Below are 57,671 nucleotides of genomic sequence, written 5' to 3'. Positions count from 1 at the left end.
CGGGTAAAGATTTACCGGGACTGTTGTGTACAGTGTCCGAACTTATTCTTTGTGAGTGGGATTAATGTGTATAACAATCCCAACCTCAGCTTTATACCCATTGTCCAAGCTTCCGCAACGGATATTTCACCCACATGTGTCGATTCCACGCAACAACTCTCCTGTAGCGCAAATTCCCTAGGTGCTGTGGAAGAGTTTATTTATCAAAGCTCACCTATTACCCTTTCCGGGTCTCCACCTCCTCAAGGGTGGGTTTTCTCATGGGAGCAGTGCTGTCGAAATACGTCGATTACCAACATCACAAATCCTGGAAGTTGGGGCCAAAGCCTACGCGCCGTAATGTATCCCTACACCTTGCCGGGGGCTACGAACCCAGTTGATGCTTCAAACTGCTACGACAATTCGCCTGATTTCTTAGCTCGTCCGGCCACCTCGCTCTGTACGGGGTATTTTGTCACCATGAATCCGCTCGGTTCGGATCGAGACCTTGATTCCTTGTACTTTGATTGGGCACCCACCCTGGATGAATCTCCAGGAACATGGCCTCCTGCGGCGGTTACCTTTTCTGGAGGATATGCCTTTGATGACCCCTATCCAGGTCCTGCGCAGAATCCCAATAACACGGGTGCGTCTATTGACCATGAGTCAGGCGCCATAAGTATGCTGAATTATACAGCGGGTAACTACGTAAGCTGCATCAAGATTGAGTCGTGGAGGTGTGGACAAAAGGTGAGTGAAGTTTTTCGCGATCATCAAACACTCTTCAGCGGTTCATGCCCACCCGCTGGAGGTGCGGGCAGTCCCGTAAATGATGCACCTCAAATAACTTTTAACGGAGCGGGGTTCACACAAGTGACTCCCACCTATTTTGTAGATACAGTATCTCTAGGTCAGCCCATTTCCTTCACGGTGAATGCTATTGACGCTGACCTTCATCCGAACGGTACTCTTCAGGCGATTGAAATGACCGCGGTAGGTGGTCAATTGGGGCCAAACTGTTTTGAACCGCCGTGTGCTACATTAAATCCACCACTGCCTCAGACCAATATTGGCCTGGTAGGAACGACCTTCAATTGGACGCCAACGTGTGCACATCTAAGTACAGTTCTGGGCTGTCAGACCATTTCTACACACCGGTTCGTCTTTAAAGTAACGGACGATTTTTGTCCAATTCCTGGAATCAACTACATCACAGTAGCCATTGTCGTTGAGAGTGATTCTGTGCCGCCACCGCAACCCAGATGTGTCCAATTTGATTCTACTGCTGGCGTGCAAATCACTTGGGATTTTCCGCCCGATACAACCAACTTGTCCAATTACTTGGTATTCTATGAAGATAGTGTGGGTAATGGTTTTCCTGTATTGGATACAGTGTTTGGGGCGTCTTCAAATAGCTACCTCAATCCAAACGGCTTCTCTGGGGGGCGCTATTTTGTTCGCTCTTTGGATTCGTGTGGAGTCCCTTCCTTCTGGAGTGATACGATTTCGCCCATCTTGCTATCAGCCACTGTTGCTCCGGGTGGAGCTACGGCCCAGCTTACTTGGAACGCGCCGCTAAATCCATTGCCAGCGTCAGCAGGATTATATAGAGTACTCCGGGAGTACCCCGTGGGGACTTGGACCGTGATTGACAGTACTCAAAACACGAATTATGACGATCTATTCCCTGTGTGCTCTGAGCCCGTTAACTATCGGATTGAGATTTGGGATGCCAGCGTTCAGTGTATGTCCAATTCCAATGAAGCGTCTGTCGTTCTAGAAGATCTCGATGCGCCGACGGCTATTTCGGTGGATTCTGCATCGGTGAATTCTAGCAATGGATTGGCTCATATTGGATATCAAGGCACGACCACCATAGATGCCGAATTCTACATCATTTATCTTTTTGACGAGGTAAATGCCGCATGGCTTCCCATAGATACGGTCTTTGATTTGAATCAAACGGATTATCAAAACCCCAACAGCAATGCTTCTAATGAGTACGAGATCTATGGGGTGGCCGTAGTAGATAGCTGCGGGAATCGTTCTCCAGTATCGGCGCAACACCGCACTGTACATCTTAATGTGGATGTATTCTCTTGCGATACGACGAACGTTTTATCGTGGAATTCCTATGAAGGATTTACGGTCAATTCGTACGAATTATATACCTCTTTGAATGGTTCGACTTACAGTCCGACTCCGCTTCCAGCCGGTGCTTTGACATGGGAAGATGTGAATTTCCTTCCTGGGGATAGCCTGTGCTATTATGTTGAGGCTCAAGGTCCGGGTGGAGTCACTGCTCGATCGAACAGAGTATGTGTAACTGTGTCTGCTACAGAAGCACCAGCTTTTCAATACATGACTTTTGCCACGGTGGATGTCACCAGTACTTGGAATGAATTTCAGGTGTACTTGGATACCGCTTCTGCCGTGAGCTCTCTGCGATTAGAGCGCAGCAATGTTGTTACAGGTCCATTTGCCCCCGTATCAACTATCGGCTTAACGCCCGGGCTAGATTTGTTCGATTTGACCGATTTGAGCTCACTGCCCAATACCCGGAGCTACTTTTATAGAGTTGCCGCTATTGATACGTGCGGAGACGTATTGGCTACGAGCAATACGAGTCGAACAATTTATTTGGAGTCCCTACCAGGCGGCTTGGATGCCAATCAGCTTCTGTGGAACACCTATGAAGGATGGGCTGGGCCAATCGCCGGTTATGAAGTCTACCGATATCTTGTTGATCCCAACACGGCCACCTTAGAAGCCTTACTTCCTCCTAGTACCACCAGCTATTCGGATGATTTCGCTGGGAATAGTTCGGAAGCTCTTAATGAATATTGCTACTTCGTAGTAGCTATTGAGGGGCCAGATAATCCTCTTGGATTTATGGAGGTAAGTCGATCGAATATACTCTGTATTGAAAGAGAACCATTACTCTTTATTCCGAACGCCTTCCATCCCGGCGGTTGGATTCCTGAGAATCAGGTCTTTAGGCCAAGCGGGGTCGTTCCGGATGACTTGACTTATTCCATGCGGATTTACGATCGATGGGGTGGGTTATTATTCGAAAGTACGGACGCTACTGTTGGTTGGGATGGGACCTTCAATGGGGAGGACATGCCGCTGGGAATCTACTCCTACGTTATCGAGTATAGCTTTGATGATCAAAGTGTTAGAAACGCAGGAACCCTTACTCTAATTCGCTAGCGAATTCGTATCTTTGCGTGCAATTTAATCAATTGCGGCTCCATCATGTCTTTATTGAATTCGAACAACTTTATTGGCGAGGGATTGACCTACGACGATGTCTTATTGGTCCCGAACTATTCTGAAGTACTTCCTCGAGAAGTAGATATACGCACAAAATTCACCCGTAACATTACCCTTAACGTTCCGATTGTATCCGCTGCGATGGATACAGTAACGGAATCGCAGATGGCTATTGCCATGGCTCGAGAGGGAGGGATTGGCGTACTTCATAAAAACATGACCATTGAGGGTCAGGCACGCGAAGTCAAAAAGGTTAAGCGTGCTGAAAGTGGTATGATCCTAGACCCAGTCACTCTTCAGGCGAATGCTTTGGTCAATGATGCCAAGAACATGATGCGCGAATACAGCATTGGAGGTATTCCCGTAGTCGACGGAGAAATGAAACTTGTTGGTATTGTAACCAATCGCGACTTAAGGTTTGAGAAGGACGATACCCGACCTGTTGCAGAAGTCATGACGAGTGAAAACCTAGTCACGACATCTGAGAATACGTCCTTGGAGCAAGCGGAAGGTATCCTTCAAGAGCATAAAATTGAAAAGCTTCCTGTAGTCAATAAGGATGGCAAGCTCACGGGATTGATTACCTATAAGGACATCATTAAGCAAAAGAACCAGCCTAATTCGAGTAAGGATCAATTCGGTCGGTTGCGCGTGGCGGCAGGTGTTGGAGTGACTGGTGATGTCATGGATCGAGTGCAGGCTTTAGTGGATAACAACGTCGATGCAGTTGTCGTCGATACGGCTCATGGTCACACCAAAGGAGTTAAACTTGTTGTTCAGGAGATTAAGAAGGCCTTCCCAGAATTGGACGTTGTTGTGGGTAATATTGCAACTGCAGAGGCGGCAAAATTCCTAGTAGACGCAGGAGCTGATGCTGTTAAAGTAGGTATTGGTCCAGGATCCATTTGTACCACACGAGTTGTTGCTGGTGTAGGTGTTCCGCAGTTGACTGCTGTGAATATTGTAGCTACGGCGATAAAGGGAAGTGGAGTTCCCGTCATTGCGGACGGTGGAATTCGTTACACCGGAGATATTGTAAAGGCCTTAGCAGGTGGTGCGCATACCGTTATGCTCGGTTCCCTGTTGGCTGGAACTGGAGAATCTCCAGGTGAAACGGTTATCTATGAAGGTCGTCGATTCAAAACTTATCGAGGAATGGGATCGGTCGAGGCTATGAGTGCCGGATCCAAAGACCGCTACTTCCAGGATGTAGAAGACGACATAAAAAAATTAGTTCCAGAAGGCATTGTAGGCCGCGTTCCATACAAGGGTTCACTGAATGAAGTGATGTACCAGTTTGTGGGTGGATTGCGCGCCGGTATGGGATATAGTGGGGCAAAGGACCTAGAAACACTAAGAACAACTGCTCAATTCGTGAAGATCACAGCAGCTGGTGTACAGGAAAGCCATCCTCATGATGTAGCCATTACACGCGAAGCGCCTAACTACAGCCGTTAATCAATAAACAAATTCAGGATTTACGATGAAGCAACTCGTTGCACTACTTTTCATTTTCAGTATAGGAAGCACTTTTGCACAGAATGATTCGCTGTTGATGATTCTTGAATCAGACAGTATTTATTTGGCTGAATTTGAACACGTCTACAATAAGAACAGGAATACGCCAACGGCAGAAGTAAAAACGCCAGAGGAATACCTAGAGCTCTTCATTAACTTCAAATTAAAGGTATTGGCTGCCGAAGAGGCTGGATTGGATACCATGCCTCGATTCAAGCGTGAACTCAAAGGATATCGCAAAGACCTTGCTCGTCCGTATTTGAACGACGCGGAAGTTACCGAAGCCTTGGTTGACGAAGCCTTTGAGCGCTATCAAAAAGAAATCCGCGCACGTCACATACTCTTTTCTGTAAATGAAAATGCCACACCTGAAGATACACTGCGGGTGTACAATCAGGCAGTTGAGGTTCGTAAACGCATCCTGGCGGGTACTGACTTCGAGAGCATGGCGCGCAGATACAGTGAGGATCCATCCGTAAAGGATAACGGAGGGGATCTGGGTTACTTTACAGCGCTTTATATGGTATACCCTTTTGAGTCTGCCGCGTTCAACACCCCGGTGGGTGAGGTAAGCATGCCTATTCGTACGCGCTTTGGATTTCACTTAATCGAGATCACGGATAGCCGCCCGGCTCGAGGACAGCGCAAAGTTGCTCATATCCTCATTCAAGTAGAAGAAGGAGATACGGCTGCTTGGAACACGGCTAAAAGAAAAGCCGACGAAGTATATCAGAAAGCAGTTTCCGGAGAGGATTTTTCAGCCCTAGCGGTACAGTATTCGGACGACAAGACCTCTGCTAGTGCGGGAGGTGAGCTGAGATGGTTTGGGTCTGGAGTCATGGTTGAAGAATTTGAGGAAGGAGCGTTCTCGCTGGATTCCGTTGGCCAAGTAAGCGAACCTGTTCGCACGCAGTTTGGCTATCACATCATTCGTCTCATGGATGTCAAAGGACCGCCCAGCCGAGAAGAGGATGAATTCGAAGTTCGAAGAAAAATTAAAGGGGACGTACGTGCACAAAAAAGTCAACGAGTCGTTATTGACCGATTGATGGCAGAATATGCCCCTGAAGTAGAGGAGAAGAATTTGGTGGTTTTTGAGCAGCTAGTCGATGAATCATTTTATCGAAGAGCCTGGAAACCCGAAATCATGGCCGGTTACACGCGTCCGGTATTGACTTTCGCCGATACCGTATTGCTTCAGTCTGATTTTGCTGAGTACCTTGGAAAGCTCCAGTTTTCAGCGGATTTAAATCAAGATAAGGAAACCATGCTTCGCGTTGCCTTCAAAAACTTCTCTGAAAAGGCAGTGATGTCGTATGAGAACGATCACCTAGAGGAGAAATACCCAGAGTTCAAGCTTTTGTACAAAGAGTACCGTGATGGAATCTTGTTGTTTGAGCTCATGGATGATGAGGTTTGGTCTAAGGCTGTCAAAGACACGGCTGGTCTAGAGGCTTATTATGAGGCCAATAAGATGAAGTACATGTGGCCTAAGCGCGCGCGGATGAAAGTTCATACAGCGAACGATGAAAAAGTGGCCGCGAAAATGCTCAAATATCTTGAAAAGGGGAAGACCACAGAGTGGATCGCTGGAAAGCTCAATGCTGATAGCGAACTTCCATATCAAGTCGAAGAAGGACTGTACACCAGTGCCGAATTCCCGGGTAAAGCCGAAGATTGGAAGGTCGGTTTAAGCCCAGTGGAGAAGACGGATAGAGGTTACCAAGTATTTGAAGTCCTAGAGTTGTTGGAGCCAATGCCAAAGGAACTCAATGAGTCCAAGGGCATTATCATTTCGGACTACCAACGTCAGTTGGAAGAGCAGTGGATTGAGGAACTTCGCGCGACCTACAGCTATGAAGTCTTCCCGATGGTCCTCGAACACGTCCAGTAATGCGGATACTCTCCTTTTTTATCGCCTGTGTTTGTCTGAGTACGGTATCCTGTACCTTGTTTGAAGGAACGGACCATTCGGATGCCATAGCACGTGTAGGAGAGGAATACTTGCTTCGCACCGATTTGGACGAAGTACTGTCCGATGACCTAAGTCCCGAGGACAGCGCTGCGATCGCCTACAACTACATTTACAATTGGGCTCGGAAACGCCTTGTGCTTCAAAAAGCAGAGCTCAATTTGAGCGAGAATGAGAAGGATGTGGATCGCCTCGTTGAAGAGTACAGAAATAGCTTGGTTCGTTCACTCTATGAAAAGAAGCTAATCGCCGAGTATCTGGATACGGTGATCACGGAATCTCAGGTAGAAGAGTACTATCAGGAAAACCAGGATAATTTTGAGCTCAAAGAGAACATTGTTCGTGCGGAGTACTACAAATTTGATCCGGCAACGCCAAAGCTGAGTGATTTTAGACGTTGGTTTCGTTCGCGTCGCGAGACCGATATAGAAAAGCGTCAGCAGTTTGCTCTGGACTTCGCACAAGAGCGGTATATGAGCGATACTACTTGGATTTCGTTTATGGATTTGGTGCTTCGCGTTCCCTTGCAGACGTATAATCAAGAGCAGTTTTTACGCGCGAACGAATATGTGGAGATTGAAGATTCAACAGCGGTGTATTTTATTCACATTGAGGACTACAAGGTGACCGACAGTTTTTCGCCCTTGGAGTACGTGCGCCCTACCATCGAGAACATTATCTTGCACCAGCGCAAACTGGACCTAATAAAAGAGATGGAAAATCGTTTATACGAAGACGCGCAGAAAAGGAATGAGTTTGAGATCTACGATTAAGGCCTTTTTGGTATTGTTTTTATCGGCCTCCACGGCCGGATGGGCCCAGCCCACTGGGGAAGTTATTGACCAGGTGGTCGCCGTTGTCGGCGGTTACAAAGTACTCCGTTCGGATGTAGAAGCGCAGTATCTTCAGTATCAACAGCAGGGTATTGCAGAGACCGCCTTATCCAAATGTCAGGTATTTGAAGATTTGATGTTTGAAAAGCTCCTATTAAATCAGGCAGAGATTGACTCTATTATCATCTCTGACGAACAAGTGGAATCCGAAATGGATCGCCGTTTGTCCATGCTCGAGGCTCAAATTGGGGGTATCCAGAAACTCGAAGAGTTTTACGGGCAGTCCATCGTTGAGATTAAAGAGGAAATGCGTTCTTCGATGAAGAGTCAATTGACGGCTCAGCGCATGCAAGGTGAAGTCGTGGGCGAAGTTGAGGTTACTCCAGGCGAGGTGCGTAAGTTTTACCGGGACATCCCCAGAGATAGCCTTCCCTCATCAATTCCGGAAGTCGAGGTAGCTCAGATCGTCAAGTTTCCTGAAGTACGGGAAGAAGCGAAGACGGACGCTATTGAAGAGCTGAGACAGATCAAAGAACGTATTGCCAACGGTTCCAAGTTTTCAACCATGGCCATCCTCTATTCCGAGGACCCCGGTTCTTCGAAGAACGGAGGATTGTATGAAGGGGTAAAACGCGGCCAGTTTGTCAAGGAGTTTGAGGGAGTAGCCTTTGCGCTCCAGCCAGGCGAGGTTAGCGACGTTTTCGAAACCCAATTCGGATACCATGTCTGCCAATTGGAGGCCAAAAGAGGGCAGGAGATCGACGTGCGCCACATTTTGATTGTACCTAAAATAAGCCCTCAAGATTTACAGGAAGCCCAGAACTTTTTGGATAGTCTGAAGGTCATTATCAATGACGGAATTTTGAGCTTTGAGGAGGCCGCAATGGAATACTCTGATGATACGGATACCAAAAACAACGGGGGACTTATGGTGAATCCGGCCACAGCGGATACCAAGTTTGAGATCTCCGAATTGGACCGCTCGGTTTATTTCACCATTGAAGAAGTGAATGTGGGCGAGATTGCCGGGCCGATTAACTACCAAACGCCCAATGGTAAGCAGGGATTTCGTTTGGTACAGCTCATTAGCCGTTCGGAGCCCCACCGGGCCAACCTGAAAGATGACTACCAGCGTTTGCAAATGATGGCCACCGGTAAGAAACAGCAGGAAATCACCACGGATTGGGTATCGGACCGTTTGGACGATACCTATGTGCGTGTGATGCCCAACAGTTATGAATGTAATTTCCAGTACAACTGGACCAAGAACGATCTATAAGCATGTCGAACAACTCTGATGTTGCCGCAGTAGATGCATTGGTCGGCCAATACGCCGAACTCAAGAAGGAAATAGGAAAAGTAATTGTCGGCCAAGATGAAGTCGTTCGCGATGTCATCATCAGCATCTTCAGCAAAGGGCACTGTTTGCTTGTTGGAGTTCCTGGTTTGGCTAAGACCCTTTTGGTCAATACCATTGCCGAGGCATTGGGATTGTCTTTCAACCGAATTCAGTTCACTCCGGATTTGATGCCAAGTGACATTATTGGAAGTGAAATCCTTGGAGAGGATAGACACTTCAAATTTGTCAAGGGACCCTTGTTCGCCAACATTATTTTGGCGGATGAGATTAACCGAACTCCACCTAAAACGCAATCAGCCCTTCTGGAGGCTATGCAGGAAAAAGCAGTGACCGCGGGAGGTCATCGCTACAAGTTGGATGAGCCCTTCTTCGTACTTGCGACGCAAAACCCAATTGAGCAGGAAGGTACCTACCCACTGCCCGAAGCGCAGTTGGACCGTTTCATGTTCAACATCAAGGTTGAGTATCCAAGTTTTGAAGAAGAAGTGCAGATCGTCAAAAATACGACCAGCGATTACCGAGCTGAAGTTGGACATGTTTTGTCTGCCGAAGAAATCATTCGAATTCAGGATCTGATTCGTCGTATTCCCGTGAGTGATAATGTTTTGGAATACGCGGTTCGCCTGGCGAGCAGTACTCGCCCAGCCGAAGAGGCAGCTCCTGAGATGGTGAAGAAGTACTTGAGCTGGGGAGCGGGTCCGCGCGCCTCTCAGAACTTGATTCTAGGAGCAAAGGCGCATGCAGCCATTAATGGAAAGTACGCTCCTGACCAAGAGGATGTACGAGCTGTTGCTTTTGCCATTCTCCGACACCGTATTGTCAAGAACTACAAGGCCGAAGCAGAGGGGATTAGCGAAGAGCAAATTATTACCTCCCTATTCTGATATATCTCATGGTTTAGACCTTCTAGAGGTCGGAACTTTGAGATCATGGAAACGTCCATTCGCGAGCGACTGAAGGCTCGATACTACGAACATCCTGTTGTTTGGCCGGTGCTCAAAAAAGCACAGGAATGGAATAATCGTGCTCAATACCGATGGTATTACCGATGGCCTGGTAACGATACGCGAGTGAGCATTAAAGAAATCAGCTTAGAATTTCACTCTGCGTGTAATCTGAGGTGTCAGTTTTGTGCTTTAGATCACCTGAAGCCAAAGGTTTCCATGTCTCCGTTAATCCTAAGACGTTTTCTCGATAATTTCTTGGAAGATGAGCGATTCCACAGCGTGCATAAATTTCAGTTGTACAATGGTGGTGAGACTTTACTTCATCCTAAACGCTTAGATATGCTCCGAATCATCAAGGAGTACCGGGAAAGAGCACGCTCCAGGGGTATAGACTTTCCGAAGGTCTCGATGTTGACCAATGGAATGCTCTTAAGGGAAAAGCTAGCCCGAGAAATTATTGATGAAGGCCTAGTCGATGAAGTGGGATTTAGCTTGGATGGCGGAACGCCAGAGGATTTTGAGAATCTACGCGTAAACGCAAAGTGGGATAAGTTCTACGACAACGTCAAGTTTTTCACACAATATGCCCACCAAGGTGCTCGAGCTGTTCGTGTCTATGGAATCACTATTGTTCCCGAGCCCAAGGCCCTTGACTATTCTTGGATGCACCCCGAATTCGTCGAACTTGCCGAAGCCTTTGATCACCACGAAATGCGCCGATTACACGATTGGGGGGGAGAAGTTGCCATCGAAGGCGAAGCAGTCAAAAATCTAAAAGGACGCGGATGCGATCTCTTGCTTCGTCAAATGATTTGGTTGCCGAACGGGGACGTTACCGTGTGCTGCAATGATTTGAACTCAAAAGGGGTAGTTGGGAATATTCTGACCAATGATTTGTGGGGAATTTATCGTTCTCCAGAACGAAGAAGATATCTAGATCTACTGGATGCGGGGCGGAAGTCAGAGCTGGAGCTGTGCAAGAATTGCCAGACGTTCTGAGGCCAAGCATCGGCCCGTAGGGCCAAAGGGAGGCTCCGAAAAGGCTAAATCACAAAGAAAAAAGAAAGGGACAACCTCGCGATTGCCCCTCTAACCAAACCCAGTTACCCATGCGCCTATTCACATAGGTGATATGATAACGGGGAATTTTGGGGCACATTATGTTCTTGCCCTAAAAAATATGTTAATAAAGTCCTTGGGAGAGGCGGCGGTAGATTTCATCGAGCCGCAGATCGAGGACGAAGCGAAAATCGCCGAAGGGATTGACTCCGTCTCGGAGGCCTTCTTCACTATTCCCGTAGGCCACAGGGAAATAGAGCTCAACGAAGTCGGGAATGAAGCGCAGGGAAAGGCCAGCTCCGTAGTGAAAGAGATTCTCGTTTGGTCCAGTGCTAAATTGATTCGACGTGTAGGCGCCCTCCACGTAGACTTGAAAGAAGCGCCAAATGGGGTATTGCACGGTGGAACTCGCCAAAAATGCATTGACCGTGGATCGGGTATCGTACTTCAGGCCCCCATCTTGAACAAAAAACTGACGGCTTAAGAATCCATCATCCTCCGATCGGCCCAGAAAGTAGAGTTCGAAAAGGTAGTCAGGCGTGTTGCTCAGTCCGAAGTTGTAGTAGGATCCGGAGGACGGATATTCATTGCGCCAAAACCAACCGAGGTAGTTGCGCCATTGTAGACGACTTCCTTTGCGGATCTGCCATTGGAAGGTGGCGTCGACATAGCTCTTGACAAAGCCCGTGGCAAATTGAGTGTCGAAGAAAACTTGCCAAGGGTGAAGGACATGCTGGTTGTCTAGTCGGTAGCGAAAATCTAAAATTGAGTAGTTGCTGTTTGCCAAGTCTACAGTGACAGGAGGTTCAGCTATTGTTGGTAGTTCACGCCATACCGACACGTTTCGAACGCGCAGGGAGTGGCTGTAGGGACTTCGAGGATAGGGTCTGCGAAACTGGACGTTCAATGCTGTCGTTAGACGCGTATAGGTTAGATCTGTATCGTAGCTAAAGTGTCGGCCGTAGACGCCAAGCCGGATGTATTGAAAGACCCCGTCGTCAAAATACTTGGTTATTGTAGAGTGACCCGCTCCGTTCAGGGTTCCTTGGCCTATGCTATACATAGGCGCAATTCGGTACTGAAAAGGCTTGACGGGTACGTTGGCGTTGTACACCGCGAAACCGACCAAGAATTTATCGTAGTTATTCCAACTCAGCATGGGGGACCAGTAAATCTGTGTCTTTTCGGGCCGATCCAGACTGCCATAGAATTGAAGCTTAATGGGTTCTACCTTTTTCAGAAGCCCTTCTGAACGCCAGAGGTTATTGTGCCTGAATTCTTCAATGAGCTCTTCTGGTGCATCAATCCGCACGGCATCGAAATCGACATCCGGCAGTGACCAAGTGGTGTCTTTGACCATAGGAGGCATCCAAATCCGCTTCACTTCTTGATCACCCTTGATCAGACTAGCAGAGTAGGGCACTTGTAAGGCCGTACGGTTACGAACGGTCACCTCGTTCTTGGAGACTTTTTTGACTTTGTAGTCCACCTGAAGGTTTGACTCAATCAAATCAGCAAACAGCCAATTCAGGGATTCGCCACTGACGTCTTCGAGGACCTCTTGCAGATCGTCGGGCCGGGGATGTTTGAACTGCCAGCGATCGTAATACGCTCGCATCCCAGCATCGTACAAAGAGTCGCCCCAATAGTGGCGGAGGTATTCAAAGACGAGCCCTGTCTTAGAATAGACAATGGCCCCGTAGTTCAGAGAATTGAAATCTTCGGAGGACGTTTCAATCGCCTGATCCACCCCAAAACGAGCACTGAATAAATAAGGAAGATAGTTGGCGTCAAATACGTCGTAGCCTTCAAGGTCAAACCATTTTTTGATCTTGTCGACCAAACGCGAGTCGATATCAACGATCTCCCTTTCGGGATACTTGGTTTTGATGTACCGAATTTCATTCGCCGTATTGATTCCCTCATCCATCCAGGCATGATCGCGCTCGTTGCTACCGAGCACGCCATAAAACCAATTGTGCCCGACTTCGTGCATGATAACCGTCTCTAGACTCCGAGCGCTGTTTTCATTGCCAATGATGGTGATCATGGGGTATTCCATTCCACCACCGGCCGCTATGGTTCCATCCACTGCAATCACATGTTCGTATGGATAGTCTCCATTCCATAGTGAATAATAGTAAGTAGCATCCTTGAGGTATTCCGAGGCACTCTGCCAGAGTGTTTCGTTTCTAGGGGTATAGTAAGCCCATGTGTGGACCCAGCGATCACTCCAGGGAAGCTGGACACTGTCGTGAAGCACCTGCCAACGTTGATCCGCAAACCAGGCAAAGTCGTGAATGCTATCTTGTCTAAAGCGATACGTTTGTTGGGCACCGTCTATCTCATGATGTACTGGGCGTCCTGTAGCCGCTAGGGTGTACGAGGTGTCGAGGTGAACCGTTACATCAAATGAACCGAATTCACTGTAGAATTCACCTTGGTTCAAGTAGGGCATTGGGTGCCAGCCGTCTCTATCGTACACGGCTGGTTTGGGGTACCACTGGGTTGCCATAACGGAGTGTTTTAAAACACCCATCCGGCTGACTCTACCGTCAGGCAAGTTCACGCGAAATGGGGTCTCGATGATAACGGAGTCCCCTGGTAAAAGAGGTTCGGGAAAGTCAAATCGAACCACGTCTGGATTTCCGTCGACTTCACTGTAAGCGACGTTCACACCGTTCACGGTAAAGGCCACAGAATCAATGGAGCCTCGCACGTCCTCATTAAAGTGTAAGTAGGTATCCCGATCCTCCAGCATTTGCTTCCCAAGAGCGGTGTGATCCCCTTGATACGCATTGGGCCAAAGGTGCATGTAGACTTCATGAAGGGTGTCCGGGCTCTCGTTCACATAGGTCATGGAGTCAAAGCCGCGAAGTTCTTCCGCATCGTGGTCAAAATGAACGTCCATGACATGGTCAACCCGCTGCTGAAAATAGCCCTGTGCTAGGCCCCCAAAGGGCAACCAACACAGGGCTATTAGGATCTTCCGCATCATGCGGCTAAATGTACGATGTCTGTCTTACATTTCTTCGTCCCAGTCTTCGGACTCCCAATTGTGCTCACCGTCGCCCCAATCTTTGTCCTCGTACTCCATGTACTCTTCTTCGTCGTTGTTAAAACCTTCACGGAATCCTTCTTGCTCTTCTTCCGTCCAGGTACAATCCATACAAGAGAGTCCTTGGTTGTTCATCATCCAGGTATGATTGACCATATCCCAATCCCAGGTGTTTGTGGTATTGTCAATGTCATCAATCACGGAGATTGCCGATTCGTTCAGGTAGACACTGGCTCCTTTAGGAAGGTAGAGCGTGATGTACAACTCCTGATTGCGCCATTTCTCATCGATAGAGAAATTCAAATGGTTCGGCAGCTCAATTCTTCCGCTGTCAATGACTGCGTCATAGGTAATCTGCTCTGCACGCTTCCGCGCCTCCCATTTATTGCTTCCGCGAGCATATTGACGAATCTGGAGCTTCGCTGTAGCACCAGCCGCACGCTCGATGTCAAAGTGTACGTTGCGCGTGTGGATCCGGTCTTCTGTGATGTCCATGAAGACACTGCGGTCGTACTGCAGCATATCCGAGATATCGTCTGTGCCCCCGACGATCTGAATGGGTCCTTCAACCAAAGGAACGTCCAGTTCAGTAGTGTATCGCCCTCCATCGTCAAAGTCAACACCTAATCGGATGGCTCCAATGATGGTCAGGATCATACCCACACCGAATAGAATGGACAGGGTCGTATTGGTCATGCGGCTCATTTTAGGCACTTTAAAGAGCAATCGAGCACCAAGGGCCACGATACTGATCAGTGGAACCAAGACAACCAATAGGAGTCCACTAGCGGTTAGCCAGAAGTGTCCATTGTCAATGAAGAGTAAGTCTTGTACCTGCATGAATCCAATTCCGGCAAGGCCTGGATCCGGCCAGGAGACGAACCACATGCTGGCGCCGAACATCGCTCCGGTAAGGGCTATGATGATGGTAATGGCCGTGATGATGAGCGAGAAGCCAATGATGGCCAAGACCAGTTTTACAAAGACTCGGAGGATCGCCAAGAATAGGTCGACGATTTTATCGATTCCTCTCTTAGAGGCTGAAGCTCCGCGACGAGCTGTTTTTCCAGCATCACTGCCCAGATCATTCAGACGATTCTTCAAACTGTCGATTTCTTCCTTAATGGACTTTTCGATGTTGTTCAGATTGACGTCTTCCCCTCGCATTTCCAGCTTTTCAGCGGTACTGCGCGCTTCGGGAATAATAATCCACAAAACCAAGTAGAGTAGGAATCCGGTTCCCCATCCGAAGAAGGAGAGAACAAAGATCAAGCGCACAAACACCGGATCGATGTTCAAGTATGCTCCAAGTCCTCCAGCAACACCACCAATGATGGCATCATCGGGATTACGGAAGATCCTTCTGCGGCGTTTGCGGTCGCTCGAACCCGAAGAGGAGCTCGAAGATGAAGTCTCCTCGTAGCTCTTTGCACTAGGACCATCTTCCTCCACGTCTTCGTAGTCTTCTGGCTCACCGAGAACGGCAATGACCTCGTCTACGTCCACACGGGTAATGACTTGTTTGGAATCCCCAGTACGACTTTGAAACAGCTCAGCCATACGGGCTTCTACATCGGCAATGATCTCGTCACCACCGGGCTCTCCAGCGAACTTCGCTTTCAAGGCCTGCAGGTAATCGCTCAAGCGACCGTAAGCATCTTCATCAACGTGGAAGATGATTCCTGCTAAATTAATGTTGACTGTCTTATTCATCGTTTGAGGTTTTTGATTGGGTGGTCAGTTGTACTGCTTTTACAAGGTCGTTCCAGGTCAGATCGAGCTCCTTCAAAAAGGCCTCGCCGGAATCGGTTAAGGCGTAGTACTTCCGGGGTGGTCCCGAAGTTGATTCTTCCCAGCGGTAGCTGAGCAAGTCGGCGTTTTTCAATCGAGTCAGAAGGGGATATAGGGTCCCTTCCACCACAATCATTTTGGCCGACTTCAGCGCTTCGATGATTCCGGAAGCATACTGATCCCCATTCTTGAGGATGGACAGGATGCAATACTCCAGAACCCCTTTGCGCATCTGTGCTTTTGTGTTTTCAATTTTCATTGGGCTTCTGTTGTTCGGTATCCCCATCCCAAAGTGACAACCGAAGCCGCACGATCCTTTGGAGATGCCGAGGTTTTTCTTAGACGTTGGATAGGCTCAATAGCTTCAGTGCCTTGCGGCACGATGCTTACTCGACCCACCAATTCCTGTTCAGATGTTGAAATCGACTGAGTGTCCTCTACCGCCGGAGTGATAGAAGTAGTGCTCCCATAAACAGATGGGCTGACCATTCGCGCTCCTTGCCAAAGCAAGAAACCTGCCCCGAGGGGGAGAACGATTTTAATCACAAATGCACCTAGAGATTTCATTTATATAGAACTTTGTTATGCAAATATATAAACATAAGATGGTACTATGCAATACAAAGTACTATTTTTTTATCTGGACCGACTATAAATTTCATTGAGAATGAACGATTTACTTCGCGCAAACCTTGACCAGTAGTACATTTAGCATAACTAAATACATGGCGCCATGGAAAAACTCAGTCGTAAAGAATTTTTGAAGAAAGCCGGGATTTTTGGCCTAACTGCGGTAGCCGGCACTACTTTACTCGCTGCGTGCGGGGGAGGAGATTCAGGAGCAGGAGACAGTGGAAGCGGTGCGCAACCACCACCTCCACCCAAGCCAAAACCCAAGCCTGAAGCAGCTGCGGATCCTTGCGAGTCCTACAATGCGGACTTGGATGAAAATGATTTGAGCACGCGCAACAGTCTTAAATACGTTGCCGTAAGCGAGAAGGAAGGTGAGAACTGTCTCAACTGTCAGTTTTACCAGCCCGATAAATTTGAAGGTAGTTGTGGTGGATGCCAGTTATTTGCTAATGGTGCGGTTGCTGAAGCGGGATATTGCATCAGCTGGACGGCCAAGCAAACATCTTAACTGGTTTTCTTCTGCCAAGCCTGAAGGTACTTATTGTACTTAAGGTAGGCTCTAAAATCACGAAGACTCTTAAAGAACTTAGGGTAGCTGTAACCGGCTGCCCTATTTTCTTTGGCAATCTTGTAGATCACCTTGTGGTGATGCAGCAAGCTGTACAAACCATCTTTAAGAGATGCGCAAGGGTGATAAATATGACCGGGTTCCGACATGGCTCCGTTCAGCTCAATAATGCAGAAGCGACCAGCATAAAGATCTTCAAGGCTCTTGCACTTGATGTCGTATCGTCCATAAAAGAAGCCATCAATGCCTTGGGAAACTTCGTCTATTTTTTCAACCAACTGTTTGTTGACCATATTCTTCCCATCCAAGAAGATGACCCCTTTACTGTGGTTACCTAGACGGACTAAGCTGTAGTCTTCATCCTTTTTCGGCACATCGTACCAATGGTTCTTGTGCTGTTTGAACAGTTCCTTTTCAAAAAAGCGAAGGCGGGGGTGGTTTCGAATCAGATCGGATACTGAGCTCTCTCCATCACCTTTTAGTCTAGTGAAATGCTTCACGACAACTGAACTGATTCGTCCTTGCTTTTCGTGGGGTAAGCGGTAGTAGAAGATGCCGATCTCCCAAGGTAAATCCACAAACTCTTGGACGATGAGGTCAAATGAAGCCTGCTTACGATAGGCCAGCACTTCGTCCCAATCGTGCAGAATGCGCACGCCGTTTCCACGTTCTCCGCGGTTAGGTTTAGCGATTAGAGGGAACTCCAACTGATTGTGCGTAAACCACCAACGGAAATCTCGTTCTCCCTTTAAATTATTCCACAAAAAGCTCTTCGGATAGAGGTGTTTAGGCAAGCGTGAGTAGATATTCCACTTGTCTTCACCGAACATGCCACCATACTTGAAGCCGGGATTTGAAAGGGCAAAGTAAAACGGATTTCGAGCTTTAATGGCCCAAGCAATGCTCTGGAAGTATACGGGGATATAAACCAGGTGCCAAGGCCAGAATTCCCAGTTCCAAAGTTTCGTAAGGCGCCGTGAAGCCACCGGAGGCTCATGTATGGCCTGATGGGGAAACTCGAGATACTCCCGCTCCAGATCGGCAATATTGATGTCGACTTGGCGGTCCATTAGAAGGGTGCTAGCATGTAAGGCGATTAGGTTTCGGGGCGAAAATACTCAATTTTTATGGATTGGCTCTCAGCGATATAGGAAGAGGTCGAGGATAACCATAAGCCCAAAGACCACCGAGGCAATGCCGTTTGTGGTCATAAAGGCTATGTTCACCTTTGATAAATCCGTCGGGCTGACCAACAGGTGCTGTCTCAGCAGCATAAGGACAAAAAACACGTATCCCGCCCAATAAAACCAAGCGAAATTGCCCTGCCAACCGGCAATTCCCAGACAAGTAGCCGTCACTACGTGAAGTAAAGAAGCCAGTTTTAAAGCGCGCGGGCGTTTTAAGAGTACGGGAATACTGTGAAGTTGCTGCTCTCGATCAAATTCGTCGTCTTGTAGGCTGTAGATAATGTCAAAGCCTCCTACCCAGGTCAAGACGGCTATACCAAACCAAACCGGTACCCAAGCAAATTCGGCGGTCACAGCTAAGTAGGCACCAACGGGCGCCAAGCTCAAGCCCAAGCCCAAAACCAAGTGACACAAAGCTGTGAACCGTTTCGTGTAGCTGTATCCCAAGGTGATAAACAGCGCAACCGGTGAGAGGTAGAAAACCAGTGGATTGATTAAATAAGTCACCACCATGAATAAAACGCTATTGGCGATCACAAAGAGCAGGGCTGATCGGGGCGAAATAATGCCTCGCGGGATTTCACGAACAGCAGCCGTTCTTGGATTTGCCGAATCAATATCCCGATCCAGATATCGATTAAACGCCATGGCCGCCGAGCGGACAAAGACCATGCACAACAAGACCAAGCCCAGTAGTCGCCAACTGAATTCCGCTGGTGTACTCCAAACGGCGTAGAAGTATCCGATCAACGCAAAGGGAAGAGCAAAGACCGTGTGGCTGAACTTAATGAGGGAAAGGTAATTCTTGATCATTACTTCTTATATGGGCGAATAATCAAGCGGACTCCGCGATCGTACTTCAAGTAATTCCAGATCCAATTGAACAGCGTAATAACCTTGTTTCGGAATCCGATCAGGGAGACTAAATGCACTCCCATCCAAATGGCCCAACCAAAGAAGCCTTGAACCTTCATGCGAGGGAGATCTACGACAGCTAAATTTCGACCAACCGTGGCCATGGAACCCAGGTCATTGTACTTGAAGCCAACGGGTGATTGTCCTTTTCTTTCGCGCAATAAATTCTTCCCGAGGAGCGTACCTTGCTGAATGGCTACTTGCGCCAGCATCGGATGTCCCTTGGGATGTTCTTCATCGATCATGACTGCTACATCACCAATGGCGTAGACATTCTCCATGCCTTCCACGCGATTATAGGCATCCACGCGGATTCGTCCACCCACAACCTTGTCGGCGTCTAAACCTCCGGGGAATGATCCCTTAACTCCGGCTGCCCAAATCAAGGTACTGGCTGGAAGTGGTTTGTTGTTCGTAATAACGGTTTGACCGTCGTACTCTTTGACCATAGTGCTGGTCCAAACTTGCACGCCAAGTTTTAGAAGGTAATCTAAAGCCTTATTGGAACTGGTCTCGCTCATCGCGGCTAGCACCCGAGGCGAAGCTTCAACCAAGTGAATACTCATGCGACGAATGTCGAGATCCGGATAATCGTGAGGAAGAACATGTCTTTTCAATTCTGCCAAGGCTCCAGCGAGTTCCACTCCAGTAGGCCCAGCACCCACTATGACGTAGTTCATCAAAGCTTCTCGCTTTTTCAGGTCGTCTGTCAAAAGTGCTGCTTCAAAGTTCTGGAGCATTAAAGAGCGCAAGTTGAGCGCCTCAGGGATGCTCTTCATGGGCATGCTCTGTTGCTTGATGCTCTCCATGCCGAAGAAGTTGGTTTCGCTTCCCGTGGCAATGACCAGGTGATCGTAATCCAAAGATCCAATACTGGTCTCGATGCGCTTGTCAGAAGTGTTCAAGCGCTCCACTTCCGCCATGCGGAAGAAAATATTCTTGTATCCCGTGAAGATGGTTCTCAGCGGATGGGCAATAGAATCCGGCTCAAGCCCGGCTGTGGCCACTTGATAGAGAAGAGGTTGAAAAGTGTGGTAGTTGTGACGGTCGAGCAAGACGACCTGGAAGGGTTTGTTCTTGAGGGACTTCGCCACCATGAGACCGCCGAATCCGCCGCCAATTATGACGACTCTGGGGTGATTGCTTTCGGGGATATTCATAGCGAAAGTATTTGACGCAAAGGTAGTCACGGGGCGCTCGAGAAGCAAGCATTGTGAACTTAATCGAATTTCTACACCTTTACATCCCATGAACCCACGAGGAAAAGAGTTTGAGGCGATTGCGCTGAGCCCATTTAAACTGCGATTGTTCTTTTTGAAGTCCCTGCCCATGGCCTGGCTGGCTGGTTTGAGGGTCACCTCTTTAACGGAGAAAGAATGTGTCGTCGAGTTCAAGTACAAATACTGGGTCAAGAACCCCTTTCAGAGCGTGTATTTTGCCGTTCAGGCGATGGCGGCTGAGCTATCTACTGGGGTCATGGCGATGCGTGAGATCTACAAGCGCAAACCTGGCGTGAGTATGTTGGTGGTGGGCTTGGAGGCTGAGTTCTTAAAAAAGGCCTCCGGAAAAGTCACTTTTACCTGCCCTTGCGGCGCTTCCTTTACGGAAAAGGTCCAAGAGGCTGTAGACACAGGGATACCTCAAACCGTGGTCTGCCACAGCATCGGCCGAGACGAAAAGGGTGATGAAATCGCCAAATTCAAGTTGATTTGGAGCTTTAAGAGTCGAAGTAAGTAATCGGTTTTGCGCCTCAACGGCGCGATGCACACTGCACACACAACACACTTTCCGGCAACAAGAGTAAGCGCCCCGTCGGGATTTCATCTCCGCAACTGCGACAGCGCCCAAAATGATCTTCATCCACGCGTCCCAGCGCACTTTCCAAACCGCGAAAACGAGCCACCGCTTTTCGGAGCGCCGCTTCATTGACGGATTTATTGTTGATGGCGTCCATCCGTGAAACGCGGCCAATGGCGTTTTCTGGAGCAATCGGCTTTGTCAATTCACGCAATCGGGCAATTTCTTCCCGGACCTGTTCCAAGGCCTCTTTGATTTTGGTAGTTACTTCTTGACGTTCTTCGGGACTCATGGACACAAAGTAGGGAATTCACTTCACCCCCTGTCCTTGCGGAGGATATTGAAGTTTTCAAACTGCATGATCGGATGTCCAACAACGTTTCGTTCAAACCAGGTGATCAAGCGGTACTTGGTGCGCTCGTGCTTGTGCTTGAGCCGTTCGGGATTTACACTGCCGGACCACTGAAGTTGATCAGCCCAATCAAATTTGGATAGCCAGTCCTTCATCACAGCAGGGTGCGTGCCCTCAAATTTGGGAATGTGTTGCATGGGGCCGTAGTCGAATGCCGCCGGTAAGTCCTTTAAGAGCTCTTCACTTTTCTGATCCCCGTGGTAGCTGCGGCTGTTGGATCGGCGCTTGGCCGACATCAGGTGCGGGGGGCGGACATAGCCGTAGTGGTAGACATCGGCCCGTAGGGCCACTACATTTAATTTGCGGTTGCCTTCTTTGCTTTGGTAGGCCTCATAGCTGTAGTCGAAGTTCCCGTCATAGTATCGAAAACTCTGAGCGTCTTTCCAGGAGTGGATTTTGGGGTCGTTCCGAATGATCCGAACTTCCCTGCGGTACCATGTGTGCCCGTCGTGGTAGTGGTCAAAGTCTCCCCAGAAATGAACGTAGTTGAATAAAAGGCCCTCAACTTCGGAGTCATCATGATGCCGCTCCATGGCCGCGCGAATGGTCTCGTGGTATTTTTCATGGATGGCCTCATCGCATTGAATGTAGACGAGCCAGTCTCCCGTGCAGGCTTCCTTGGCTTTGTCGGTCTCGCGAGCGAAAACGGTGTTTTTGGGGTAGTTCGCCAGATCCCATTCGGTTTCGATGATACGAATCTTGGGGTCTCGAAGGGATTCAATCTCTGCTCGCGTTTGGTCGTTCGCATCGCCCTTTCCTAGGGCGACTACGAATTCATCGACCAGCGGGAGAACACTGGCGATGGCCTCTTTGGCGGGAATAAAGAGCTGAGTAGCGTTCTTGACGAAGGTAAAACCGGAAACGCGCATGAAGCGAATTTAGGAGGAATGATCGGAAATGATCTTCCAGCCTTCTTCTTTCTTTTCCCAGACCAAGTTGAACCAACCTGAAAGGGTGTCTTGTTCGCGATTGAGCTGCCACATTCCAATGGTGTGGAAGTGTTCCGCTCCCAATGCGTTCATCTCCATCAGAGTAAACTCGAGCTCACCCATAGCGGCTCGGTCTGGATAGGCGCGCTTGTAGTTGTCCAAGGTGAGTTGCCAGCCGTATGTCAATCCGCGTGAACCGATAAAGGTCATGCGCTCATTTTCCCAGTAGGCCGACATAAATCCGTCTATGTCACCCGAGTTCCAGGATTCAATTTGCCCGTCCATGATGTTCCTCAGCTCAGCTTCGGTAGCCTCGGCATCGACAGTGCTCACCTCGACGGATATATCGGATGTAGACTGCTCCTCTGCCGCCGGGGAGTTTTGGCAAGCAGTGAAGAAAAGTAGGGCGGTGGAAAGTAATAGGGTACGCATCTTAGAACGAATTATCTCCGTCCAACAAATCACCTATTCCACCGAGGATGGAACCTTCGCCTTTGCGTTTTCCACCTTGACTTGGTGCTGCGGCAAAGACGCGTTCGGCCAATCGACTGAAGGGTATACTCTGAATCCAAACCTTTCCCGGCCCGGTCAGACGTGCTAAGAAAAGGCCCTCTCCGCCGAAGAAGGCGTTGCGAATTCCCTTGACGGTTTCAATATTGTAGTCGATTCGCGATGTAAAAGCCACCAAACAGCCCGTATCTACTTTGAGGGTTTCACCGGGGAGTAGGGTTTTTTCGACCACAGTTCCTCCCGCGTGAACGAAGGCCATTCCGTCGCCTTCGAGCTTTTGCATGATGAACCCTTCGCCGCCAAAGAACCCTACACCGAGTCGGCGCTGAAATTCAATTCCAATATGAACGCCTTTGGCCGCCGCCAAGAAGGCATCTTTCTGGCAGATGATTTTGTGGTCCAACTGACTCAAATCCATAGGAATGACCTTTCCGGGATAAGGAGCGGCAAAGGTAACGTGTGCTTTCCCAGGTCCTCGATGCGTGTAGGTGGTCATAAAGAGTCGCTCACCGGTTAACACGCGTTTTCCGGCGGAGAACAGTTTGTCCATGATGGTCTGAGATTTTCCAGAACCATCTCCAAAAATGGTGTTCATTTCGACCGTTCCGTCCATCATCATAAGACTCCCGGCTTCGGCCAGTACGGTTTCATCCTGATCGAGTTCCAAGCGAACCGCCTGCATTTCTTCTCCAAAGATGGCGTAGTCGATTTCGTGACTTGATTTCATAGATAGCGTTCTTTCATAATGTTGAGGTGATGACGCAAATGTCCGGAGACCACATAGCAAAGCCCCCGTAAGCTCATGCGTGAACCGTTCGCTGTGCCGCTCAGCTCTTCGCGATCGCCTAAGGATTCAAACAAATGAATGGTCGATTCACGGGTCGCTTCAAACTCATCAATGAGGTCTTGCCAACTTCTTTCCGATGCGCGAGCACTATCGACAAAGGCATTGTGGTCAAAGCCCGGTAGGTCTGTAGCGTCCTCTCGTCCAAAGCGCATAGCCCGGTAGGCAAAGACGCGTTCTGCATCGATGAGGTGCTGCACCAAGTCCTTTGGTGTCCACTTTCCAGGAGCATAGGAAAAGTCCTGGCGGTTAATAGGCCAGGATTTCCAAAGTTCCTTTGCTTCTCTTTTTGAATCTCTTAGGGCTTGGATACCGTTGCCCTCGGTGACGAGGTCGATGTATCCAGCGTAGAAGTCGGCAAATTCGCCGGCTTGAGGTCGTTTCATGCTTAGTTGTCGTTGATTAGGGACCCGCTTCCTGTAATGGTGACATTCAGGTCCGGATAACCCTTGTAATATACGGAACCACTTCCAGTGATGACGACATCGAGAACGTCTTCTGCATAGACTTCCGCACTTCCGGATCCGGAGATGCGCACATCACTTTCTTCGGTCCACAGTCCAAAGGCTTCAACATCTCCTGAGCCGCTGATGCGCAGGTCATGAGAATCGGCTTCGCCTTGGAGTCGTATATCACCGGATCCTCGAATCTCGGTTTCGATATCGTCTGCCAAAAGTTCTAGATCGACATCACCGGAGCCGTTGAGGTCCAGTTCTATATCGTCCACTTCAAAGACGCCAACACCGAATACGTCACCGCTTCCGTAGAGGTGGATTTCTTCCAATTGATCAACGTCGATGTAGAGGACCAATTGCTCATCGGTGTAAAAGCACTCTCTGTTGTCAATGACCAAGACTCCTTGAATCACCGTGATGTCCAATTGATCAAGGACGTTGCTTTGACCTCGAGCTTCAACAATTCCGCTTGGGTCTGAGCTCTGGGTCAGGTATATGTCGATGACGGTACGGTTTTCAATTCCGCTGAAGTCTTCGACGAAGATGTCGCGAATTTCCACATCTCCTGATCCTTGGACGCAGAAGGCGTCTTCGCAGGAAGTAAACATCGCGCCGTAGGCGCAAATTGATAGGGTAAAGAGTATAAAGCGTTTCATGGTTCTGGATTTGTCTTGGATAGTTCCAAGACTGTGCCAAAGTTATAAACCAGTCGCTAGGCGACAGTAAACGTAGATGAAGGGGATGGAGAAAATGAAGCTGTCAAGCCGATCTAGTACTCCTCCGTGTCCGGGCATAATGGCGCCGCTGTCTTTAACGCCCCGCCTGCGTTTCAGCCAAGATTCGAACAAGTCTCCAATGTTGCTGGTGGCGCCAATGAGGAGGCCAAAACCGATCCAAAAGGCTTGGGAATTTTGTGGGAAAATGAGGTGGAGGTTGTAGGCTAAGAGCATCAGAAAGAGGACTCCTCCAAGCAGTCCTTCGATGGTTTTATTGGGACTGATGTTCGGGGCTAAGGGGCGCTTGCCGAAGAATCGCCCCGTCATGTAGGCGAAGGTGTCGTTGGTCCAAATCATCAGGAAGGCGCCTAGGACCAGAAATGGTTTCCAGTTGTCAGGTCCGCCAAGGACTTGAGGTAAGAGGTAAAAGCTCAACGTAGGGTAGAGGAAAAGGGCACCTATTCGGGTCAGGTCTTCTGTAATGGTCTTGGATTTTCGAAATAGGAGACTTCCGAACCACACAAAGAGGACAATGGGGTAGTAGAGGCGAGCATCGGACCAGCCGTACTGTTCGGCAACGCTGGAGGCATACCAGAGTGCAGGTACGGCGATGAGCCACCAAGACCTCGGTTGATCACCAAGGATTCCTTGCATTTCGTAAAGTCCAACCGCTAGAAAAAATAGAAATAGGAGATACGCACTTGTTGGGCCGTACCACAAGCTGGCCCAAACGGCACCAACATAAAGGACTCCGGAGAGTCCTCGGACGACCATATCTTTCATAGACCGCTTTCCTCGATAAGAGCACGTGCGCGCTCCACATCGTTTGCCGCTACCTTGATTTCAACATACCCAATGGGGTACATGCTGTCTCGTTTATTGAGTTGGAAAGGCTCAATTCCGGCCTCGCGAAGCTTGTCCGAAACGAGGTTGGCTTGATATTCTTGGTCCGTCGTGTATACTTGAATCAGTTCACTCATGTCGCTTGATCTTCCACTAAAAGTAAGAAAACGTCGTGATGTACAGCGGGGTCGTATTCTCTTCGAATACCGCTCGTATTCTCAATCTTATTTACTTGAACTGTTGTGATGTTGGAGGGAATATCCTCGCTCTGGCTCTTGAACCAGCGCATACCTTCACTGAGGTTTTTGTGCAACTGAGAAGTGTACGCGATCACAATATGGGTTGAAGGAAAGCAATTGAGTTTTTCTCCGCCGGTTTGTGTGGAGGAGACGACAATTCCTCCGTCGTAGGCGCTCAAGAAGGCACAGGTGCTTACAAAGGCGTCGGCATTTCGATCTTCCGTGTCGAAATCGATGTTGGCCCGCTGCAAGATAGAGGCCAGCTCGTCTTCACGAGCGAATACCGTAGTCCAATTGTATTCTAAGGATAGTCTGTGGAGACTTTCTACGAGCTCAGCTTCGTGCTCGCAATACAAAAATTTGCCCGTAGCTTCTGTGAACTCACGGGCAAATTGTACGTCTAGCGGACCCTTTTCGGGCTCTAGGTATTTGTTTCCTTTAGCGGAGGCGGTATCATTCCCCTGGGCTGGCTTGCCGCTCAGGGCGTCCTTGATTCGTTTGAATGCTCCTCCAAAGGACCCTTTACTCATACTTCTTTCTCCACTTCGGGCTGCTCGTCTTGGGCTTCGGGCTTTGGTGACTCGGCAGGTGCTTCGTGTCCGTTCGATTCTACCTTGACCTCTTCTTCTTTGTTCCAAGGTCGTTTTCCGAAGATATCTTCGAGGTCCTCTTTAAAGATGACTTCCTCTTCAAGCAGCTTCTCCGCTAATTTAATAAGTTTATCCTTATTGTTCTCGAGCAAATCAATTGCTCGGTCATATTGATTCTCAATGAGCGATTTGACTTCTGAGTCAATCAGCTCAGCGGTCTTTTCCGAATAAGGCTTTCCAAAATTATAGTCCGATTGACCGCTGGAATCGTAATAGGTTACATTTCCAATCTTATCGTTCAGTCCGTAGATGGTAACCATGGCTTGAGCCTGCTTGGTCACTTTTTCCAAATCACTCAAGGCACCCGTACTGATTTTGTCAAACATGACTTTTTCAGCCGCACGACCTCCCATAGTGGCGCACATTTCATCGAGCATCTGCTCGGTACGCGTAATGCTGCGCTCCTCAGGCAAATACCAAGCTGCACCGAGGCTCCGTCCCCGCGGAATGATGGTCACCTTTACCAGTGGAGCCGCGTGTTCCAACAGCCAACTTACGGTCGCATGACCCGCTTCGTGGAACGCGATGGTTTTCTTCTCTTCGTCCGAGATGAGCTTATTCTTCTTTTCTAGTCCACCGATGATTCGGTCAACGGCATCCAAGAAGTCCTGACGTTCCACAACCTTCTTGCCTTTACGGGCAGCGACCAATGCCGCTTCGTTACAAACGTTGGCGATATCTGCTCCGCTGAATCCTGGCGTTTGACGAGCCAAAAAGTCGATATCAAGCTCTTTGCTAATTTTCAGCGGGCGCAAGTGCACGTCGAAAATCTCTTTACGTTCTGCCAAGTCGGGTAAGTCCACGTGAATCTGACGATCGAAACGTCCTGCACGCATTAGTGCGCGGTCGAGTACATCGGCACGGTTGGTAGCCGCCAGTACAATTACATTCGTGTCGGTTCCGAAACCGTCCATTTCCGTCAAAAGGGCGTTCAGGGTATTTTCGCGTTCATCGTTGGCTCCCGTCATCTGAGAACGTCCACGACTGCGACCGACAGCATCAATTTCATCGATGAAGATGATGGCTGGAGCCTTTTCTTTCGCTTGCTTGAACAAGTCACGTACACGGCTTGCACCAACACCCACGAACATCTCAACGAAATCAGAACCACTTAAGCTGAAGAAAGGCACTTTGGCTTCTCCGGCCACGGCTTTCGCCAAGAGGGTTTTACCTGTTCCTGGGGGTCCTACGAGAAGAGCTCCCTTGGGAATTTTACCTCCCAGGTTGGTGTATTTGGTTGGGTTCTTCAAGAAGTCGACAATTTCTTGCACCTCTTCTTTTGCGCCTTCCAAACCAGCGACGTCTTTGAAGGTAACCTTCACGTTGTTGTTCTGATCAAACAAGGTCGCTTTGGACTTGCCAATATTGAAGATTTGACCTCCACCGGCTCCACCTCCGCTCATACGACGCATGATGAAGATCCAGATTGCCACCATGATGACGATCGGGAAGACCCAGCTTAGGATATCGCCCCAGACGTTTTCGCGCTTGGTGTATTCCACGATCACCGGAGATTCCTCCTCCTGATATTCTTCTAGCTTTTTGTTGAATTCTTCAACCGTACCAATGTTGAAGACGTAGTGCGGTCCCTCGTTCACTCCACCGCCAAAAGGCTGATCGCGTACTTCTTCGAACTTCGATTCAGACAAGGCATCTTTTCGGATGTAGATTTCGGCCTTCTCGTTGTTCACGATGACTACCTTTTCTACTTCATTTCCGGCCAAGAAGCCCTCAAAATCGCGGTAGTTTGTATTCTGTAGGTTGGCATACATGCCGCTGAAGAGCTGAATGCCGATGAAGAACAAGAAAATGATGGCGTAGATCCAATAGAAATTGAATCGACGTTTGGGCGATCCTCCGCCTTCTCCGCCATTTCCATTCTGGTTGCGCTGAAACTGTTCGCGCAACTTATTGAGTTGATTATCGTCTTTGTTTTCTGCCATTGCTTAGTTCACTTCTATCTCGCGGATTTCCGCATCGCCCCACAATTCCTCTATGTTGTAAAATTCCCGGATGGGGCGTTGAAATACGTGGGCGACTACATTTACGTAGTCCAGGAGTACCCACTCGCTCTCTTCTTTACCTTCCTTGTGCCAAGGCTTATCATTGAGCCCCTTGCGCACCTCTTCTTCAATGCTGTCTGCAATCGCTTTGACTTGCGTATTCGAATTACCGTCACAGATCACAAAAAAATCCGTCACGGCATGCTCGATTTCGCGCAAGTCCATGATGGTTACGTTTTGACCTTTTTTCTCTTCGATCCCTTTGACAATAACCTCTACCAGCTGTTCTGAATCTGGTCCTTGGGGGTTTTTCATTCAATGTTTTGTTTAACGTACGAAGTTAACGAATTTGTGGGTCCCAAAGTTTTCGCCCTACGGGCCGATGCACGGTTCTAAACCATTGTACATCAATGAATCCACTATTTGTTGGCCGCACCCTCATTGAGCACGAGCAACTAGACTCCACCAATAGTTATGCCCTAAAGGTGTTGCGCGATCAAAATGTTCCAGAGGGGACGGTAATTTATACTCCGAATCAGACGTCGGGACGGGGCCAAGTCAATAACGAGTGGTATAGTAAACCCGCTGAAAGCCTGACCTTTAGCTTGGTTTTATACCCCCATTTCCTCCCGGCAACCGACCAGTTTCGCCTGAACAAAGCAGTGAGTTTGGCCCTCTATGACTATTTGTCAGAGCGCGTTGATGGGGTGCGGATAAAATGGCCGAATGACCTCCTTATTGACGGTAAAAAGGTCGCGGGGATATTGATTGAGAATCAGCTCAAAGGAACGCTGATAGGGCAGTCCATCATCGGCATTGGGATCAATTTGAATCAACGGCGATTTCCGTCGAATCTTCCTGATGCGACATCGTTGTACCGATTGACAAGGGAGCAATACAATCCGCGTCAAGAGCTTCAAAAGATCTTCTCTTACTTGGAAGCACGTTACCTGCAGATCCGGCATTCCAAGCGCGATCTTCGCGCGGACTATTTCAAGGTCTTGCACCGGAACGCGGGTTGGTTTTCCTACGAGGATGATCGCGGACCCTTTAAGGCCGTCATCGTAGGAGTAGAGCCCTCTGGTCGACTCATTCTTCGCGACCAAGATGGACAACAACGTCCTTATGCTTTTAAGGAGGTAAAGTTCCTCTAGTTAGAGGGTGGCCAGTTTTTCTTCGAGCTTGCCAATAAAGCTTTTCAAGGGGCGCTCGACCATCATTTTCAACATGGGGTTGAAGTTACCGGTGAAGAAAAGCTGAACATCGCTTTCATTTTCACTAACGGCGTTGATTTCGCCAATGAGTTTGAAGGGAACCGATCCGGCAGACCCCAACTCAATGCGCTTGTTGGGTTCTTCAGACTCTTTTTTGAGCTTCACTTCTGGCATGCCTTTTAGCGCAAATTTGAATCCGTCTTCTCGCGCTTCAAAAAGCTGTACATCGTCTGGCATGAGCTTGCCAAAATTCTCCATCACACTGAAGAATTCGAAGAGTTCACGGTCCGATTTTGCGATTCGGACCACATTGCTTTCAATTTTCATAGTTCCCAAATTATTGACCCCACTGATCCGGGGCGGTGCGCCATTCCTTTAAGGTCTCGAGCTCATTATCACGTACATAATCCAATTCTTCTGCACGTTCCAGCAAGTGGTGGTAATCGCTCAAGGTCACCAAGTCACAACCCGCATCCTCGAAGTTTTGTTTCGCAACATCGAATCCGTAGGTGAAAATAGCGGCCATTCCCATGATGTTGGCTTCTGCTTCTTTCAATGCTCCATAGGCCGCCAAGCTACTCATACCGGTACTGATGAGGTCCTCAATGATGACCACGTTTTGACCGCGTTCCAAATGTCCTTCAATTTGGTTTTGACGGCCATGAGCTTTTGACTTGCTTCGGATGTAGACAAAGGGCAAGTTCAATTTCTCAGCAACCAAGGCGCCGATGGCAATGGCACCTGTAGCTACTCCAGCAATAACGTTGGGCGTACCGTACTGGGTAAGTATGGCTTTGGCCATCTCATCGCGCAAGTAGGTGCGTATGGGCGGATAGCTCAAGCTCAACCGGTTGTCGCAGTAGATGGGTGATTTCCAACCAGAAGCCCAAGTGAAGGGGTCACTGGGTTGGAGTTTAATTGCCTTAATTTGCAGGAGAAATTCGGCCGTTTTCTTGGCCGCTTCACGGTCTAAAATCATGGGTTCAAATGTATGAAGTTTTTGTCAATGATCGCCCGCTCCTGCTCAAGTCAGGGCCGATTTCTGAACATGAAAATAACGGGTTAAGTACTGCGCTTAAAAAGGCCTTTGAGGACCTGGAGAATGGAAGAATAGAACGCGCTGAGTTTGAAGGGGATGTGGAGCATCTGTGGAGTGTCTTTAAGGCGCTTTTTAATTGGGTGGAAGCCGCTGGTGGACTCGTATTCAACCCCAATAATGAGTTGCTGGTGATCAAGCGCTGGGGAAAGTGGGATCTGCCTAAAGGAAAAATGGAAAAAGGAGAAACCCCTGAAGAGTCCGCAATTAGAGAAGTAGAGGAGGAGTGTGGTGTGAACGACTTGACCTTGGGGTCACCCGTATTTCCCACGTACCATACCTATCGCATAAAGGGAAAGCCCGTGTTGAAGAAAACGCATTGGTACGCCATGACCAGTAGCGGTCAGCAGTCTTTGATTCCTCAAGTAGAAGAGGACATCGAAGAAGTACTTTGGATGAATCGAGATCGCTGGCCAGAAGTGCACGCCAACACTTATGCGAACATCAGCCGATTGTTACGGGCACAAACATAGAAACGTCACCTCCATTGCGGTATACGTCGCGGACTATGCTGCTGCTGATGGCGGCGAACTCTGGATCGGTCAGAAGAAATACAGTCTCCAATTGATGATCCATCATGCGGTTGGCTTGAGCGATCGCCTTTTCGAATTCAAAATCAGCCGGATTCCGCAATCCTCGTAGGAGGTATCGAGCTCCTACGGAGCGACAGAAGTCTACCGTCAACCCCTCAAAGTCCATCACTTCAATTTCATCAACTCCTTCAAAGGCGTTTTTGATGTAGGTAACGCGCTGCTCGCGGGTAAACATGTACTTCTTTTGAGCGTTCTGGCCCACGGCAATAATGATCTTGTCAAAAAGCCCTACAGCTCTTTGCACGATGTCCACATGCCCATTGGTAATGGGATCAAAACTTCCTGGGAAGACGGCGATACGACTCATATCTCAAAGATAGAGAAATTCACATGGCCGTATCTGCGGTGTTCGGTGAAGCCCTTCACGCTGCTCAAATCCTCTTCGTCGCTGTGTTCAATGACCAAGAGCCCATTGGCTTCCAAAAGGCCTCTTTCCAAAATTCGCTCCGCCAGTTCTCCACTGCGCATGAGGTCATACGGGGGATCAGCGAAGATGAAGTTATAGCGCTCGGGTGTCCGTTCTGTAAAGACGAATACGTCTGATCGAATGGCTTTGAGCCCCTCCATACCTAATTCCGAGGCCGTTTTTTGAATGAAGTTCACACAGTCGCGATGCTTGTCCACGGCAGTAACATCAGGACAGCCTCTGGAGATGAGCTCGAGGGTGATGCTTCCAATACCCGCAAAGAAGTCGAGCGCCTTCGTGTCTTCAAAATCCAATCGATGTCCGAGAATATTGAACAATGCTTCCTTGGCTCGATCGGTTGTGGGTCGAACAGGCAGGTTGTTGGGCGCTGTAATTCTGCGCCCTCGATATTCTCCGCTTATGATACGCATAGATACTGCTGAAAAAGTGCGAAGTATTGGTGCGCCGCAAGGTTGTCTAGGATGGGTGCGTAGACAAAGCCATCGGGCCGTAGGCCCCAATGCACATGCCGAACGTAGGTATAGGTGATGTCGTACAGCGCTGAGTTCTTTTCGATTCCGCCGTACAGCGTCACCGGAACCTCTTCTGGGTTCAAGGACAACTGCTCCATGGTGAAAAGTACGTAGTAGATATAGTCTTCCGCTGTTTGAAAGGGGAAGCGATTGAAGAGCTGAAGTTTGCGATCCTGAAGAACGACAATGTAGAAATGCCGCTCTTCAAAGTTCAATAGAACACGTGCGGTTGGGTCGTTTTGATGAATGCGCAACATACCTTCGAGAAATGGGGTGCTCCCGTGAACGATGCGGCTGGCCTTCAACTGCGTTTGTGCGTCTTGCGGGATGGTATACACATTGTGCGCCTCGATAGCGGCAATCTCATCTTTTTCGAGTTGATCCGTCGCCAGCAAAGGCTGAACAAGATCTCTCAATTTGCGCTCTGACTCAGCGGTACTCAAAGCATCGGGGATCAGCGTTGAGACGCCAATATTCCAAGCACAGCTGGCGCTGTGGAAGTCTTGCTTGAGCCATTCGTCCTGTTCTCGAAGCTCCTGGTAGTTATTCAAGATTTCAGCAGGACGGTCCGTTGGGTCAAAGCGGTAGTCGCGCACACCGATATAGGCGTTGCGTTCCAGGTCCAATATTGAAAAAGAAAGTCCATCCGAGTCAAACTGGATGGACCTGTGCTTGGGATGAGCGTTTCTTAATTGGGTTGGATCAATAAAGTCAGTTGCTGTCTGAATCTTATTGCCAGTTACCATTTAATGATGCTTCGGTCATGGAGCCCACCTGCAAGTCTTTCGACTGCGTTTTAATCAGGGTGCGATCCAAACCTCTTAGGTAAAGTTCTTTTGGCGCGCGAGCCATGAAGACCTGCACGATCAGTCCACCATCTTTTTCCAAACGTCCAGCGTCCATTTCAAAATCCTCACCTCCAGAGAATGGAATGGTGCGAAGTGCGCTTAGGTCGTAATCAGCGAACAAGCTGTCTTTGATAGAGCTGTAACCGAGTGTGTCAATGACCACGGTATCGCGAATCTCCATTTGCTGGTACAGTTCGCTGAACGCTTCGTAGCTGGAGTCACGACGCTGTAGAAGTGTGAATTCTCCAGTGTCCAAGAAGGCCACGAGATCTTCGAAAGTGGGGCTGAAGCCACCGTTCACTTCCTTGTAAGCCGCTTGTGCAGTACGGATAGAGATGAGTTTTTCTTTCACCACTTCCATGCGGCGGTTCTTTTGCTGCTCAAAGCGAATCGGTGCTTGAATGATCTCATACAACCAGTATGACAGACCGAGAGCAACGATAACGAGAACTACTTTGATAATGAGGGACGATCTCATGAACGTAGAGGTTATTTGATGTGGAGCAAATCTACAATTTTTTTTAAACCGAAAATTGGGGCTCAAGGCCCTGAAGCGCGCTATCTTTGGGCTTAACACAAAGTTAAACTATGGAGGGCGCCGCCCTGAAAAAACAGCTCCGAAAAGCCTTTGGATTTACCCCAACCCGGGAGCAAGATACCTTGCTTGATCTTTTGGCCGAATTCATGTTGGACCTAGATCCAAGGCGCCTCTTTCTCCTCAAGGGATACGCGGGTACCGGGAAGACAACGGCCGTTCGGTCGATCGTATTGTCTGCACCTACGGTGCGACGGAAAACCGTACTTCTTGCCCCAACCGGCCGTGCGGCAAAGGTCATGTCCCTTTATTCAGGAAAATCGGCTCAGACCATACACCGCAAGATTTACATCCCTCGCGTTACGAAGAACGGTGGGGTCTTTTTTGAACGGCTCGAAAACAAGCACACCAATACCATCTTTATCGTGGATGAAGCGTCCATGATCACTGGGACAGGAGGAATCGGTGAGAATTCCCTTTTGGATGACTTGGTCGAGTACGTGTATTCCGGAGTGAACTGCAAGCTGCTTTTTATTGGGGATGAAGCTCAGCTTCCACCCGTTCATTCGGATTTAAGCCCGGCCTTGGATCCTGAGTACCTCGCAACGCGCTATGATCGTGATGTGACGCAACACCGACTCACTGAAGTCGTTCGCCAAAGATTGGAGTCGGGAATTCTATTCAACGCCACAGAGGTGCGCCGAATCGTGGAAATTGACGAACCGGAAAAGCCCCAGTTTGCGACGGATGGGTTCCCCGATTTTATTCGTTTGCGCGAAGGGTACGAATTGGAGGATGCCTTGAATTCAGCCTATGAGGAAGGCGTAGACAATACCGTCGTGATCTGTCGGTCCAATAAAAGAGCCAATCTGTACAACGGACAAATTCGGGCGCGCATTCGCTGGCAAGACACCGAGCTGAGTGCGGGGGATTACCTGATGGTCGTCAAGAACAACTATTTCTGGCTCGAGGGAAATAAACGGTCGAACTTCATTGCGAATGGAGATATCGCCGAAGTGATGGCGGTCCGTCGCATTAAAGAGATGTATGGCTTTCGATTCGCTGAGGCGACCATTCGCTTGGTGGACTATCCAGATTTGGACGAACAGGATGTGATGTTGCTCTTGGATACCTTGACCGTAGATGGCCCTAGCTTGGATCGGGAATCCAGCATGCGCCTGTACGAGGCGGTCAAGGAAGACTACGCCGACATTCCTTCTAAGTATCAGGTACGTCAAAAGATCAAGCAAAATGAGTATTATCAAGCTTTACAGGTCAAGTATGCCTATGCGGTCACGTGCCATAAAGCACAAGGAGGTCAGTGGAAGCATGTGTTTGTAGAGCAAGCTTATTTGCCAGGAGGAGAACCCGATATCGGCTATTTGCGCTGGCTCTATACAGCCTTAACGCGTGCTACGGAACGTGTATATTTGATCGGATTCAAGGATGATTATTTCGAAGAAGAATGAAAAAGTGGCTAGGTAAGAGCTTGCTCGGTTTATTCGGTTGGAAGATTTCAGGGGAAGTCCCGAGTGATTTGAAACGTATGGTCATGGTGGCCGCGCCCCACACTAGCAATTGGGACTATCCCATTGCTATTTTGTCCTTTTGGTACATCGGTATCCGAATGCGCTACTTCATTAAAGACACCTATACCCGCTCTGTTTTCGGATTTATTTTTCGGGCCACAGGTGCCATTGGGGTGGACCGAAGCCGAAGAGGGAATCTGACGGGTTTTGCTATGGAGCTTCTCGCGGAAAATGAGGAGATGGTTATTCTCGTTCCGGCCGAAGGCACGCGCAGTAGGGTGGAGAAGTGGAAGACTGGTTTTTATCACATTGCCGTCCAGTCCGAGGTGCCCATCGTGTTGGGTTATGTCAATTACGACAAAAAGATTTCAGGCATCGGTCCGGTCTATTATCCAACCGGAGACTTCGAGACAGATATGGCCCATATTGAAGACTTCTACCGAGATAAGGTTGGGCGCTTTCCCGAGCAGTATAACCCCAAGATCTACTGACGATCGGACTCGACGAAGTACATGTCGAGAAGCCCCTTGTTCTTCGCTTCAATTTGACCCCGGTGCGTCGTTTTAAATGAATCATCTAAGGCCTCAAAGGTGGACTGACTGATGTTCACTTTTCCCGGTTCGCTGTTTTGCTCCATACGAGCTGCAGTATTGACAGCATCACCCCAAACATCGTATTGGAATTTCATAGTACCAACAACTCCGGCAACCACTTCACCCGTGTGCAAGCCAATGCGAAGTGCCAAGCTCGCTTCGGGCCTCACGGCGTTGAATTCTGCAACCGTCTCTTGCATTTTTAAAGATGCGCGGACCACGTCATTGACGGTTGCCGTATTGCCCGTGGGCATTCCACCAACAGCCAAATAAGCATCGCCGATGGTTTTAATTTTCTCTAGGCCGAAGTTCTTGCAGATATCGTCGAAAGCTCGGAAGTAGCTGTCGATTTCCGAGACGAGTTCGTCTGGAGACAACTTTTCACTGAGCTTTGTGAACCCGACAAAATCGGCAAACAGAATGGTAACGTGGTCGTATTTGCGCGCGGTGGTTTGTCCGTGCTCCTTGAGCTCGTTTGCGGTATCCTCAGGAAGAATATTCAGCAGCAATTCTTCGCTTCTTCGCTTCTCTCGACGGGTTTGATGGAATTGAAAGAAAATGAGGCCGCTTAAGAAAACGAAGAGGCCAAAGCCAAATCCAAAGCTCCGAGATCGCAAGAGTTCTGTTCTCAATTGGGCGGCTTGTCGACTTTGTTCTAGACGCATGTCGTGAAGGACCTCGGCCAAGGCCAACTTTTCTTTTTCGTTGATGCGTTGCACACTGTCTTCCAGGGCATTTCGTTCATCGGCCAAATCATATGCTAATTCATAATTGCCGTTCTCCAAACTCACGCGCTCGAGCCCCTCAACAGCTCTGAGTTTAAAAGGAACAAATTGAACCTGATTGGCATATTGAATAGCGCGCTCAAAGAACGTTGTGGCCAATTCAAAATCTGGCTTGCGCTCATAAAACTCGCCCATTCGGATGTAGAAGTTGGTCTTGAAATACAGGTCCGGTTGACGCGACATTTCGGCACTTGCCTTTTGCCAGTAGTACGCTGCACTGTCCATTTCTCCTCTCGCTTCTGAGAAGTAGGCCATAAAGCGATAATAGCGATGAGGAACAGTGACACGGTTGACTTCTAGCTCTTCGGGTATAATGTCTCGATACAATTCAAGCATTCCCTGAAAGTCATCGCGCTGAATAAGCGTGGTTCGATAAAAACCAAGGTATTCGTTCTTCAAATAGGTGAATGGGGTCTTTTGGATTCGTTGGATTTCATCTCGAATGAGGGGCTTAAAGTTTTCAATAGCGCCAGAACTTACCGGAATGTAGAGACTCCAATACGCGAGATACTCACCGTCGAGTTGATCAAATTCAGAAGACGATTCAAACAGCTCTTGTTGAACTTCCATGATCCGTGTGGCCTCATCAAATTCATCGGCATGGACATAAAAGTCACGCAACTCTTCGTAGTGCTTCATGAGCATACGAGGAGTTCCATAGCGTTTAATGATCTCCTCTCCAATCAGGAAATAAGTTAACGCAGGCACTTTTAGGTTGCTGTTTTCGGCGATTTGGGCAAGACTTGTGTAGGATTGCCCCACCAGTACGGAGTCCCCGAGCCGTCGAGCCTCGCTCAAGGCGCTTTCCGCCACATCTAGGGCTAAGTCAAACTTGTAGGTGGTGTTGTAGAGTCTGGAATAAAGACGGTAGGTATACCAGGTCTTTTCTGGAAAGTCGGGGCAGTTTTCTTCCCAATCTTTCAAGAGTCCATAGGCTTCTCGGCTTTGGGTCAGCAGTGGGCCATTGATGAGGTAGAGCTCCATGGAGCGTGTATAGTCCCTGGGCGCGAGGTCTTCCTGAAAAAGTTGAGCTAGAACATGGGTCAAGGAGTCTTGGGTTTCGGGATTTCCGGATCCCTGACGAACCCATCGCCCCTTCTGGTCTAGGAGGTCGAGTTTGCCGTTTTCAATCGAGGTTTCCGCGATTTGATCCCACGAAGGATTGGGGGGCATAGGGCGCTGTTGGGCCATCGTGCCGAAGGCACAGAGCACTAGGAATAGCGCGAGTATTTTGGACGTTGTTTGGAGGTTCATGACCAAGGTTAAAAATAGGACTCTTTTCTATTTCCTCTAATTATTTGGTAATTTCAGCGGAAACAACCTAACCCCGTTCTCATGAAACTCAATCCCCACATGAAGTCATTTACGGCAGGAGTCTTGGCTTGTGCCAGCCTATTTGCCATTTACTCTTTTACTGTAGCGACCCCGCAAGAGGGAGGCGACGGAATCAGTGTTACCACCGCCAAAGCCCTTCACGATAATTACCTTGGAACCAACCCAGCATCGGTTGATGGCCCGTTGCAGGCGATCCAACTTAGTTCCACGGCCGTAGCCGCCGCCCAGGACGTGCTCTCTCAAAATGGAGACGCCGACGGTGTACGAATCTACTATGGCGTAACGGCTGAAGGCGACATGTCTAATGTGGTGGTGGCAACCGAAGCAGGGAGCGATCTCACCGAGGGCTATATGATTGCCACTCCTGGAGGTGCAACCAACTGTCCTCAAGCTTGTGACATGCAAAGCCCTATAATGAAGTAAGGTTCACTAGAACCAATTCTTTCTTTTCATGTACAGCAGCATGCCAATGGCAATGACGCCCATTACCCCAAGGGTGATGCGGTATGCATTGGGGTAATGCAGTTCTGGCATGTTGTCAAAGTTCATTCCGTAGAGTCCGGCAATAAAGGTCAGTGGAATGAATACTGCTGAAATCAACGTCAGGGTGTAGATGGTCCGGTTCATGCGGTGATCCATCAAGGAGGAATGGATATCCACCAAGTCGCTCAGAAGTTCTCGAAGGAATTCAAGCTGTCCCACATTGGCCTTGATCATTCCTCGGAGATCGGCGAAGTATGGCTCGTTCTCTGGATGGATCAGAGAGAACTGCTCGTGATTCAAGTTCACCATTTCTTGAAGCGGTATGAAGTTGCGCAGCAACATGATGATCTCGCGCTTCTTTTGAATAATGCTCTCCACGATGCGGCCACTGCGGTCTCGACCCGCTTCGACTTCGAGGGCGTCGATTTCCTCGCTTAGGTTGTCGATTAAAAGTATGGTATAGTCTGCAAGAAGATCCATCAGGGCGAAGAGCAAATAGTCCAAATCACCTTCGAGAATCTGTCCTCGAGACTTTTTTATTCGATCTTGAAGGGGCTGATAATGTCCTTCCGCCCGCTCACTAAAGCTGATTAATACGTTTTTCTGAAGGAGGTAACTGACATTCTCCGTGTGAAGCTCCCCCTTGTCATTCTGATAGAAGAGCTTCATGATGAAGAGCCCATAGTCGTCGTACAATTCCCTTTTTGGGCTGTGCCGTGCGTTGGCTACATCCTCCAAGACCAGATCGCTAATGTTAAAGCGAGTGCCTACGGCACGAAGAACATCTGCATCGTGCAGACCAAAAACCCTTAGCCAGTGACGATCGCCGGCTCGGAAATGCGCATCAAACTCCTCAACACTATGAAGCGGTATGATTTCGACACCTTCGCTGTTGTATCGAATCAGGTCCATCCGCACTGGTTCCTGTCGATGAACACCCGTGTAGTCTACAGATCCGGGCGGCTTACCGAACTTGGGTAGGTAGCTGATTCTCTTGGCGCTCATGACTTATTCTTCCGGGTTTCGGCCTTTTCCGTTTCGATGTCCGTTTTGTATACCACCGTCCGATATGGGAAGGGAATCTCTATTCCTTCTTGATCAAAACGTTTCTTGATGGCTTTTAAGAGATCGGATTTCATCATGAATCCGGTGATGGGATCTTTGGACCAAGCGTTGGCCCTGAGCTGGATGCCGGAGTCCAAATACTCAGTGACCATGACAACTACCTTGTCCGCTCCTGCTTGAATATCCTCCGGGCTTCGCCAGTCAATGAGGTCCGGATGCTTTTCAATCTCTTCTTGTACGTATCCGATGGCCTCGTCCAAATCGGTATCATAGCTCACGGAAAGGTAAATTCGGGTATTGGTACGTTCTTCAACGATACTCGAATTGGTGATGGTCTCGGCGCTGATCACGGAATTCGGAATCACAATTCGACGGTTCTCGAAGTTTCGGATGACCGAGTGGCGAAGGGTGATGTCCTCGACAATTCCTTGATTTAAGGTGCCGACTTGAATCATGTCTCCGACTCGGAAAGGTTTGAAGATCACGATAAATAGACCGCTGATGATGTTGCTAAACGCTTGTTGTGAGGCGAAACCAAGGATGGCCGCGAAAATTCCCGCGCCGGCAAAAAGGGTGAGACCAAGTGCTTTGAACTCAGGAATGGTATAGATCACCGTGAAGATGGCCATCAAGTAAATGAGGGCGGTCATCGCATTCTTAAAGAAACGGTACCGCGTAGGGTCTACTTTGAGAATGAGGGAGCTGGAGTTGAAAAAGCGATTGAGGAAAAAGTTGATCAGTCTCGATAGAATCGTCGCAATGACGAATGCGGCGATGATGATTAAAGCATATTCCCAAAAGGGTTGATCCCACCGGATCTGTTGAGCTGCTTCGTTTTCCATGTTTATTTCGTTACACGCCAAGAGGCACCTATACTCAGGAAGGCTTCAGAAATAACGGCTGACCCGTTCGAACTCCCAATTTGGAAAGGAAAGTTGGTGAATAAATCCAGCTGTAGATCTGGTTGAACCAACCAGGCAACTCCGAGGTCGAACCCTTCGTACACCCCAAGCTGATAAGCCACTTGATCGTTATCGGAATTGAAAGATGTGGGGAATGCTGCGTATTCGACGAATCCCGACCACTTGGAGCCGATAGAGAAACCGTAGTTCAATGTCATGTATAGGTCTGCGCCATTTGAAATAAGTGATGAGCCAATTTCACTGGTGGCGTAAACGAAGGCCACGGTGGAGTTCAAACTTGCACCGTTCATCCAGCCGTATGAGATGTTTCCTTGACCCCAATAAGAGCTCAAGGTTCCGAGGACGAAACCATCGGCACCGTAGTATCGAAATTGACCTGTAATGTTCCACTGATCGCTTCGGAGAATGTGGTAGCGGAGTCCAAGCTCGAAGGTGGGGAAGGGACTGAGTACATTGTTAAAGATTGGCGTGATTCCCGCGTTGAGTTCGAGTCGATCTCCGGCACCAAACCGCAAGTAGATGGGCGTTTGGTAGGAATCTTGGAAATCGGAAACGTAGTTCCAATCCAGTCCTGCTTGTATGAGGAATGCTCCTTTTTGAGTGGTTGAGCTCGCAAAGGTTTGCCCGGGGCGATCGGAGTTCAATGGGTAGGCCTCTTGGGCGAATAGAGTGCATCGGGCCGTAAGGCCCAAAACCAAAAGAATAAGACGCAGTTTCATCATCAGTAAGGTAAGAAATCCTATTCGTAACGAAGGGATTCGATCGGGTCAAGGCGAGCCGCTTTGAGTGCTGGGTAGAAACCAGCAAGAGTTCCAACACCTAAGCAGACCAGGAAGGCTGTGAAAATCCAGGTCCAAGGAATGAGAAAAGGTGCATCGAATTGGAAGCTCAATACGTTACCCACCAAGATGCCCAGTGCGACACCGATAAGTCCACCGATTTGGCAGATAATAACGGCTTCAACCAAGAATTGGATCAGGATATTGCGCGCTTTGGCCCCGATGGCTTTTCGGATTCCGATTTCGCGAGTTCGATCGGTTACGCTTACCAGCATGATATTCATAAGGCCAATAGACGCTCCAAATAAAGTGATGAGTGCAATGGTAACCGTCGCGAAAATCACCGTACTGAGCTGTTCGATGAGCAGTTGGCTCAAGTTGTCGCTGGACTGAATATTGAAACTCTCTTCTTCGGTGGGGTGCTGTTTGCGAACGGCGCGCATGAGCCCGCTGGCGTAGCTGATGGCCGCCTCTCGGTCTTGGGTGCTCTCCGTCATGACGGAGATCTGAAAACTCTGATTGGGGTAGCTGTATACTTGCCGTGCCTTTTGGATCGGGATTAAGGCAACATTATCCCCGCCGAACCCTGCCGATGATCCTTTGGACTCCAATACGCCAATGATCTTGAATCGCTGCTTTGAAATAGTAATGGTCTGACCGATCGGATCTTCGCCCGGATCAAAAAGATAGTCTACTACGTCGGGACCAATGATGGTAAAGGGGCGGTTGTCTTCGATCTCCTGCTTGATGAAATTCCGGCCGCTGCCCAATTGATAGCCGCCCGTCATGAGGTAGTTTTCATCAATACCCATGACCTGCATATTGGGCTTCGTCTCTTTCTCGTTCCGCTGCAGCTGTGCCGATCCGCTGGCCCGCATGGATAGCGAAACAGATGCGGGGAAATCAAATCGGTCTTTAAAGCTTCGGGCTTCGCGAATACTGATCGGCGCATGTCGTTTGGGGCGAATTCCATTGTTGTTGAAGAGAATGGTCATCCCGGCATTCTGAATGGTAAAAGTGTTGGCCCCCATTCGAGAGAAATTGTCGGTAATGCTGCCTTTGATTACATCGATCGACGTAAGTATGCCCACAAGTGCCGTAATTCCAATGGCAATGACGGTCATCGTCAAGGCGGCACGGAGCGATTGCGCTTTGATGGAGCCCACCGCTTGGCGCACATTTTCAAGGAAAACAGAGGAGAACATTTTCATGGTGACAAGGTACAAATCCAGCCGTTAGGGAAGGCTTTAAAAACAAGGGTTAATTTGCTATTTTTGCAATCCTTTCAGCACTCTACGAATATAAAAAAGATCCCTTATGGCATTTGATATTGACATGATCCAAGGAGTATACGGCCGCATGGCGGAGCGTATCGAAAAAGCGCGTGAAGTCGTTGGTCGTCCTCTGACGATGACCGAAAAGATTCTTTACGCACACTTGACAGATGGCGCAGCTTCAGAAGCGTTTGAACGCGGCAAATCCTACGTCAACTTTGCTCCGGATCGTGTAGCCATGCAGGATGCAACGGCCCAAATGGCCTTGTTGCAGTTCATGCAAGCGGGGAAAGTCAAAGCAGCAGTTCCTTCTACGGTACACTGTGATCACTTGATCCAAGCGGAAAGCGGAGCTGAAGCAGATATGACCAAAGCCTTGGACATCAACAAAGAAGTATTCGACTTCTTGTCTACGGTTTCAAACAAATACGGCATTGGCTTCTGGAAGCCAGGTGCCGGGATTATTCACCAAGTGGTATTGGAGAACTACGCCTTCCCAGGCGGGATGATGATCGGAACCGATTCTCATACGGTAAACGCCGGTGGTCTCGGAATGGTAGCGATTGGAGTTGGTGGAGCTGATGCGGTAGACGTTATGGCTGGAATGCCTTGGGAGCTGAAATTCCCAAAACTCATCGGAGTGCGTTTGACCGGTAAACTGAACGGTTGGACCTCCGCGAAAGACGTTATTTTGAAGGTAGCCGGAATCCTCACTGTGAAAGGAGGAACGGGAGCCATCGTGGAATACTTTGGACCCGGAGCTGAAAGCATGAGCTGTACCGGAAAAGGAACCATTTGTAACATGGGAGCAGAAATTGGAGCTACAACTTCACTGTTTGCCTATGACGCCAAAATGGGAGAATACTTACGCGGAACAGATCGTGCGGAAGTCGCGGACTTGGCAGACGCCAATGCGGCTCACCTCAGAGCAGATGATGAGGTAATGGAGAATCCATCTGAATACTACGATCAGTTGATCGAAATTAACTTAGACGAATTAGAGCCGCACATCAATGGCCCATTCACGCCAGATTTGGCTTGGCCTTTGAGCAAGTTTGCTCAAGCGGTGAAAGACAATGGCTATCCAGAGCGTTTGGAAGTAGGCCTCATCGGTTCTTGTACGAACTCGAGTTATGAGGACTTGACACGTTCGGCTTCTATTGCACAGCAGGCTATTGACAAAAGCATCAAGCCGAAGGCTGACTTTACCATTACTCCTGGAAGTGAGCAAGTTCGCTACACTGCAGAGCGCGATGGAATCTTGGACACCTTCGGACAAATGGGCGGAGTTGTTATGGCCAATGCTTGTGGACCATGTATTGGTCAATGGGCGCGTCACATGGACGATCCAGACCGCAAGAACAGCATTATTACCTCGTTCAACCGGAACTTCGCCAAGCGTAACGACGGTAACCCGAACACGCACGCTTTCGTCGCCTCTCCAGAGTTGACGACGGCCTTTGCGATAGCAGGAGATCTGACCTTTAACCCGATGACGGACACCTTGACCAATGAAAATGGTGAAGAGGTGAAGCTCGAAGAGCCAATGGGTATCGAAATGCCTCCTTCTGGCTTCGCAGTAGAGGATGCCGGATATCAGGCCCCGGCGGCAGACGGATCTGGAGTTTCGGTTGAGGTTGCACCAGACAGTAAGCGCCTTCAGCTTTTGACACCTTTCCAGCCCTGGGACGGTGAGAATATGACGGGTCTTCGTCTTCTGATCAAGGCCAAGGGTAAGTGTACAACGGATCACATTTCCATGGCCGGGCCGTGGTTGCGCTTCCGCGGTCACTTGGACAATATTTCCAACAATATGTTGATTGGAGCGGTGAACTTCTTCAATGATCAGACCAACTTGGTGAAGAACCAATTGGATGGATCTTATGGAGCTGTTCCTGATACTCAGCGTGCTTACAAAGCAGAGGGAGTAGGAACAGTTGTTGTCGGAGATCACAACTACGGTGAAGGATCAAGTCGTGAGCACGCGGCAATGGAGCCTCGCCATCTTGGCGTCAAGGTGGTATTGGTTAAATCCTTTGCTCGTATCCACGAAACCAACTTGAAGAAACAAGGAATGTTGGGCTTGACGTTCGCAGACGAGCACGATTACGACAAAGTACGCGAGGACGATACCTTCAACTTTGTTGACTTGAACGAGTTTGCACCGGGTAAGCCGTTGACCATCGAGATCGTACACAGCGATGGAAGCAAAGACACCATTACTGCAAACCATACCTACAACGAAAACCAGATTGCTTGGTATCGTGCCGGTTCGGCCTTGAATTTGATCCGAGCTCAGGAGGCGAATGCCTGAGTTCATTAAAGGATCGAAGCGAGCAAGACGTGGATGGGCCTTTTACGATTGGGCCAATTCGGTTTATTCCTTAGTCATTGCCACAGCCGTGTTCCCGATCTATTATGGGTCGGTCACCACGGGTGAGGAGAACAATTTGGTCCGGTTCTTAGGAACGGATTGGGAGAATACGGTCATCTACAGCTACTGCTTGTCCTTTAGTTTCTTATTGGTTGCCATAATGTCGCCTATTCTGTCCGGAATAGCGGATTACTCTGGCTCTAAAAAGAGATTCCTTCAAGTCTTTTGCTACATCGGTGCGGCCGCCTGTGCTGGTCTGTACTTTTTCAATGGAGAAAATGTAGGCTTGGCCTTGACCTTGAGTGTCATTGCCAGTGTTGGATTTTGGGGAAGCTTGGTTTTCTACAACGCGTATTTACCAGAGGTCGCTTTTGAAGATCAACAAGACGCAACCTCGGCCATGGGCTTCAGCTACGGATATATCGGGGCAACCTTGCTACTCATTGCCAACTTGGCGATGATCCTTCAGCCCGAGACCTTTGGTTTGGCCGACTCGGGTCAGGCGTCTAGGATCAGTTTTCTCATGGTGGCCGTTTGGTGGATAGGTTTTGCGCAGTTTACCTTTCGTCGCTTGCCTGAACCCAGAGATGGGGGTAAGATTACCAAAGACGTCCTTGGGAACGGCTACCGAGCACTACGATCTGTTTGGAGACAATTGGGTGAAATGGCAGATCTCAAGCGTTTTCTCATTGGCTTTTTCATGCTCTCCGTTGGTGTTCAGACCATTATTTACGTCGCTAGTCTTTTTGGAGAAAAGGAATTGGAATTGGAGTCGACCTACCTAATTGGGACCATTATTTTGATACAGCTCCTCGGGATTGTTGGAGCGCAGTTTTTCTCCTATCTCAGTTCAAGGATCGGAAACATCCGCGCACTGATTGCCTCCCTCTTGGTTTGGGCGTCTATGGGTGGTGTTGCTTTTGCCTTGCAGGCCGATGACCCTATTGTTCAGTACAAATTCCTTGCCTTGGGCTCGGCCGTGGGATTAGTTCTTGGCGGAGTGCAAGCCCTGGCCCGTTCAACCTACAGTAAAATGCTTCCAGAAGACGCTACCAAACACACGAGTTTCTTCAGCTTTTTCGATGTAACGGAGAAAGTGGCCATCATCTTGGGGACTTTCATTTATGGCTTACTGGAGTCTTTAACAGGGAACATGCGTATGTCCATCATGGCGCTAAGCCTTTTCTTCGTTTTCGCCATTCTGGCCCTTTGGCCCATGCGCCATCGCTTTGCAGCTTATCGGGTTAAAGAGCGGTAAACATTATTCCTTATCGGTCTCTTTTAAGAACGTATATTAAGGGACTCATTTACACGATAGAAGGAATGAAAAAAGCGATAATTCTCGCCGCCATAGTCATTGGTTTGGCCTCCAGTTGTAGCTACAATAACGTTGAGGATCTCCATTCCTCTGGTTGCGATACCACCAATGTCACCTATTCTGAAGTGATAGAGCCTCTGATGACCCAGAGTTGCGCTTTTGAAGGCTGTCATGGGGGATCTTTCCCTGCGGCTAACTTGGATTTGAACGATTACGATGACGTCAAGAAAGTGGCGGATAATGGTCTCCTCGTCAACCGCATCAACAGAGCTCCTGGTGATCCCCTACTTATGCCACCAGCAGGAAAACTACCGACGTGTAATATTGAAAGAATTGAAGCTTGGGTAGACGCCGGAGCTCCTCAAAATTGATCCTATGAAACGACTTCTACTGCTTGCCGCTGTCTTGATTTCAGGGGCGATTCAAGCCCAAGACGATTTGCTGGACCTTTTGTCCGAGGGTGAAGAAACAACCGATTACGCCTTTGCCACCTTTAAGGACTCACGAATCATCAATGTACAGAGCAATGAGACAGCTTCGGCTGGTGTGCTTCGCTTTGTCATCAGTCACCGCTTCGGAAAGTTGAGCGATGGAGCTTATGAACTATTCGGACTGGACAATGCAACGATTCGTCTTGGACTCGACTACGGAATCACGGACAATATTCAAGTAGGATTTGCCCGATCATCCTTTGAGAAGACTTACGAGGGGAATTTGAAAATTAAACTCCTTCGACAAAGTAGTGGTGCGAAGAATATGCCCTTGTCTGTGACCTGGTATTCGGGCATGTACATTAATAGCCTTCGAATTCCTGAAGATGCATATCAGCCCACCTTTACCGAAAGGATCAGCTATGCCCATCAAATCATTCTTGCCCGAAAATTCAGCAAGGCCTTTTCGCTAGCCGTAATTCCGAGCTACTTGCACGATAACCTCGTCCTGACCAATGAAATGAACAACGATCAGTTCGCTTTAGGCGTTGGAGGCCGTGTTAAATTGACCAATCGCTTAAGTCTGAACGCGGAGTACCACGCTCGCCTGATTACGCAAGTGGAACAAGACGACCCCTTTAACAACAGTTTTTCGATCGGCTTCGATATCGAAACAGGAGGCCACGTTTTTCAATTGCATTTGACCAACAGTCGAGGTATGTTTGAGACCGCATTTATTGGAGAAACGGCGGGCCGCTGGGTAGATGGAGATATCTTCTTTGGGTTTAATATTTCTCGAGTATTCACGGTCGTAAGAAAGTAAGTCAGCATGTACGATTTAGCCGTCATCGGTGGAGGCATTATTGGAGCCGCCACCTGGTACGAACTACAGAAAAGGTATCCGGAAAAGTCAATTCTCTTACTTGAAAAAGAAGACCACTTGGCGGCACATCAGACCGGAAATAACTCCGGAGTTATTCACTCCGGGTTATATTACACTCCAGGATCCCTGAAGGCCAAGAACTGCGTCCGAGGACGAAAAGCTCTGGTGGCCTTCGCTCAAGAGCACGGAGTGGCCCACGACGTCTGTGGAAAGGTCATTGTCGCTACGGAAGAGCGAGAACTGCCTCAGATGGAGAGAATCTACCAGAACGGAATTGCCAACGGAATTGAAGGCTTAGAGAAAATCTCGGGCGCTCAAATCAAAGAGCATGAACCTCATGTGGAAGGCGTGGCCGGACTTTATGTGCCTGTAACCGGAATCATCGACTATGTAGGGGCTACCGAGAAAATGGCGGAAATAGCCAGTGCTAAAAACGAAAACAGTCACCTGAAGCTCGGTGAAGAAGTTCGAGGAATCAAACACCACGATGGACATTCGACCATCGTCACCCAGAAGGGCACGTACCAGGCCAAGGAACTCATTTTTTGCGCTGGGTTGCAGGCCGACCGTCTTGCTAGAAAAGACGGAGTCAAACTACCGGAGCGTGTGGTGGGATTCCGAGGGGATTATTACGAACTCACAGAAACAGGTAAGCACAAGGTCAAGCACTTGATTTACCCCGTTCCCGACCCGCAGTTTCCTTTTCTCGGTGTTCACTTCACCCGAATGACCAATGGAGAAATCGAATGTGGACCAAATGCCGTCTTCACCTTCAAGCGCGAAGGATATGGCAAGACGGATTTCGATCTGCGGGATACAGTTGACGCCTTGACCTATGCCGGCACTTGGAAATTATTCACCAAGAACATGGCCTACGGGATAGGAGAGTACCGACGTGCCTTCAGCAAAAAGCTCTTCCTCCAAACACTTCAGCGGATGATTCCAAGCTTGACTATGGAAGACATAAGACCGGGCCGCGCGGGGGTTCGTGCCCTTTTGCTGGGGACCGATGGTGATACGCGAGATGATTTCCGGATCGAGCATCGGGGCAACAGCATCCACGTACTCAACGCTCCTTCACCAGCGGCAACAGCAAGCCTGGCCATCGCAGAGCAAATAGCGGAAATGGCCGAAGAGTACTTCTCCTGGAATTAAGTCCTATGAATTGGCCCTACGGGCCGATGCTTATCGGAGCAAGGTCTGAACGCGATCCGGTCCTACAGAAACCAACTTCACGGGTACGCCGCACTCCTTTTCAATAAAGGTGATGTAGTCCTTCAAGGCCTGAGGTAGATTATTGACATCAGTCACCTGAGTTAAATCCTCACTCCAGCCCGGAAGTTCTTCGTAGATCGGCTCAATGAGGTCTTCGTTCAGTGAGTACGGAAGATGACTAATTTCTTCACCTCGGTAGAGGTACTTGGTACAAACCTTGAGCGTATCAAATCCACTAAGTACATCTGCCTTCATCATCATAAGCTCGGTCACGCCATTGACGTTGATCGCGTATTTCAATGCCGGTAAATCCAACCATCCACACCGACGTGGACGTCCAGTCGTTGAGCCAAACTCATGACCAGCTACGCGCATGCGTTCGCCGTCAGCATCTTCTAGCTCAGTAGGGAAGGGGCCGCTACCCACACGGGTGCAGTAGGCCTTGAAAATTCCGAACACATTGCCAATGCGGTTCGGCGCAATCCCCAATCCAGTGCAGGCGCCAGCGGCGATCGTGTTCGATGAAGTAACAAATGGATAGGTTCCAAAGTCAATGTCCAAGAGTGAACCTTGAGCTCCTTCTGCTAATACCTTGCGGCCCGTTGCAATCGCATCGGCCATATATTGTTCGCTATCGATCAGCGTCAATTTCTTCAAGTTCTCGATCCCTTCGAACCACTCTTGCTCTACTTCTTCCAGATCGTATTCGTAGTCGAAGTGACTCAGCATATCGATGTGCTTCTTGCGAAGGGTCTCATAGCGCTCTTTGAAGTCGGGAAGTTCAATATCTCCTAGACGCAATCCATTACGACCCGTCTTGTCCATGTATGTGGGTCCAATTCCCTTCAGTGTCGATCCAATCTTCTTTTTACCCTTTGCTTGCTCTGAAGCCGCATCCAAAAAGCGATGTGTGGGCAAGATCAAATGCGCTTTACGCGAGAGTAATAACTTCTCGGTGAACTCAACATCGCGCGTTCTCAGGCCCTCCAATTCACGGCAGAAGATAACCGGGTCAATCACAACTCCATTTCCAACCACATTGTCTGTGTCGTCATGGAAAATTCCAGAAGGAATCGTGTGAAGAACGTGCTTGATACCGTCAAATTCGAGGGTGTGTCCTGCATTGGGTCCACCTTGAAAACGCGCAATGACATCGTACTTCTGCGTCAATACGTCAACGATCTTTCCTTTTCCTTCGTCGCCCCATTGGAGCCCGAGCAATACATCTACCGACATGGTCGTATGGTTATGATTCTGAATCTCCCTCAGCGGGAGGATTTTTAAGGGCGTAAAGGTACAGAGAATGACTCAATACTTTGACACCCAAGAGGTCTTCAATTGAAGACTTGATTTGCTGAATTCGCGGGTCGCAAAACTCAATGACCTCTCCTGTATCCGTCATAATGACGTGATCATGCTGCTTGTCGTAAAAGGAGGGTTCGTATTGCGCCTGGTTGTTGCCAAATTGATGCTTGCGCACCAAGTTGCTGTCCAATAAAAGTTCAATGGTATTGTACAAGGTCGCCCGAGAAACCCGGTAGTTTTTATTCTTCATTTTGATGTACAAAGACTCCACGTCAAAATGATCCTTTTGATCGTAGATTTCCTTCAAAATGGCAAAGCGCTCCGGCGTCTTCCGCTGTCCGTTTTGCTCTAAATAAGTCGTAAAAACTTCCTTGACTTGCTCTTGGTGGTCGGGTGTCACCATTCCGTTCTAATTAGGGTGTGAAAATACAAAATCAAGACCGTTCTTTCTTTAGGCTTCGGCTCACGCTTCGCACACCATCAATCTTTTTGATTTTCTCAATTAACTGTTCCAAGTGGTGCGTATCATGTACTGCCACAGTGATGTTTCCGCTAAAAATACCGTCGTTTCCAGAGATGTTGATGGACTTGATATTCACCTTCATCATGTTTGAAATGACCCGGGTCAACTCGTTGACTAAGCCTGAGCGATCAATTCCCTTGATGGTTAGTATGGCGAGGAAGTCCCTACGGTCCGATGACACCCATCGTGCCTTAATAATCCGGTACGCGTAGTTCGACTGTAGGCGTAAAGCGTTCGGACAGTCCACTCTATGTACTTTAATCCCTTCGTTAATGGTCAAGAAACCAAACACGTCATCTCCTGCAATGGGGTTGCAGCACTTGGACAACTTGTACTGCAGTTGTTCCTCATCATCACCAAAAACCAGAATCTGATCTTTCTTATCCGAATCGGTCTCGTTGATTGATCGAATCGGGGAGTTCGGTCTTCGGGTAAACCGGGATCGAAGGTAGTTATAGATTCCACCACTGCGATCCGTGGCAAAGGCTTTGAGTCTTTTATTATCAATGATTCCAGTTCCGATCTGATAGAAAACTTCCTGTGAAGTAGGAAGGTTGAAATACCGCGTCAATTCATTGAGCACTTTCTCATTGAACTGAACCTTGAGGTGCTTCAACTTGCGGATCAATATTTCCTTGCCTTCTTCAGCAATGGCCTTTTTCTCTTCCTTCAGTGCATTCTTGATCTTGGTTTTGGCCTTCGCCGTAACCACATAATTCATCCAGTCCTCCTTGGGCTTCTGCTTTATGGAGGTCAGAATTTCTATCTGATCGCCGCTTTTGAGTTGATAACTCAATGGAACCAGCTTAGCATTGACTTTGGCACCCAAGCACCTGGCCCCAATTTCGGTATGTATGTCAAAGGCAAAATCCAAGGCGGTTGCCCCCTTTGGTAGAGTCCGTAAATCCCCATTTGGTGTAAAAACAAAGACCTCATCTGAAAAGAGGTTCAGCTTGAAATCATCAATAAAGTCTAGCGCGTTCGCTTCGGGATTTTCAAGCAGTTCACGGATTTTGCTGATCCAACCTTCGAGTTGACTTTCCCGCTGCTTGGCCGTGACTTCGGCTCCATTTTCCTTGTACCTCCAATGCGCGGCATAGCCCACCTCGGCAACTTCATCCATGCGCTCGGATCGAATCTGTACCTCTACCCAATGACCTTTTGGCCCCATTACGGTTGTATGTAGAGACTCATAGCCATTTGCTCTAGGCGTGCTAATCCAGTCGCGCAAGCGATCGGGATTGGGCTTGTAGAAATCCGTGATGATGGAATAGACTTTCCAACATTCCGATTTTTCGTGTTCTTCGTCCGAATTGACAATGATTCGAATCGCGAACTTGTCATAAACTTCGTCAAAGGAAATCCCCTGCCTCAAGGTCTTTTTTCGGATTGAGAAGATACTCTTTGGACGCCCCTTGATTTTGAAATCAATACCCTCCTTGTTCAAGGCCTTGCGAATTGGTCCAGAGAATTGCTGGATATACTTCACGCGCTCTTGCTTGCTATCGATCAAGCGCTGTTGAATGTCCTCATACACTTCAGGTTCTGTGTACTTCAGGCCAAGGTCTTCAAGTTCTGTTTTGATTCCGTACAGCCCGAGGCGATGCGCCAATGGGGCGTAGATATAGAGTGTTTCCGAGGCAATCTTCCGCTGCTTATGCGCCGCCATGGACTCCAAGGTCCGCATGTTGTGCAGACGGTCAGAAAGCTTGATGAGAATCACACGAACGTCATCTGAAAGGGTCAGCAGCATCTTGCGGAAGTTCTCCGCCTGAACGCTCACATCCCGATCGAAAACACCTGAAATCTTGGTCAATCCATCGATGATGCGCGCGACCTTCTCTCCGAAGAGTCGTTCAATATCTTCAAGGGTATAATCGGAATCTTCAACGACATCATGAAGCAATCCACAAACGATGGAAACGTGACCTAAACCAATGTCTCGAGCCACAATCTGAGCGACCGCTATAGGATGGTAGATATAGGGTTCACCCGATTTTCGGCGCTGATCCTTATGAGCGTCTAAGGCCAAGTCAAAGGCCTTTCGGATGGTCTTCTTTTCTTCTTTTGTGAGCGGGTATTTGGCACTCCGCAGCAACGATCGATATCGGTTCCTGATCTCCTTATTCTCCTGCTCTAAGTCAATCGCCTCTTGCATATAAGTAAAGGTAACAAAAGGGTAACAAAAGAGCGGACCAGTTGTGCGTGCTTTTAGTGCTTCATGGCAGGGAGAACACGTCCGCTGACTTCGCCGAACCCAATCCGCAAGTCGTCTTTTTCACAGTGTCCACGCATGATGACCGTATCGCCGTCTTGGATAAACTTCCGCTCGCTGCCATCGGCCATTGAAACGGGCTTGGTTCCCCGCCAGGTGATTTCCAGCATTGACCCGTAGCTATCTTCAGTGGGGCCACTGATGGTGCCACTGGCCAGAAGATCACCAGACTGAATGTTACAGCCGTTTACGGTGTGGTGGGTCAACTGCTGCACCATATTCCAGTACATGTGCTTGAAGTTGGTTTTACACACAGTCGTTTCCTCCGTGGCTTCCGGTTGAATATGAACACTGAGTTGAATATCATAGCTCTTGTCACCTTCAAAATGCAAGTAGGGAAGGGGCTCTGGATCTTGAACAGGGCCGGCTACTCGGAATGGTTCAAGCGCATCCATCGTAACAATCCAAGGGGACATGGAACTGGCAAAATTCTTGGCTAAGAAGGGACCAAGGGGGACATACTCCCATTTCTGAATATCTCGAGCACTCCAGTCGTTGAAGAGGACCATTCCGAAGATATAGTCTTCCGCCTCAGCAGTGGTGATTTGCTCTCCCAACGGCTTTCCAGAACGGGTCAAGAATCCCATTTCCATCTCGAAGTCTAAAAGTCTACTGGGGCCAAAGACCGGCGTATCTGAATCGGCCGGCAGGGTCTGTCCCATGGGACGACGAACTTCCGTTCCACTCACAACCACAGAGGAGGCTCGACCGTGATACCCAACGGGAATATGGAGCCAGTTAGGAAGTAATGCATTGTTAGGGTCACGGAACATGGTTCCGACATTGGTGGCGTGTTCTTTGCTGGAATAAAAGTCGGTGTAATCTCCAATCTCCACAGGAAGAAGCATTTCCACTTCACCCACGGGAACGAGTACAGCTTCTCGATGGGCCGTGTTGTTTTTAAGGCGATCGTTTTTGTCATCAAACAATTCGGCAATCCGATTTCTGATCTCGCGGTTTACCGTAACGCCGAGATCCATGTAGGCATTTAAAGTCGACTCCATAAACACGCCTTCTGGGAGGTCAATTCCTTCAAAGTACCCGAGTTGCTGAAGTGCCCCGAGATCAATTGCGGTATCTCCGATGCGCGAACCGATGCAGACGGAATCATCGTTCCGTAGGAACACTCCGAAAGGAATATTCTGAATTGGAAAATCGGAATTCGAGGGCACGGGTATCCAAGAAGTGCGGTTGGGGTCGTTCGCAAAAATGCTCATCGTGTGGGGTTCTTTTTGTGATGAACGCAAAGGTATTTAAATCCACGGAGAAGGTGTGGTGAGCTGTGGTCTGTGACTTATATTTGTCACTTAAATTTTCGACTATGCGGGATCAGCAAATCTTCGACCTGATTGAACAGGAACGCCAGCGCCAAACTCATGGCATTGAGCTTATTGCCTCTGAAAACTACGTATCGGACCAAGTCATGGAAGCGATGGGCTCGGTTTTGACCAACAAGTATGCGGAAGGATTTCCAGGGAAACGATATTACGGAGGATGTGAAGTTGTTGACCAAGTAGAGACGCTGGCCATCGAAAGAGCGAAAACGCTTTTTGGGGCCGAGTACGCAAACGTTCAGCCGCATTCAGGATCTCAGGCCAATGCAGCCGTTTTCTTAGCCTGTTTGCAACCGGGGGATACGATTTTGGGTTTTGACCTAGCACATGGAGGGCACTTGACCCACGGTTCGCCGGTCAATTTCTCAGGGAAACTATACAGAGCGACCTTTTATGGGGTGGAGCCCGATACTGGACTAATTGACTACGATAAGGTGGCTGATAAGGCTAAGGCCGAGCAACCCAAGATGATTATTTGTGGAGCTTCTGCTTACTCTCGCGATTGGGATTACGCTCGCTTGCGCGAAATTGCGGATTCAGTCGGTGCATTGTTGCTGGCCGATATCTCCCATCCGAGTGGAATGATCGCCCGAGGATTGTTGGCTGATCCTCTGCCGCATTGCCATATTATTACCACGACTACCCACAAGACCTTGCGCGGCCCACGTGGAGGAATGATTATGATGGGCAAGGATTTTGAAAATCCTTTTGGTCTAAAGACCATGAAAGGGGTGGTGCGCAAAATGTCCTCGCTTTTGGATAGTGCTGTATTCCCTGGAACTCAAGGAGGCCCTCTGGAACACGTTATTGCTTCAAAGGCAGTCGCCTACGGTGAAGCTTTAACAGATGGTTTTTACAGTTATCAGGAGCGCGTTAAGGCCAATGCTTCGTTGTTGGCTGATGAGCTCGTTGGACGAGGCTACAATATTATTTCGGGAGGAACCGATAATCACTGTATGCTCATAGATTTGCGCAACAAGGACATTACAGGGAAGGATGCTGAGAAAGCGTTAGGCGAGGCTGAGATTACGGTGAATAAGAACATGGTTCCATTTGATGATAAGTCGCCATTTGTGACTTCGGGTATTCGAATTGGGACTCCCGCGATTACCACTCGTGGGATCAATGAATCTCATATTCCGGAGATTGCGCGCTTGATTGATGAGAGCATTATGGCTGCATCTGATGAGGCTAAACTGACCAATTTGAAAGCACAGGTGGCAGAGTTGATGTCGCCGCTGCCGCTATTCCAATGGTAGTGAGAGTGAAAAAGTAAAGCATCAAAAAAGCCCCGTTCAAAACGGGGCTTTTCTTTTGTGTTTTATTCTATTCGGCTTATTTGGTGATAATCAAACGTTCCGTAGCCATACCTCCCGGGTGTTGGGCATTGATGAAGTACACACCTGCTGGCCACTCGGTTAGATCAAGGTCGATGAGGTTTTCGCCAACCTGAGCGTCAAACGTCTGCTCGGTTACCACCTGACCAAAGGAATTCACCAAGACAAAATCAACCGTTCCAGCTTGAGAGACTTCAAATCGCAATCTGGTATAGTCTCTGGCAGGGTTAGGCTCAAGTTGAGCGAACTCGAAGCTAGCTCCATCGTATTCTACCACGGAAATGATGCACGGAGCAATCTCAGTAAAACATACATCATCAATGGCCCATCCTTCGTTTCTTCCCGTGAAATTGGATCCAAATCGGAATCGAATGACCGTTGCTCCAACATTGTCAAACTTAATGTCATGTGTAGCAAACTGCCATCCTGCGCTTGTTCCAGACCATCCGGGAATTCCAGGATTAATAGAGCCTAAACCAGTAATGAATTGACTGTCAAACCACATGGGGTCAAAGGCGTATCCTACCGTGGTCCAAGTGAGACCATTGTCTTGGGTGTATTCAACTGTTCCGCCATCTTCGTATTCATCCGTGAAGTACCTATGATAAAAGTCGAGTCGGTAACAATTGGTATTGTTCACATTGAATACAGGAGTATACAAGGCACTGCTGTCGTTGTCCTCATAGTCTGAGTTCAAACCAGTCATCCAAGCATTAGTACCGCTGTACGCCCCGTTCAGAACCGTTTGACTTGGCGTTCCAACTTCCCATTGGGTCGTCGGGCTATAGTCAAAGGCATTGAAGGTCACCCACTGAGGCGAGCCACTGTCAAAATCATCGCAGTATGGGAAGGCTCCAGTAGAGTCAAACACGGATATCAATGCGCAGAGCGTATCATCTTGCGTAAAGGTGTCCGCAGTTCCGTTCGGATTCGAGGTATACACACATACTGTGTGTGGCCCTGGTGAGGCCGTCCAGAGCTGGCTGAAGGTGTGCAGTATACTGTCTCCCTGTTGCAGAGGAGTAGGTATGACCACTGGTTCGGTCAAAGTGAACGTTCCATTGTCAATATCCAAATTCGCTTCAACCGAAGTCAACGGTGCTACACCAGTATTTTCGATCCACATAGAAACCGGAACGTCATCTGGAAGTACGAAGGCACTGTTTGCGCCAATACCGAGGTCAACAGTTGCCGCACTATTTTGAATGGGCACAAAAATTTCAAAGTCATCTATGGCCCATCCATCACCAAATGGGAAGAATCCATCAGAGAAGAATCGGAAACGGAACTGGATCAAACCAGGGCTGGCGTCGAAGGCACTCAGATCAAAGGTAGTATTGGTCCAAGAAACGTTGTTTCCAGCCCACGCTGGTGTAGGAGGGAACCCTGAATTGGTGTTGTACCAGTTGGTCCCGAGAGGATCATTCAGAACGCCCAAAACGCTCCATGTTTGGCCTCCATCTGTACTCACTTCAACTTGACCGCCATCACCAAAGTTGTCGCAGTCTATCCGATTTGAGAAGCGCAATTCGGTGCTGTACAGGGTGCTGAGATCAAACAGTGGACTGTACAAATAGTCATTTGAGTTGTTTGCATAAGATCCGTCCAAGTCAATCATCCAGGCATTCACCGGTGAATTTGCCGCGTTGATGGTGAATCCGCTTGGTGTGCCGAGTTCCCATTGCTGTAGCCCTCCATCAACGGCCCAACTTCCCTGTCCGCTTTCAAAATCTGTAGCATATGGAGGAACGAAGGTTGAAAGACCGACCACTGTTTTACAAGTCGTGTCGTTTAACGGTGCCATGTCTCCCGTCAAGTCTGTAAAGGCACACAAGTCATAAGTTCCTTGAGGAGCATTGAACGTTCCTGTAAAAGTATAAGTGGTCGAAGCATTTGGAGCCAAGCTACCTGTCCACGATTCAATCGTTGGAGTACCGTTATTGACGAAGAAACCGAGGTCCATTGCGGTAATGGTGTTGGTTCCGTAGTTGAAAATTTGCATTTCAACGGTGGTCGCTTGACCGCCGACAGTCAATCCTCCGGGCTGAAGTATAGCCAGGGCGGCAGCATCGTCTGGAACCACTTCATAGAAGCGAACATCATCCAAGGCCATATCACCTGCACAACACCCTTGACTTATGGCACGCCAGCGGACTTTTACATTCTCTCCTGCAAAAGCCGAGAGATCTGT

Annotated in this window: 54 protein-coding genes (1 of these 54 only partly in view); 20 read left to right on the top strand and 34 right to left on the bottom strand. The window is 48.8% G+C overall.

Annotated elements, in window-relative coordinates; genetic code table 11:
• Positions 1-51: 51 nt before the first annotated feature.
• From HZ996_12380 to HZ996_12350, 7 genes are read left to right on the top strand one after another with little or no spacing between them, the layout of a single operon-like run.
• Positions 52-3,192, top strand: coding sequence for a gliding motility-associated C-terminal domain-containing protein (locus HZ996_12380; protein QTN39907.1), 3,141 nt, complete (start codon positions 52-54; stop codon positions 3,190-3,192).
• A 45-nt stretch (positions 3,193-3,237) separates the two neighbouring features.
• Positions 3,238-4,713, top strand: coding sequence for an IMP dehydrogenase (guaB, locus tag HZ996_12375; protein ID QTN39906.1), 1,476 nt, complete (start codon positions 3,238-3,240; stop codon positions 4,711-4,713).
• 25 nt (positions 4,714-4,738) lie between these two features.
• Positions 4,739-6,667 (top strand): peptidylprolyl isomerase, encoded by a 1,929-nt coding sequence (locus HZ996_12370; protein QTN39905.1) that lies wholly within the window; start codon positions 4,739-4,741, stop codon positions 6,665-6,667.
• Positions 6,667-7,518: a peptidyl-prolyl cis-trans isomerase gene (locus HZ996_12365; protein ID QTN39904.1), complete on the top strand. Its 852-nt coding sequence runs from the start codon at positions 6,667-6,669 to the stop codon at positions 7,516-7,518. Before HZ996_12370 ends, HZ996_12365 begins: the two co-directional genes overlap by 1 nt.
• Positions 7,496-8,857, top strand: coding sequence for a peptidylprolyl isomerase (locus tag HZ996_12360; protein QTN39903.1), 1,362 nt, complete (start codon positions 7,496-7,498; stop codon positions 8,855-8,857). The genes HZ996_12365 and HZ996_12360 overlap by 23 nt, the downstream gene beginning before the upstream one ends.
• A gap of 2 nt (positions 8,858-8,859) precedes the next feature.
• Complete coding sequence (locus HZ996_12355) at positions 8,860-9,822, top strand: MoxR family ATPase (GenBank protein QTN39902.1); 963 nt, start codon at positions 8,860-8,862, stop codon at positions 9,820-9,822.
• 45 nt (positions 9,823-9,867) lie between these two features.
• Complete coding sequence (locus HZ996_12350) at positions 9,868-10,884, top strand: radical SAM protein (protein ID QTN39901.1); 1,017 nt, start codon at positions 9,868-9,870, stop codon at positions 10,882-10,884.
• A 184-nt stretch (positions 10,885-11,068) separates the two neighbouring features.
• On the opposite strand, the gene HZ996_12345 is transcribed toward HZ996_12350, so the two are convergent.
• The 4 genes from HZ996_12345 to HZ996_12330 are packed head-to-tail and all read right to left on the bottom strand — an operon-like array spanning position 11,069 to position 16,360.
• Positions 11,069-13,942 (bottom strand): M1 family metallopeptidase, encoded by a 2,874-nt coding sequence (locus HZ996_12345; protein QTN39900.1) that lies wholly within the window; start codon positions 13,940-13,942, stop codon positions 11,069-11,071.
• 24 nt (positions 13,943-13,966) lie between these two features.
• Positions 13,967-15,715 (bottom strand): PspC domain-containing protein, encoded by a 1,749-nt coding sequence (locus HZ996_12340; GenBank protein ID QTN39899.1) that lies wholly within the window; start codon positions 15,713-15,715, stop codon positions 13,967-13,969.
• Complete coding sequence (locus HZ996_12335) at positions 15,708-16,052, bottom strand: PadR family transcriptional regulator (protein QTN39898.1); 345 nt, start codon at positions 16,050-16,052, stop codon at positions 15,708-15,710. Before HZ996_12335 ends, HZ996_12340 begins: the two co-directional genes overlap by 8 nt.
• Positions 16,049-16,360: a hypothetical protein gene (locus tag HZ996_12330; GenBank protein ID QTN39897.1), complete on the bottom strand. Its 312-nt coding sequence runs from the start codon at positions 16,358-16,360 to the stop codon at positions 16,049-16,051. Before HZ996_12330 ends, HZ996_12335 begins: the two co-directional genes overlap by 4 nt.
• 373 nt (positions 16,361-16,733) lie before the next feature.
• Here HZ996_12330 and HZ996_12325 point away from each other — a divergent pair, with 373 nt between their 5' ends.
• Positions 16,734-16,934 carry a high-potential iron-sulfur protein gene (locus HZ996_12325; GenBank protein ID QTN40054.1) on the top strand — a complete coding sequence of 67 codons (201 nt, stop codon included), beginning with the start codon at positions 16,734-16,736 and terminating at the stop codon, positions 16,932-16,934.
• Here HZ996_12325 and HZ996_12320 read toward each other — a convergent pair.
• From HZ996_12320 to HZ996_12310, 3 genes are all read right to left on the bottom strand, one after another.
• Entirely contained in the window at positions 16,931-18,064 is a 1,134-nt protein-coding gene (locus HZ996_12320; GenBank protein ID QTN39896.1) for a hypothetical protein, read from the bottom strand. The two genes, HZ996_12325 and HZ996_12320, sit on opposite strands and share 4 nt — an antisense overlap.
• Before the next feature lie 69 nt (positions 18,065-18,133).
• A complete protein-coding gene (locus HZ996_12315; GenBank protein ID QTN40053.1) occupies positions 18,134-18,991 on the bottom strand; it encodes a UbiA family prenyltransferase in 858 nt (285 codons plus the stop codon).
• Between the two features lie 2 nt (positions 18,992-18,993).
• Positions 18,994-20,256 carry an NAD(P)/FAD-dependent oxidoreductase gene (locus HZ996_12310; protein ID QTN39895.1) on the bottom strand — a complete coding sequence of 421 codons (1,263 nt, stop codon included), beginning with the start codon at positions 20,254-20,256 and terminating at the stop codon, positions 18,994-18,996.
• An 88-nt stretch (positions 20,257-20,344) separates the two neighbouring features.
• Here HZ996_12310 and HZ996_12305 point away from each other — a divergent pair, with 88 nt between their 5' ends.
• Entirely contained in the window at positions 20,345-20,833 is a 489-nt protein-coding gene (locus HZ996_12305; GenBank protein ID QTN39894.1) for a DUF4442 domain-containing protein, read from the top strand.
• 13 nt (positions 20,834-20,846) lie between these two features.
• Here the strand turns inward: HZ996_12305 and HZ996_12300 are convergent, their stop codons facing one another.
• From HZ996_12300 to rsfS, 11 genes are all read right to left on the bottom strand, one after another.
• Positions 20,847-21,185 (bottom strand): TraR/DksA C4-type zinc finger protein, encoded by a 339-nt coding sequence (locus tag HZ996_12300; protein QTN39893.1) that lies wholly within the window; start codon positions 21,183-21,185, stop codon positions 20,847-20,849.
• Positions 21,186-21,208: 23 nt separating this feature from the next.
• Entirely contained in the window at positions 21,209-22,174 is a 966-nt protein-coding gene (locus HZ996_12295) for a hypothetical protein (GenBank protein QTN39892.1), read from the bottom strand.
• Positions 22,175-22,183: 9 nt separating this feature from the next.
• Positions 22,184-22,579, bottom strand: a complete 396-nt coding sequence (locus HZ996_12290) for a nuclear transport factor 2 family protein (GenBank protein QTN40052.1) — start codon at positions 22,577-22,579, stop codon at positions 22,184-22,186.
• A gap of 88 nt (positions 22,580-22,667) precedes the next feature.
• Positions 22,668-23,471 (bottom strand): TIGR00266 family protein, encoded by an 804-nt coding sequence (locus HZ996_12285; GenBank protein QTN39891.1) that lies wholly within the window; start codon positions 23,469-23,471, stop codon positions 22,668-22,670.
• Positions 23,468-23,974 carry a DinB family protein gene (locus HZ996_12280; protein ID QTN39890.1) on the bottom strand — a complete coding sequence of 169 codons (507 nt, stop codon included), beginning with the start codon at positions 23,972-23,974 and terminating at the stop codon, positions 23,468-23,470. Before HZ996_12280 ends, HZ996_12285 begins: the two co-directional genes overlap by 4 nt.
• Positions 23,975-23,976: 2 nt before the next feature.
• Entirely contained in the window at positions 23,977-24,699 is a 723-nt protein-coding gene (locus HZ996_12275; protein QTN39889.1) for a DUF2807 domain-containing protein, read from the bottom strand.
• A 42-nt stretch (positions 24,700-24,741) separates the two neighbouring features.
• On the bottom strand, positions 24,742-25,542 hold the full coding sequence (locus tag HZ996_12270) for a phosphatidate cytidylyltransferase (GenBank protein ID QTN39888.1): 801 nt from the start codon (positions 25,540-25,542) through the stop codon (positions 24,742-24,744).
• On the bottom strand, positions 25,539-25,739 hold the full coding sequence (locus HZ996_12265; protein QTN39887.1) for a DUF2007 domain-containing protein: 201 nt from the start codon (positions 25,737-25,739) through the stop codon (positions 25,539-25,541). The genes HZ996_12270 and HZ996_12265 overlap by 4 nt, the downstream gene beginning before the upstream one ends.
• On the bottom strand, positions 25,736-26,371 hold the full coding sequence (locus HZ996_12260) for an LUD domain-containing protein (protein ID QTN39886.1): 636 nt from the start codon (positions 26,369-26,371) through the stop codon (positions 25,736-25,738). Before HZ996_12260 ends, HZ996_12265 begins: the two co-directional genes overlap by 4 nt.
• Positions 26,368-28,434 carry an ATP-dependent zinc metalloprotease FtsH gene (hflB, locus tag HZ996_12255; protein ID QTN39885.1) on the bottom strand — a complete coding sequence of 689 codons (2,067 nt, stop codon included), beginning with the start codon at positions 28,432-28,434 and terminating at the stop codon, positions 26,368-26,370. The genes HZ996_12260 and hflB overlap by 4 nt, the downstream gene beginning before the upstream one ends.
• Positions 28,435-28,437: 3 nt before the next feature.
• Positions 28,438-28,809 carry a ribosome silencing factor gene (rsfS, locus tag HZ996_12250; protein QTN39884.1) on the bottom strand — a complete coding sequence of 124 codons (372 nt, stop codon included), beginning with the start codon at positions 28,807-28,809 and terminating at the stop codon, positions 28,438-28,440.
• 95 nt (positions 28,810-28,904) lie between these two features.
• On the opposite strand from rsfS, the gene HZ996_12245 reads away from it, so the two are divergent.
• A complete protein-coding gene (locus HZ996_12245) occupies positions 28,905-29,648 on the top strand; it encodes a biotin--[acetyl-CoA-carboxylase] ligase (protein QTN39883.1) in 744 nt (247 codons plus the stop codon).
• Here HZ996_12245 and HZ996_12240 read toward each other — a convergent pair whose 3' ends face one another.
• Complete coding sequence (locus HZ996_12240; protein QTN39882.1) at positions 29,649-30,035, bottom strand: SRPBCC family protein; 387 nt, start codon at positions 30,033-30,035, stop codon at positions 29,649-29,651.
• 10 nt (positions 30,036-30,045) lie between these two features.
• Positions 30,046-30,687, bottom strand: a complete 642-nt coding sequence (locus tag HZ996_12235) for an orotate phosphoribosyltransferase (protein QTN39881.1) — start codon at positions 30,685-30,687, stop codon at positions 30,046-30,048.
• Between the two features lie 8 nt (positions 30,688-30,695).
• Here HZ996_12235 and HZ996_12230 point away from each other — a divergent pair, with 8 nt between their 5' ends.
• The gene (locus HZ996_12230; GenBank protein QTN39880.1) at positions 30,696-31,277 is read left to right on the top strand and encodes an NUDIX domain-containing protein; all 582 of its coding nucleotides are present in this window, start codon (positions 30,696-30,698) and stop codon (positions 31,275-31,277) included.
• Here HZ996_12230 and coaD read toward each other — a convergent pair.
• The 4 genes from coaD to HZ996_12210 are packed head-to-tail and all read right to left on the bottom strand — an operon-like array spanning position 31,249 to position 33,662.
• Positions 31,249-31,704, bottom strand: coding sequence for a pantetheine-phosphate adenylyltransferase (gene coaD, locus HZ996_12225; protein QTN39879.1), 456 nt, complete (start codon positions 31,702-31,704; stop codon positions 31,249-31,251). The genes HZ996_12230 and coaD overlap by 29 nt on opposite strands.
• Positions 31,701-32,234 carry an RsmD family RNA methyltransferase gene (locus HZ996_12220; GenBank protein QTN39878.1) on the bottom strand — a complete coding sequence of 178 codons (534 nt, stop codon included), beginning with the start codon at positions 32,232-32,234 and terminating at the stop codon, positions 31,701-31,703. Before HZ996_12220 ends, coaD begins: the two co-directional genes overlap by 4 nt.
• A complete protein-coding gene (locus HZ996_12215; GenBank protein QTN39877.1) occupies positions 32,222-33,082 on the bottom strand; it encodes a DUF3822 family protein in 861 nt (286 codons plus the stop codon). Before HZ996_12215 ends, HZ996_12220 begins: the two co-directional genes overlap by 13 nt.
• Positions 33,066-33,662: a hypothetical protein gene (locus HZ996_12210; GenBank protein QTN39876.1), complete on the bottom strand. Its 597-nt coding sequence runs from the start codon at positions 33,660-33,662 to the stop codon at positions 33,066-33,068. The genes HZ996_12215 and HZ996_12210 overlap by 17 nt, the downstream gene beginning before the upstream one ends.
• Positions 33,663-33,772: 110 nt before the next feature.
• Between HZ996_12210 and HZ996_12205 the strand changes: the two genes are divergently transcribed.
• Together HZ996_12205 and HZ996_12200 are read left to right on the top strand one after the other, a co-directional pair.
• Positions 33,773-35,188 (top strand): AAA family ATPase, encoded by a 1,416-nt coding sequence (locus HZ996_12205; GenBank protein ID QTN39875.1) that lies wholly within the window; start codon positions 33,773-33,775, stop codon positions 35,186-35,188.
• Positions 35,185-35,739 (top strand): 1-acyl-sn-glycerol-3-phosphate acyltransferase, encoded by a 555-nt coding sequence (locus HZ996_12200; protein ID QTN39874.1) that lies wholly within the window; start codon positions 35,185-35,187, stop codon positions 35,737-35,739. The genes HZ996_12205 and HZ996_12200 overlap by 4 nt, the downstream gene beginning before the upstream one ends.
• On the opposite strand, the gene HZ996_12195 is transcribed toward HZ996_12200, so the two are convergent.
• Entirely contained in the window at positions 35,733-37,880 is a 2,148-nt protein-coding gene (locus HZ996_12195) for an adenylate/guanylate cyclase domain-containing protein (GenBank protein ID QTN39873.1), read from the bottom strand. The two genes, HZ996_12200 and HZ996_12195, sit on opposite strands and share 7 nt — an antisense overlap.
• A gap of 81 nt (positions 37,881-37,961) precedes the next feature.
• On the opposite strand from HZ996_12195, the gene HZ996_12190 reads away from it, so the two are divergent.
• Positions 37,962-38,384 (top strand): hypothetical protein, encoded by a 423-nt coding sequence (locus HZ996_12190; protein QTN39872.1) that lies wholly within the window; start codon positions 37,962-37,964, stop codon positions 38,382-38,384.
• Positions 38,385-38,390: 6 nt separating this feature from the next.
• Here the strand turns inward: HZ996_12190 and HZ996_12185 are convergent, their stop codons facing one another.
• The 4 genes from HZ996_12185 to HZ996_12170 are packed head-to-tail and all read right to left on the bottom strand — an operon-like array spanning position 38,391 to position 42,416.
• A complete protein-coding gene (locus HZ996_12185) occupies positions 38,391-39,449 on the bottom strand; it encodes a magnesium and cobalt transport protein CorA (GenBank protein QTN39871.1) in 1,059 nt (352 codons plus the stop codon).
• Positions 39,446-40,351, bottom strand: coding sequence for a mechanosensitive ion channel family protein (locus HZ996_12180; protein ID QTN39870.1), 906 nt, complete (start codon positions 40,349-40,351; stop codon positions 39,446-39,448). The genes HZ996_12185 and HZ996_12180 overlap by 4 nt, the downstream gene beginning before the upstream one ends.
• 2 nt (positions 40,352-40,353) lie before the next feature.
• Entirely contained in the window at positions 40,354-41,151 is a 798-nt protein-coding gene (locus HZ996_12175; GenBank protein ID QTN39869.1) for a hypothetical protein, read from the bottom strand.
• 20 nt (positions 41,152-41,171) lie between these two features.
• The gene (locus tag HZ996_12170) at positions 41,172-42,416 is read right to left on the bottom strand and encodes an ABC transporter permease (GenBank protein QTN40051.1); all 1,245 of its coding nucleotides are present in this window, start codon (positions 42,414-42,416) and stop codon (positions 41,172-41,174) included.
• Positions 42,417-42,528: 112 nt separating this feature from the next.
• Between HZ996_12170 and HZ996_12165 the strand changes: the two genes are divergently transcribed.
• The 5 genes from HZ996_12165 to lhgO all read left to right on the top strand — a co-directional run bounded on the left by HZ996_12165 (position 42,529) and on the right by lhgO (position 48,646).
• Positions 42,529-44,799, top strand: coding sequence for an aconitate hydratase (locus HZ996_12165; protein QTN39868.1), 2,271 nt, complete (start codon positions 42,529-42,531; stop codon positions 44,797-44,799).
• Entirely contained in the window at positions 44,792-46,117 is a 1,326-nt protein-coding gene (locus HZ996_12160; protein QTN39867.1) for an MFS transporter, read from the top strand. The genes HZ996_12165 and HZ996_12160 overlap by 8 nt, the downstream gene beginning before the upstream one ends.
• A gap of 65 nt (positions 46,118-46,182) precedes the next feature.
• The gene (locus tag HZ996_12155) at positions 46,183-46,548 is read left to right on the top strand and encodes a hypothetical protein (GenBank protein ID QTN39866.1); all 366 of its coding nucleotides are present in this window, start codon (positions 46,183-46,185) and stop codon (positions 46,546-46,548) included.
• Positions 46,549-46,552: 4 nt separating this feature from the next.
• Complete coding sequence (locus HZ996_12150) at positions 46,553-47,431, top strand: hypothetical protein (protein QTN39865.1); 879 nt, start codon at positions 46,553-46,555, stop codon at positions 47,429-47,431.
• A gap of 6 nt (positions 47,432-47,437) precedes the next feature.
• Positions 47,438-48,646, top strand: a complete 1,209-nt coding sequence (lhgO, locus tag HZ996_12145) for an L-2-hydroxyglutarate oxidase (protein QTN39864.1) — start codon at positions 47,438-47,440, stop codon at positions 48,644-48,646.
• A gap of 30 nt (positions 48,647-48,676) precedes the next feature.
• Here lhgO and HZ996_12140 read toward each other — a convergent pair whose 3' ends face one another.
• The 4 genes from HZ996_12140 to fahA are packed head-to-tail and all read right to left on the bottom strand — an operon-like array spanning position 48,677 to position 54,026.
• Positions 48,677-49,942 carry an adenylosuccinate synthase gene (locus HZ996_12140; protein ID QTN39863.1) on the bottom strand — a complete coding sequence of 422 codons (1,266 nt, stop codon included), beginning with the start codon at positions 49,940-49,942 and terminating at the stop codon, positions 48,677-48,679.
• Positions 49,943-49,952: 10 nt separating this feature from the next.
• The gene (locus HZ996_12135; protein ID QTN39862.1) at positions 49,953-50,414 is read right to left on the bottom strand and encodes a transcriptional repressor; all 462 of its coding nucleotides are present in this window, start codon (positions 50,412-50,414) and stop codon (positions 49,953-49,955) included.
• Between the two features lie 31 nt (positions 50,415-50,445).
• Complete coding sequence (locus HZ996_12130) at positions 50,446-52,692, bottom strand: bifunctional (p)ppGpp synthetase/guanosine-3',5'-bis(diphosphate) 3'-pyrophosphohydrolase (protein ID QTN39861.1); 2,247 nt, start codon at positions 52,690-52,692, stop codon at positions 50,446-50,448.
• A gap of 53 nt (positions 52,693-52,745) precedes the next feature.
• Positions 52,746-54,026 carry a fumarylacetoacetase gene (gene fahA / locus HZ996_12125; GenBank protein QTN39860.1) on the bottom strand — a complete coding sequence of 427 codons (1,281 nt, stop codon included), beginning with the start codon at positions 54,024-54,026 and terminating at the stop codon, positions 52,746-52,748.
• 104 nt (positions 54,027-54,130) lie between these two features.
• Between fahA and HZ996_12120 the strand changes: the two genes are divergently transcribed.
• Positions 54,131-55,402 (top strand): serine hydroxymethyltransferase, encoded by a 1,272-nt coding sequence (locus HZ996_12120; protein QTN39859.1) that lies wholly within the window; start codon positions 54,131-54,133, stop codon positions 55,400-55,402.
• A gap of 76 nt (positions 55,403-55,478) precedes the next feature.
• Here HZ996_12120 and HZ996_12115 read toward each other — a convergent pair whose 3' ends face one another.
• On the bottom strand, positions 55,479-57,671 hold the end of the coding sequence (locus HZ996_12115; GenBank protein ID QTN39858.1) for a T9SS type A sorting domain-containing protein. Its footprint extends 3,102 nt past the window's final position; 2,193 of the gene's 5,295 nt are visible here — the last part of the coding sequence; the start codon falls outside the window, past its right edge — the gene reads right to left on this strand; the stop codon is at positions 55,479-55,481.

This window comes from Cryomorphaceae bacterium (assembly GCA_017798125.1).
Taxonomy (GTDB): domain Bacteria; phylum Bacteroidota; class Bacteroidia; order Flavobacteriales; family ECT2AJA-044; genus ECT2AJA-044.
Note: the sequence above shows the minus strand (reverse complement) of the source record. Positions and strands in the feature narration are given on the sequence as shown.

Bases quoted from the DNA above. Each gene is read 5' to 3' on its own strand.
- HZ996_12240 (QTN39882.1), bottom strand. From the start codon at position 30,035: ATGAAAATTGAAAGCAATGTGGTCCGAATCGCAAAATCGGACCGTGAA.
- HZ996_12235 (QTN39881.1), bottom strand. From the start codon at position 30,687: ATGATTTTAGACCGTGAAGCGGCCAAGAAAACGGCCGAATTTCTCCTG.
- HZ996_12285 (QTN39891.1), bottom strand. From the start codon at position 23,471: ATGAAATCAAGTCACGAAATCGACTACGCCATCTTTGGAGAAGAAATG.
- HZ996_12330 (QTN39897.1), bottom strand. From the start codon at position 16,360: ATGAAATCTCTAGGTGCATTTGTGATTAAAATCGTTCTCCCCCTCGGG.
- HZ996_12205 (QTN39875.1), top strand. From the start codon at position 33,773: ATGGAGGGCGCCGCCCTGAAAAAACAGCTCCGAAAAGCCTTTGGATTT.
- HZ996_12215 (QTN39877.1), bottom strand. From the start codon at position 33,082: ATGGTAACTGGCAATAAGATTCAGACAGCAACTGACTTTATTGATCCA.
- rsfS (QTN39884.1), bottom strand. From the start codon at position 28,809: ATGAAAAACCCCCAAGGACCAGATTCAGAACAGCTGGTAGAGGTTATT.
- HZ996_12270 (QTN39888.1), bottom strand. From the start codon at position 25,542: ATGAAAGATATGGTCGTCCGAGGACTCTCCGGAGTCCTTTATGTTGGT.
- coaD (QTN39879.1), bottom strand. From the start codon at position 31,704: ATGAGTCGTATCGCCGTCTTCCCAGGAAGTTTTGATCCCATTACCAAT.
- HZ996_12340 (QTN39899.1), bottom strand. From the start codon at position 15,715: ATGAATAAGACAGTCAACATTAATTTAGCAGGAATCATCTTCCACGTT.
- HZ996_12360 (QTN39903.1), top strand. From the start codon at position 7,496: ATGAGTTTGAGATCTACGATTAAGGCCTTTTTGGTATTGTTTTTATCG.
- HZ996_12370 (QTN39905.1), top strand. From the start codon at position 4,739: ATGAAGCAACTCGTTGCACTACTTTTCATTTTCAGTATAGGAAGCACT.
- guaB (QTN39906.1), top strand. From the start codon at position 3,238: ATGTCTTTATTGAATTCGAACAACTTTATTGGCGAGGGATTGACCTAC.
- HZ996_12185 (QTN39871.1), bottom strand. From the start codon at position 39,449: ATGAGCGCCAAGAGAATCAGCTACCTACCCAAGTTCGGTAAGCCGCCC.
- HZ996_12300 (QTN39893.1), bottom strand. From the start codon at position 21,185: ATGAGTCCCGAAGAACGTCAAGAAGTAACTACCAAAATCAAAGAGGCC.
- hflB (QTN39885.1), bottom strand. From the start codon at position 28,434: ATGGCAGAAAACAAAGACGATAATCAACTCAATAAGTTGCGCGAACAG.
- lhgO (QTN39864.1), top strand. From the start codon at position 47,438: ATGTACGATTTAGCCGTCATCGGTGGAGGCATTATTGGAGCCGCCACC.
- HZ996_12170 (QTN40051.1), bottom strand. From the start codon at position 42,416: ATGTTCTCCTCTGTTTTCCTTGAAAATGTGCGCCAAGCGGTGGGCTCC.
- HZ996_12180 (QTN39870.1), bottom strand. From the start codon at position 40,351: ATGGAAAACGAAGCAGCTCAACAGATCCGGTGGGATCAACCCTTTTGG.
- HZ996_12135 (QTN39862.1), bottom strand. From the start codon at position 50,414: ATGGTGACACCCGACCACCAAGAGCAAGTCAAGGAAGTTTTTACGACT.
- HZ996_12160 (QTN39867.1), top strand. From the start codon at position 44,792: ATGCCTGAGTTCATTAAAGGATCGAAGCGAGCAAGACGTGGATGGGCC.
- HZ996_12295 (QTN39892.1), bottom strand. From the start codon at position 22,174: ATGCGCGTTTCCGGTTTTACCTTCGTCAAGAACGCTACTCAGCTCTTT.
- HZ996_12220 (QTN39878.1), bottom strand. From the start codon at position 32,234: ATGCGTATCATAAGCGGAGAATATCGAGGGCGCAGAATTACAGCGCCC.
- HZ996_12230 (QTN39880.1), top strand. From the start codon at position 30,696: ATGTATGAAGTTTTTGTCAATGATCGCCCGCTCCTGCTCAAGTCAGGG.
- HZ996_12355 (QTN39902.1), top strand. From the start codon at position 8,860: ATGTCGAACAACTCTGATGTTGCCGCAGTAGATGCATTGGTCGGCCAA.
- HZ996_12165 (QTN39868.1), top strand. From the start codon at position 42,529: ATGGCATTTGATATTGACATGATCCAAGGAGTATACGGCCGCATGGCG.
- HZ996_12120 (QTN39859.1), top strand. From the start codon at position 54,131: ATGCGGGATCAGCAAATCTTCGACCTGATTGAACAGGAACGCCAGCGC.
- HZ996_12140 (QTN39863.1), bottom strand. From the start codon at position 49,942: ATGTCGGTAGATGTATTGCTCGGGCTCCAATGGGGCGACGAAGGAAAA.
- HZ996_12175 (QTN39869.1), bottom strand. From the start codon at position 41,151: ATGAAACTGCGTCTTATTCTTTTGGTTTTGGGCCTTACGGCCCGATGC.
- HZ996_12150 (QTN39865.1), top strand. From the start codon at position 46,553: ATGAAACGACTTCTACTGCTTGCCGCTGTCTTGATTTCAGGGGCGATT.
- HZ996_12305 (QTN39894.1), top strand. From the start codon at position 20,345: ATGAACCCACGAGGAAAAGAGTTTGAGGCGATTGCGCTGAGCCCATTT.
- HZ996_12260 (QTN39886.1), bottom strand. From the start codon at position 26,371: ATGAGTAAAGGGTCCTTTGGAGGAGCATTCAAACGAATCAAGGACGCC.
- HZ996_12280 (QTN39890.1), bottom strand. From the start codon at position 23,974: ATGAAACGACCTCAAGCCGGCGAATTTGCCGACTTCTACGCTGGATAC.
- HZ996_12320 (QTN39896.1), bottom strand. From the start codon at position 18,064: ATGGACCGCCAAGTCGACATCAATATTGCCGATCTGGAGCGGGAGTAT.
- HZ996_12155 (QTN39866.1), top strand. From the start codon at position 46,183: ATGAAAAAAGCGATAATTCTCGCCGCCATAGTCATTGGTTTGGCCTCC.
- HZ996_12130 (QTN39861.1), bottom strand. From the start codon at position 52,692: ATGCAAGAGGCGATTGACTTAGAGCAGGAGAATAAGGAGATCAGGAAC.
- HZ996_12190 (QTN39872.1), top strand. From the start codon at position 37,962: ATGAAACTCAATCCCCACATGAAGTCATTTACGGCAGGAGTCTTGGCT.
- HZ996_12365 (QTN39904.1), top strand. From the start codon at position 6,667: ATGCGGATACTCTCCTTTTTTATCGCCTGTGTTTGTCTGAGTACGGTA.
- HZ996_12265 (QTN39887.1), bottom strand. From the start codon at position 25,739: ATGAGTGAACTGATTCAAGTATACACGACGGACCAAGAATATCAAGCC.
- HZ996_12350 (QTN39901.1), top strand. From the start codon at position 9,868: ATGGAAACGTCCATTCGCGAGCGACTGAAGGCTCGATACTACGAACAT.
- HZ996_12335 (QTN39898.1), bottom strand. From the start codon at position 16,052: ATGAAAATTGAAAACACAAAAGCACAGATGCGCAAAGGGGTTCTGGAG.
- HZ996_12245 (QTN39883.1), top strand. From the start codon at position 28,905: ATGAATCCACTATTTGTTGGCCGCACCCTCATTGAGCACGAGCAACTA.
- HZ996_12195 (QTN39873.1), bottom strand. From the start codon at position 37,880: ATGAACCTCCAAACAACGTCCAAAATACTCGCGCTATTCCTAGTGCTC.
- fahA (QTN39860.1), bottom strand. From the start codon at position 54,026: ATGAGCATTTTTGCGAACGACCCCAACCGCACTTCTTGGATACCCGTG.
- HZ996_12275 (QTN39889.1), bottom strand. From the start codon at position 24,699: ATGAAACGCTTTATACTCTTTACCCTATCAATTTGCGCCTACGGCGCG.
- HZ996_12200 (QTN39874.1), top strand. From the start codon at position 35,185: ATGAAAAAGTGGCTAGGTAAGAGCTTGCTCGGTTTATTCGGTTGGAAG.
- HZ996_12310 (QTN39895.1), bottom strand. From the start codon at position 20,256: ATGAATATCCCCGAAAGCAATCACCCCAGAGTCGTCATAATTGGCGGC.
- HZ996_12210 (QTN39876.1), bottom strand. From the start codon at position 33,662: ATGAGATCGTCCCTCATTATCAAAGTAGTTCTCGTTATCGTTGCTCTC.
- HZ996_12345 (QTN39900.1), bottom strand. From the start codon at position 13,942: ATGATGCGGAAGATCCTAATAGCCCTGTGTTGGTTGCCCTTTGGGGGC.